Annotated in this window: 55 protein-coding genes and 4 pseudogenes (2 of these 59 running past the window's edge); 23 read left to right on the forward strand and 36 right to left on the reverse strand. The window is 44.4% G+C overall.

Annotated elements, in window-relative coordinates:
• The 4 genes from GI364_RS21205 to nagB form a co-directional block, all read right to left on the reverse strand.
• A protein-coding gene (locus GI364_RS21205; protein ID WP_198851169.1) for a Mu transposase C-terminal domain-containing protein crosses the window boundary here: on the reverse strand, positions 1-1,807 show its 5' portion. It extends 356 nt beyond the left edge of the window; the window shows 1,807 of its 2,163 coding nt (coding positions 1-1,807); the start codon lies at positions 1,805-1,807; its stop codon lies beyond the left edge, outside the window.
• Complete coding sequence (locus tag GI364_RS21210; RefSeq protein WP_198851170.1) at positions 1,800-2,612, reverse strand: TnsA endonuclease N-terminal domain-containing protein; 813 nt, start codon at positions 2,610-2,612, stop codon at positions 1,800-1,802. Before GI364_RS21210 ends, GI364_RS21205 begins: the two co-directional genes overlap by 8 nt.
• A gap of 2,126 nt (positions 2,613-4,738) precedes the next feature.
• Positions 4,739-5,926, reverse strand: coding sequence for an N-acetylglucosamine-6-phosphate deacetylase (gene nagA, locus GI364_RS21215; protein WP_198851171.1), 1,188 nt, complete (start codon positions 5,924-5,926; stop codon positions 4,739-4,741).
• On the reverse strand, positions 5,923-6,672 hold the full coding sequence (gene nagB / locus GI364_RS21220) for a glucosamine-6-phosphate deaminase (RefSeq protein WP_198851172.1): 750 nt from the start codon (positions 6,670-6,672) through the stop codon (positions 5,923-5,925). The genes nagA and nagB overlap by 4 nt, the downstream gene beginning before the upstream one ends.
• Positions 6,673-6,889: 217 nt before the next feature.
• On the opposite strand from nagB, the gene GI364_RS21225 reads away from it, so the two are divergent.
• Both GI364_RS21225 and GI364_RS21230 read left to right on the forward strand, forming a co-directional pair.
• Complete coding sequence (locus GI364_RS21225; RefSeq protein WP_198851173.1) at positions 6,890-7,762, forward strand: N-acetylneuraminate lyase; 873 nt, start codon at positions 6,890-6,892, stop codon at positions 7,760-7,762.
• A gap of 345 nt (positions 7,763-8,107) precedes the next feature.
• Complete coding sequence (locus GI364_RS21230) at positions 8,108-8,845, forward strand: N-acetylmannosamine-6-phosphate 2-epimerase (protein ID WP_198851174.1); 738 nt, start codon at positions 8,108-8,110, stop codon at positions 8,843-8,845.
• Positions 8,846-9,673: 828 nt separating this feature from the next.
• Here GI364_RS21230 and GI364_RS21235 read toward each other — a convergent pair.
• The 17 genes and pseudogenes from GI364_RS21235 to GI364_RS21305 all read right to left on the reverse strand — a co-directional run bounded on the left by GI364_RS21235 (position 9,674) and on the right by GI364_RS21305 (position 25,482).
• Positions 9,674-10,111: an SRPBCC family protein gene (locus GI364_RS21235; protein WP_198851175.1), complete on the reverse strand. Its 438-nt coding sequence runs from the start codon at positions 10,109-10,111 to the stop codon at positions 9,674-9,676.
• Between the two features lie 21 nt (positions 10,112-10,132).
• Complete coding sequence (gene fabG / locus GI364_RS21240; protein ID WP_198851176.1) at positions 10,133-10,876, reverse strand: 3-oxoacyl-[acyl-carrier-protein] reductase; 744 nt, start codon at positions 10,874-10,876, stop codon at positions 10,133-10,135.
• Positions 10,867-11,499, reverse strand: coding sequence for a hypothetical protein (locus GI364_RS21245; RefSeq protein WP_198851177.1), 633 nt, complete (start codon positions 11,497-11,499; stop codon positions 10,867-10,869). Before GI364_RS21245 ends, fabG begins: the two co-directional genes overlap by 10 nt.
• 12 nt (positions 11,500-11,511) lie before the next feature.
• Entirely contained in the window at positions 11,512-13,761 is a 2,250-nt protein-coding gene (locus GI364_RS21250) for an MMPL family transporter (protein WP_198851178.1), read from the reverse strand.
• Positions 13,734-14,990, reverse strand: a complete 1,257-nt coding sequence (locus tag GI364_RS21255) for a lysophospholipid acyltransferase family protein (RefSeq protein ID WP_198851179.1) — start codon at positions 14,988-14,990, stop codon at positions 13,734-13,736. Before GI364_RS21255 ends, GI364_RS21250 begins: the two co-directional genes overlap by 28 nt.
• A gap of 11 nt (positions 14,991-15,001) precedes the next feature.
• Positions 15,002-15,652, reverse strand: a complete 651-nt coding sequence (gene ribB / locus GI364_RS21260) for a 3,4-dihydroxy-2-butanone-4-phosphate synthase (protein ID WP_198851180.1) — start codon at positions 15,650-15,652, stop codon at positions 15,002-15,004.
• 14 nt (positions 15,653-15,666) lie between these two features.
• Entirely contained in the window at positions 15,667-16,269 is a 603-nt protein-coding gene (locus GI364_RS21265) for a TetR/AcrR family transcriptional regulator (protein WP_198851181.1), read from the reverse strand.
• Positions 16,270-16,608: 339 nt separating this feature from the next.
• Positions 16,609-16,758 (reverse strand): annotated as a pseudogene (locus GI364_RS25525) (transposase domain-containing protein); the annotation flags it as partial.
• A gap of 51 nt (positions 16,759-16,809) precedes the next feature.
• Positions 16,810-17,448, reverse strand: a pseudogene (locus tag GI364_RS21270) (transposase); the annotation flags it as partial.
• Positions 17,432-17,569 carry a transposase zinc-binding domain-containing protein gene (locus GI364_RS25530; protein ID WP_370541804.1) on the reverse strand — a complete coding sequence of 46 codons (138 nt, stop codon included), beginning with the start codon at positions 17,567-17,569 and terminating at the stop codon, positions 17,432-17,434. The pseudogene GI364_RS21270 and the gene GI364_RS25530, both read right to left, overlap by 17 nt.
• Complete coding sequence (locus GI364_RS21275; protein ID WP_198851183.1) at positions 17,562-18,368, reverse strand: tyrosine-type recombinase/integrase; 807 nt, start codon at positions 18,366-18,368, stop codon at positions 17,562-17,564. Before GI364_RS21275 ends, GI364_RS25530 begins: the two co-directional genes overlap by 8 nt.
• Positions 18,293-19,282: an IS66 family transposase gene (locus GI364_RS21280; protein ID WP_198851184.1), complete on the reverse strand. Its 990-nt coding sequence runs from the start codon at positions 19,280-19,282 to the stop codon at positions 18,293-18,295. The genes GI364_RS21275 and GI364_RS21280 overlap by 76 nt, the downstream gene beginning before the upstream one ends.
• Positions 19,283-19,663: 381 nt before the next feature.
• On the reverse strand, positions 19,664-20,557 hold the full coding sequence (locus GI364_RS21285; RefSeq protein ID WP_370541805.1) for an ABC transporter ATP-binding protein: 894 nt from the start codon (positions 20,555-20,557) through the stop codon (positions 19,664-19,666).
• A gap of 128 nt (positions 20,558-20,685) precedes the next feature.
• Positions 20,686-21,687 (reverse strand): ABC transporter ATP-binding protein, encoded by a 1,002-nt coding sequence (locus GI364_RS21290; RefSeq protein ID WP_198851185.1) that lies wholly within the window; start codon positions 21,685-21,687, stop codon positions 20,686-20,688.
• Positions 21,688-21,698: 11 nt separating this feature from the next.
• Complete coding sequence (locus GI364_RS21295; protein WP_233095907.1) at positions 21,699-22,610, reverse strand: ABC transporter permease; 912 nt, start codon at positions 22,608-22,610, stop codon at positions 21,699-21,701.
• A gap of 17 nt (positions 22,611-22,627) precedes the next feature.
• The gene (locus GI364_RS21300) at positions 22,628-23,581 is read right to left on the reverse strand and encodes an ABC transporter permease (protein WP_198851186.1); all 954 of its coding nucleotides are present in this window, start codon (positions 23,579-23,581) and stop codon (positions 22,628-22,630) included.
• A 230-nt stretch (positions 23,582-23,811) separates the two neighbouring features.
• Positions 23,812-25,482, reverse strand: coding sequence for an ABC transporter substrate-binding protein (locus GI364_RS21305; RefSeq protein WP_198851187.1), 1,671 nt, complete (start codon positions 25,480-25,482; stop codon positions 23,812-23,814).
• A 510-nt stretch (positions 25,483-25,992) separates the two neighbouring features.
• On the opposite strand from GI364_RS21305, the gene GI364_RS21310 reads away from it, so the two are divergent.
• The 4 genes from GI364_RS21310 to GI364_RS21325 all read left to right on the forward strand — a co-directional run bounded on the left by GI364_RS21310 (position 25,993) and on the right by GI364_RS21325 (position 29,550).
• Complete coding sequence (locus GI364_RS21310; RefSeq protein ID WP_198851188.1) at positions 25,993-26,826, forward strand: MurR/RpiR family transcriptional regulator; 834 nt, start codon at positions 25,993-25,995, stop codon at positions 26,824-26,826.
• A 10-nt stretch (positions 26,827-26,836) separates the two neighbouring features.
• Positions 26,837-27,721: an ROK family protein gene (locus GI364_RS21315; RefSeq protein ID WP_198851189.1), complete on the forward strand. Its 885-nt coding sequence runs from the start codon at positions 26,837-26,839 to the stop codon at positions 27,719-27,721.
• Between the two features lie 78 nt (positions 27,722-27,799).
• A complete protein-coding gene (locus GI364_RS21320) occupies positions 27,800-28,906 on the forward strand; it encodes a Gfo/Idh/MocA family protein (protein ID WP_198851190.1) in 1,107 nt (368 codons plus the stop codon).
• A 488-nt stretch (positions 28,907-29,394) separates the two neighbouring features.
• Positions 29,395-29,550: a hypothetical protein gene (locus GI364_RS21325; protein ID WP_198851191.1), complete on the forward strand. Its 156-nt coding sequence runs from the start codon at positions 29,395-29,397 to the stop codon at positions 29,548-29,550.
• A gap of 828 nt (positions 29,551-30,378) precedes the next feature.
• Here the strand turns inward: GI364_RS21325 and GI364_RS21330 are convergent.
• The 7 genes from GI364_RS21330 to GI364_RS21360 all read right to left on the reverse strand — a co-directional run bounded on the left by GI364_RS21330 (position 30,379) and on the right by GI364_RS21360 (position 36,560).
• Positions 30,379-32,166 carry an IS1634 family transposase gene (locus tag GI364_RS21330; RefSeq protein WP_198850960.1) on the reverse strand — a complete coding sequence of 596 codons (1,788 nt, stop codon included), beginning with the start codon at positions 32,164-32,166 and terminating at the stop codon, positions 30,379-30,381.
• 171 nt (positions 32,167-32,337) lie between these two features.
• On the reverse strand, positions 32,338-32,892 hold the full coding sequence (locus GI364_RS21335; RefSeq protein ID WP_198851192.1) for a hypothetical protein: 555 nt from the start codon (positions 32,890-32,892) through the stop codon (positions 32,338-32,340).
• Entirely contained in the window at positions 32,889-33,674 is a 786-nt protein-coding gene (locus GI364_RS21340) for an ABC transporter ATP-binding protein (protein ID WP_198851193.1), read from the reverse strand. Before GI364_RS21340 ends, GI364_RS21335 begins: the two co-directional genes overlap by 4 nt.
• A 297-nt stretch (positions 33,675-33,971) precedes the next feature.
• Positions 33,972-34,346, reverse strand: coding sequence for a hypothetical protein (locus GI364_RS21345; RefSeq protein WP_198851194.1), 375 nt, complete (start codon positions 34,344-34,346; stop codon positions 33,972-33,974).
• A gap of 608 nt (positions 34,347-34,954) precedes the next feature.
• Positions 34,955-35,209 carry a metal-sensing transcriptional repressor gene (locus tag GI364_RS21350; RefSeq protein WP_198851195.1) on the reverse strand — a complete coding sequence of 85 codons (255 nt, stop codon included), beginning with the start codon at positions 35,207-35,209 and terminating at the stop codon, positions 34,955-34,957.
• 415 nt (positions 35,210-35,624) lie between these two features.
• Entirely contained in the window at positions 35,625-35,981 is a 357-nt protein-coding gene (locus GI364_RS25535; protein ID WP_198851196.1) for an STAS-like domain-containing protein, read from the reverse strand.
• Between the two features lie 357 nt (positions 35,982-36,338).
• Positions 36,339-36,560, reverse strand: a complete 222-nt coding sequence (locus tag GI364_RS21360; RefSeq protein WP_198851197.1) for a hypothetical protein — start codon at positions 36,558-36,560, stop codon at positions 36,339-36,341.
• 545 nt (positions 36,561-37,105) lie between these two features.
• Here GI364_RS21360 and GI364_RS21365 point away from each other — a divergent pair.
• From GI364_RS21365 to GI364_RS21375, 3 genes are all read left to right on the forward strand, one after another.
• Positions 37,106-37,306 carry a hypothetical protein gene (locus tag GI364_RS21365; RefSeq protein ID WP_198851198.1) on the forward strand — a complete coding sequence of 67 codons (201 nt, stop codon included), beginning with the start codon at positions 37,106-37,108 and terminating at the stop codon, positions 37,304-37,306.
• Complete coding sequence (locus GI364_RS21370; RefSeq protein WP_198851199.1) at positions 37,303-38,574, forward strand: MFS transporter; 1,272 nt, start codon at positions 37,303-37,305, stop codon at positions 38,572-38,574. The genes GI364_RS21365 and GI364_RS21370 overlap by 4 nt, the downstream gene beginning before the upstream one ends.
• A gap of 68 nt (positions 38,575-38,642) precedes the next feature.
• A complete protein-coding gene (locus GI364_RS21375; protein ID WP_198851200.1) occupies positions 38,643-39,026 on the forward strand; it encodes a DUF302 domain-containing protein in 384 nt (127 codons plus the stop codon).
• A 581-nt stretch (positions 39,027-39,607) separates the two neighbouring features.
• Here GI364_RS21375 and GI364_RS21380 read toward each other — a convergent pair.
• The 3 genes from GI364_RS21380 to GI364_RS21390 form a co-directional block, all read right to left on the reverse strand.
• Positions 39,608-40,243, reverse strand: a complete 636-nt coding sequence (locus tag GI364_RS21380) for a response regulator transcription factor (RefSeq protein ID WP_198851201.1) — start codon at positions 40,241-40,243, stop codon at positions 39,608-39,610.
• A gap of 87 nt (positions 40,244-40,330) precedes the next feature.
• A complete protein-coding gene (locus GI364_RS21385; protein ID WP_198851202.1) occupies positions 40,331-40,528 on the reverse strand; it encodes a YHS domain-containing protein in 198 nt (65 codons plus the stop codon).
• 67 nt (positions 40,529-40,595) lie between these two features.
• Entirely contained in the window at positions 40,596-40,817 is a 222-nt protein-coding gene (locus GI364_RS21390; protein ID WP_198851203.1) for an SHOCT domain-containing protein, read from the reverse strand.
• A gap of 377 nt (positions 40,818-41,194) precedes the next feature.
• Here GI364_RS21390 and GI364_RS21395 point away from each other — a divergent pair, with 377 nt between their 5' ends.
• From GI364_RS21395 to GI364_RS21445, 11 genes and pseudogenes are all read left to right on the forward strand, one after another.
• Entirely contained in the window at positions 41,195-41,488 is a 294-nt protein-coding gene (locus GI364_RS21395) for a metal-sensitive transcriptional regulator (RefSeq protein WP_198851204.1), read from the forward strand.
• Positions 41,489-41,515: 27 nt separating this feature from the next.
• The gene (locus tag GI364_RS21400; protein ID WP_198851205.1) at positions 41,516-43,891 is read left to right on the forward strand and encodes a heavy metal translocating P-type ATPase; all 2,376 of its coding nucleotides are present in this window, start codon (positions 41,516-41,518) and stop codon (positions 43,889-43,891) included.
• Positions 43,892-44,000: 109 nt separating this feature from the next.
• Positions 44,001-44,663 (forward strand): Bax inhibitor-1/YccA family protein, encoded by a 663-nt coding sequence (locus tag GI364_RS21405; protein WP_198851206.1) that lies wholly within the window; start codon positions 44,001-44,003, stop codon positions 44,661-44,663.
• Positions 44,664-45,116: 453 nt separating this feature from the next.
• The gene (locus GI364_RS21410; RefSeq protein WP_370541806.1) at positions 45,117-45,548 is read left to right on the forward strand and encodes a transposase; all 432 of its coding nucleotides are present in this window, start codon (positions 45,117-45,119) and stop codon (positions 45,546-45,548) included.
• Between the two features lie 226 nt (positions 45,549-45,774).
• Positions 45,775-46,515, forward strand: a pseudogene (gene istA, locus GI364_RS21415) (IS21 family transposase); the annotation flags it as partial.
• A 176-nt stretch (positions 46,516-46,691) separates the two neighbouring features.
• A complete protein-coding gene (locus GI364_RS21420) occupies positions 46,692-47,942 on the forward strand; it encodes a site-specific integrase (protein ID WP_198851208.1) in 1,251 nt (416 codons plus the stop codon).
• Entirely contained in the window at positions 47,939-48,901 is a 963-nt protein-coding gene (locus GI364_RS21425; protein ID WP_198851209.1) for a tyrosine-type recombinase/integrase, read from the forward strand. Before GI364_RS21420 ends, GI364_RS21425 begins: the two co-directional genes overlap by 4 nt.
• The gene (locus tag GI364_RS21430; RefSeq protein WP_198851210.1) at positions 48,898-49,929 is read left to right on the forward strand and encodes a tyrosine-type recombinase/integrase; all 1,032 of its coding nucleotides are present in this window, start codon (positions 48,898-48,900) and stop codon (positions 49,927-49,929) included. The genes GI364_RS21425 and GI364_RS21430 overlap by 4 nt, the downstream gene beginning before the upstream one ends.
• Positions 49,930-50,080: 151 nt before the next feature.
• Positions 50,081-50,869, forward strand: a complete 789-nt coding sequence (locus GI364_RS21435) for a transposase (RefSeq protein ID WP_198851211.1) — start codon at positions 50,081-50,083, stop codon at positions 50,867-50,869.
• Positions 50,870-50,944: 75 nt separating this feature from the next.
• Positions 50,945-51,718, forward strand: a complete 774-nt coding sequence (gene istB, locus GI364_RS21440) for an IS21-like element helper ATPase IstB (RefSeq protein WP_198851212.1) — start codon at positions 50,945-50,947, stop codon at positions 51,716-51,718.
• A 136-nt stretch (positions 51,719-51,854) separates the two neighbouring features.
• A pseudogene (locus GI364_RS21445) lies at positions 51,855-52,267 on the forward strand (transposase); the annotation flags it as partial.
• 554 nt (positions 52,268-52,821) lie between these two features.
• Here GI364_RS21445 and GI364_RS25175 read toward each other — a convergent pair.
• The 5 genes from GI364_RS25175 to GI364_RS21465 form a co-directional block, all read right to left on the reverse strand.
• Positions 52,822-52,953, reverse strand: a complete 132-nt coding sequence (locus GI364_RS25175) for a hypothetical protein (protein ID WP_255524504.1) — start codon at positions 52,951-52,953, stop codon at positions 52,822-52,824.
• Positions 52,954-53,156: 203 nt separating this feature from the next.
• Positions 53,157-53,471 (reverse strand): winged helix-turn-helix transcriptional regulator, encoded by a 315-nt coding sequence (locus GI364_RS21450; RefSeq protein ID WP_198851213.1) that lies wholly within the window; start codon positions 53,469-53,471, stop codon positions 53,157-53,159.
• A gap of 296 nt (positions 53,472-53,767) precedes the next feature.
• The gene (locus GI364_RS21455) at positions 53,768-53,986 is read right to left on the reverse strand and encodes a hypothetical protein (protein ID WP_198851214.1); all 219 of its coding nucleotides are present in this window, start codon (positions 53,984-53,986) and stop codon (positions 53,768-53,770) included.
• Between the two features lies 1 nt (position 53,987).
• The gene (locus GI364_RS21460; RefSeq protein WP_198851215.1) at positions 53,988-54,917 is read right to left on the reverse strand and encodes a hypothetical protein; all 930 of its coding nucleotides are present in this window, start codon (positions 54,915-54,917) and stop codon (positions 53,988-53,990) included.
• Between the two features lie 16 nt (positions 54,918-54,933).
• A complete protein-coding gene (locus tag GI364_RS21465; RefSeq protein ID WP_198851216.1) occupies positions 54,934-55,593 on the reverse strand; it encodes a cytochrome b N-terminal domain-containing protein in 660 nt (219 codons plus the stop codon).
• A 575-nt stretch (positions 55,594-56,168) separates the two neighbouring features.
• On the opposite strand from GI364_RS21465, the gene lepB reads away from it, so the two are divergent.
• The 3 genes from lepB to GI364_RS21480 all read left to right on the forward strand — a co-directional run.
• Positions 56,169-56,744, forward strand: a complete 576-nt coding sequence (gene lepB / locus GI364_RS21470) for a signal peptidase I (RefSeq protein ID WP_198851217.1) — start codon at positions 56,169-56,171, stop codon at positions 56,742-56,744.
• Between the two features lie 237 nt (positions 56,745-56,981).
• Positions 56,982-57,191: a hypothetical protein gene (locus tag GI364_RS21475; RefSeq protein ID WP_198851218.1), complete on the forward strand. Its 210-nt coding sequence runs from the start codon at positions 56,982-56,984 to the stop codon at positions 57,189-57,191.
• A gap of 367 nt (positions 57,192-57,558) precedes the next feature.
• A protein-coding gene (locus GI364_RS21480) for a class I SAM-dependent methyltransferase (RefSeq protein ID WP_198851219.1) crosses the window boundary here: on the forward strand, positions 57,559-57,671 show its 5' end (the start). 472 nt of this gene lie beyond the right edge of the window; 113 of the gene's 585 nt are visible here — the first part of the coding sequence; its start codon is at positions 57,559-57,561; its stop codon lies beyond the right edge, outside the window.

The raw sequence follows: 57,671 nt of genomic DNA on the forward strand, positions 1-57,671 counted from the left end.
CTTCCTCGTCGCGTAGTCCTCTGTATGGCGAATAAATGTCCGCTAGGTGACAGACCTCGAAACCTTTCCCATCATTCAAGCGAACGTATATTTCGTCGATATTACGCGGGTCGAAGTGGATGGGCAAGGACTGGCTCTTGACGCCGCCTACAAACCATTGTTTTCTTAGAGCAGTCTCTCCCACATAGTATCGGTTGCGAAAACGAATGCCTTTCTGCGTAATGAGAGCATTCTCTGACGGCAAGAGATTCAAACGCAGAATGTCCTTTGGAAAGGTATGTAACCCGTTGTACTCGTTCTTTCTCCCCCAATTCCACAGATGTATCGGGACAGGTGGTACATCGTCCATTATCATGTTCCTAGACCGTTGATAGTGAGACAGAACATGGTGATTGTTATACTTGAGGACCATACGAATCATTACTTGTTCAAATTCCTCAATGTCTAACACTGCATCAAGAGGATACTTGCGTCCGCCTCGCTCCTGTATGCGATGCGGAATAGCCCCAGGCACCCATTTAATCGCCTCTTCGTTGACAAGTCCAAAACTACGTTCGACAACCGGTTTCCAGTCTGGCCTATAGGGGGGAAGCGTTTGCACGTCCGTGTGTAATGTTTGTACTAAGTGAGTTGGCCTAGTTCCCTCGAATTCTCCGCGGTCGGTTGTGAGTATCTCTGGAACATGTTGCGCAGGCCATTCTTCTGGGCGTATCTCAATCCCGTGCGATGCACAATACGCTACTTTGTCAGATGCAGCGTTCTCCACAGCCATCATGCCGCCTAACCAGCTTGGTCCTTCCAAACCGACGTATAACCCTGCAATGAGACGGCTGAACAAGTCAATAACGAAGTACAGTATTGGTCTTCCGATAAGCCAGTCTCTGTTGACGCGGTGAACCAACCATATATCTGCGATTGTCGCATCTATCTGAAACACATGGCCTGGTCCCTGTGCTTCATGATTTGTATTGCCGAGTTTAGGTCTAAACTCCTTTTCGAACGTTACAGAACCGTATTGAGCTCGTAATGCCTTCTCGCGGTCACCGTTCTTCTCGTACCAATACCGAAACTGTCGCATAGTTGGTAGTTCTCCCTCGGGGAGAAGTTGGGCCACCATGTTCCCATCTTTCTCCACATACCCATCGTTGAAAAATTTCTCTAACATTTTGCGATAAACCTTAGTGAGTGGGAGACCTGAGCCTTTGTAGTACCATTTATTAATCGCCACTTCAAACGCGTTCTCGACCGCGGGTGTAACGGGAATTCCCTCGAACTCAGGGATTGCCTTTGCCCTCATACTCTTCCGACCGACCTTTGTAGCTTTCTGCTCTGTGACCCGGCTACCACCGCAAGACTTGTAATTTGGTAAGAGGGCGTTAACTATTTTACCGTCATGCCAATATCGCCGTAGCCACTTATATATTTGTTGATGGCTAACACCAGTTCGTTGTTTGCATTCCTGGATCATAGCCCATCTGCTATGCTCATCATATATTGCTGGCTCTTCTTTCACCATATCCTTAATCACATCCCATGCTCTTTCCCTACGGCGTCGATAGGTATCCTTTATTAAGTTCTCTTGAGCCAAACTCTTTTCGCTTACAAACTTGGTCACCTTCACTTGGCCTGCTTCCAAGAGTGCAGTCAGGTCACTGATTCTCACAAATTCAGGTTTTGCGTTTGGTTCCTTCATATCAAATACGACAAGGGAGTTTTGTCTCGGATTAACCCACAAAATCCGTGTTAGCCGTATATCATCGTCGCTAGTCGTCCAATCCAACACCATTCCAGAAACTAAATCAATCACTTTCAGCCCACCTCCTGGTATCTGATTCACTGTGTCGGGTCTTAACGATATGCAAAGGTTTCGTCGGTTCAATCGGTTGTAGCATATCGACAACCCAACGTTTCGTCGCAATTAGATGTCGAAATATAGTAAGGCTTGTACCTTCTGGATAGCCTAATAACTCATCCACTAACGATGCCAAGTCTCTCATAGCCAACCCCTTTTCAAAATTTCTTTCTGCAACTCGACATACTCTTTCAACTTGCTCAAAAGAGAGGCCGTAATCCTCAATGTGAATCGTCTTTCTTATACCTTTTAAGTTTGTAACCAACACATCGGGTAGATTATCTTCTGTAACAAGCCACCAGGAGGCTCCCCGAGCGGTCCAATATATCCGTTCTATTTCAAGTTTCTCAACGTCACGCTTTGATATTTTATCGTGGGCTTTGACACTCCAGACCACAGTACGTCCATCAGTTGTTTTAATTACAAAATCGCTTGTCATGACAGTGTATTCTTTTGTCTTTGGGTGTCTAGGATGCTCTACGCCAATCGCATTAGCAATCTTAAGGGTTTCCTCCTGCTCCAGTGCGTATTGGTCATAGGGAACTTCAACCCAATCTGACCACTCCAGCAATATCCGATACGCGGTTTCTATATCAGACAAAAGATTTCCAACCCATGGAGCCTTGGGATGCGTAGTGCGGGTCGATCTACCGAGGGATGGTATGTCTTGTACCTTTATGTACGGTTCATAGTCTGGCCCTTCTACCTGATTCTTTCCTCGGCGCTGCATCTCCGGCTCTTCGCGTTTACGTTTAGCCACTTTTTCACCTCCATATAGGCAAATATCATACAAATCACCCCTTTCTATTGACTCACATGCCCATCTCCGCAAACCAGTAATGAGTTCAAGGAGTAACGGGGTATACCACATTTTCCGACGCTCACTCAGCGCTTAAAACCTACGCCAACTTCGTTTTTATCGAAAATAGACGATTTTAATTTCACGTTATAATTTGCTCATAAAAAAACCGCCCCGGGATCTTCCAGGACGGTTTTCAAAAATTGAACTCTATAGTTTGATAGATAGATACGCATGTCTAAAAGCATATTATGCACCACCCACGTATTAGCGAGCATGTGTTAAGTCTAGGCAATTTGAACCAACTATATACCTTTGTTCGAACTAGATGATTCAGGAGAATGGGTTCTGCTATCCCCTCTAACACTACTCAGTATGCTGCTCCTCCATATATCTCTAGCACCAAAGCCGCCGGCCTATGAGTTTGCCAGACTCCCACGAGGGCCTTATAAGCACGAGTGAGCTCAGACTATTGAGCCGAATTCACCCGTGCTATCCAACTTCATGTCCTCAGTTATCCATTCAATTCGAGTTTCAAACATCCAGCAACATAACGTAAGAACTTGATTGTCACAGGTAACAACTTAATGTAACAGGTAAGAACTTGGTTGTAAGTCCACACAAACCTGATCGCAGAAATTAAAGTTGTATACTCCAGAAGCCCTGTTTCAAACATTTTAAACATGCGGGAGATCAGCATTCAAAATTAAAGTTGTATACTAAACGACCCGCACAAATTAAATGGGCTTAAAAATCGAAGAATAAAGTTGTATACTACTGGGTGGTTGCTTGAATAATTCGCTTATATCGACAAACCATCGCAAAATTGACGTCGCCGTCGGGAAGGTCACCGTGACATGTGTTGTGTTACCCACACGCCCCTCAAACGTGCGCGTATATACTAGAATGCTACATTCCTTGCCGCGACTGGGATTATAGAGGTTTCGGACCGCGCACTTCCTGCTTGATCCGCACACGTCTCGTCGATTTTGGCCCCCTTTCATAGGGTGCGGCTTTGAGCAGACGTGCGTGCTAGAAATAGTGTGCGTCTAGAATTATGATTTTAAACACTGAATGCGAATTTCTCTAGGAGAATTTGGACGGTTCATTTTCGGTTTCTACAATAAAAGGGCGCAAGATCCGGTAGTACTGCGGGGAAGTTAGTTCCTCTGAGCTAATGAGCCCTGCCAATTACAGGGGAACGAGCATTGTATACCGCAATACAGTTGCTGCTGAATTTGGAGAAATCACATCCTCATCAGAATGAACATCTTCTGCAACGTAGTTACTTGAGCGAATTGACTTCACTTTACCTTACATCTAGTTTTCGAGAAGATTTCAAATAACGAAATCACGAAATAGGGGAGTCCACTTGTACAGTGAGCTAGGTGATCGCAGCTGTTACTAATATTCAAGCAGGACATTCCCATGTACAGAAGAGCGCAGAACAAATCTGGTCAGTCAAAGGCTCATGGGGAATCACAGGTTGCGCGTGTGCGTCTTCAATCAAGTCCGCACCCCCTTTCCCTATGACAATATGCGCATTGTCACCCTGCCCCGCATCCGTATATTCTGATACTATGGACTTTTATACCTTCATCTGTAGACTCGTACCCAGAGCCTAATTCCAGAAGCCAAAATATCCTATAATTCTGCAAAAACGATAACACTCGATGTTGTACCAAAGGTTCCTCCGAGTAATGAGATTTCAGGCTTTTTTGTCCGAGCCGAGATCTTGATACCTAACCTCAATGACTCTCTCACTACCAACTGCTTACAAATGGGCGAAAAGGACATGGGCGGATGAAAAAATTGGAACCTATTGATACATTGGCACATAAAATCGCCAATTTCAATACTGCAAATAACTGAGCGGAATCCACATAACTACACCTCATGCATGAACATGCAAGACTGAATCCGATACAAATGCCACATTCGTCCTCAAGATTAAATTGGTTAACTTCAAATTTATTTTCTGTTTTCGGATGCCATGACGTGTCAAGTACTTACGGGAGGAGAGTCATGTAATCATAAATGGATTTGGAGTGTATCACGGCAATACAATTTATATTCCACTAAATATTTCACTGCTTAAAGACCTGTCGACCACCGATCCAAGTCGCTACAACATGAAGATGTTCGTCCATTATCACGAGATCAGCATCTTTGCCAACTGCAATTGATCCTTTCTTCTCGCCCAATCCAAGTTCCCTTGCAGGTACCATCGAAGCCATGTATGCGGCGTCCACTAGACTCACGTTAACTGACTCAACCATGTTGCGGATTGCTGCATCCATAGTTAATGTACTACCTGCTAAGTTGTGACTATCTGTTAGTACGGCTAAACCATTCTCTACAGTTACGTCAAGGTCACCCAGACTATAAGTACCATCCGATTTTCCTGCTGCAGACATCGCATCGGTGGTGATAATTATTCTTTCTCGACCTTTGAGATGATAAACTAATTTCATCACCGTTGCAGTGACGTGATTCCCATCCGCTATTAACTCGCATATAACATCATCGGACAATAGCATAGCCCCAACCGTTCCGGCTTCGCGGTGATGCAATCCACGCATGGCATTAAACAGGTGTGTGGCATGCCTAGCACCAGCAGAAACACCTAGCATCGCCTGCTTTATGGTAGCATTGGTATGACCAATGGAAGCGATTATTCCGTGTTTCTTCATCCAATGAATAACTTCGATAGCATACGGCCGTTCAGGTGCAATGGTAACTTTTTTCACTAATCCCTTAGAAATCTCCGTTAATTGTTGCAATATGTCTATTGATGGTGTAATCACATATTTTGGGTTTTGAGCGCCACACCGCTCTGGAGAGATAAATGGCCCTTCCAAATGAACACCAAGAATTTGTGCACCTTTACACGAACTCGTCGCAGCAGAGCTTACGGAGGTTAAAACATTTTTAAGGTCGTCAATTGGTGCCGTCAATGTGGTAGGGAGCCAACCGGTCGTTCCTCGTGTGGCATGAAAGATAGCAACTGCTTGGATCGCTTTAACACTACCGTCCATTACGTCATACCCATCCCCACCGTGTACATGAATATCAATGAAGCCAGGTAATATCCATTGTCCTCCTACATCAATCAAATCCGTTGCTTCATCAATGACGGATTGAGGTAGGTATTCACTGTCCCCAATGTCATGGATAATTCCATTTTTGATAAACAACCAACCGTTCTCAATTAGCCTATCACTAAGAACTAAACGTGCCTTATAAAAGGCCAACCCAGAAGTTTCGCTTATCATACATTTACACCCTTTATCATTTGTAAATCTAGTAACGATGCGCTTTCTTTATCGAGAACCCATATCACGTCGTTATGCAACTGCAATATACTTGCCGGAACTTCAGTACGTATAGTTCCCTCTATAGAATTGACCACGGCTCTTTTCTTTGATTCTCCAAATGCCATGAGTACAATTTGTTTTGATCGTAGTATTGCTTGAACACCCATTGTGATTGCACGTTTAGGCATATTATCTGTATCTCGGAAAAATTTCTCGTTATTGTTAATGGTGTCTTCAGTTAAGTCCACCACATGTGTCGTCGAAAGTAGGGATTGATTTGGTTCATTAAAGCCAATATGTCCATTTACACCTATCCCTAATATTTGTAAGTCGATGGGGTTCTTTGAAATTATATCCTCGTATCTTCGGCATTCTTCATCAAGATTATCAGCTGTACCAGACGGAATATAACTTTCTTTTGGACGAATAGGTAACCGACGGAATAGATTTTCTTCCATGAAATATCGGTAGCTATGTGGATGTTCAGAGTCTAGACCAACGTATTCATCAAGGTTCAATGTACTAGTTTGTGACATATCAAGTCCATACATGGAAATTTGTACAAATGAAGCATAGCAGGGCAACACCGTACTACCAGTTGCAAGACCCAATACTGGCTCATCCAAACGCAGCACGGTCTGCTCCATTAATGTTGCTACATATAGTCCGCCTTCACTGGGGGTTTCAAAGATACGTATTCTCATAATAGTCCTCCATTCAAATTAAAAATTATGTCGACTTACCTAGGTAGAATTCCATTGCAACAGCCTAAGATAATAATAGTATTTATTATAACGGATATTTCCTTCTTAATAAAACAATAAAACGGATATTTACTTTTATTTAGGTTAGGTTTATTCTTGTAGATAAAGACCAAGCGTAATGTGCTAGGGAGTTCTAAAGAGAATGAGGTGACACGATGTGAAGGGAATTTACAGCGCCTTGATAGTACCATATGACAAAAACGGTAAGATAATTGAAAGCGGCCTACGACAGATAATTCGTCACAATTTGGACGTCTGCCACGTTGATGGGCTATATGTAAATGGTAGTTCTGGAGAAAATTTTCTGATTTCTACCGACGAGAAGAAACTGATCTTTGAAATCGTGAAAGACGAAGTTGGAGATAAAGCAAAATTAATTGCTCAAGTTGGCTCCATTAATGTGCATGAAGCGATTGAACTGGGTAAATTTGCAGCGTCGTTAGATTACAACTGTCTATCTGCTGTGACACCATTTTATTACAAATTCGACTTTAAAGAAGTAGAATATTATTACGATTCCATTATCGGTGAGACGGGGGAAGACATGCTCATTTATTCTATCCCATCCCTCACGGGAGTTAGTATGTCACTCTCCCAGTTCGATAGGCTATTCCAGAATGACAAAATTGTTGGAGTTAAATTTACATCTGCCGATTTTTACTTACTCGAACGAATTAAACGATACTTTTCTAACAAACTGGTCTTTTCAGGTTTTGATGAAATGCTCTTACCCGCAGTCGTCTATGGAGTTGATGGCGCTATCGGGAGCACATTTAACGTAAATGGAAAACGTGCCAAGAGAATATTTGAGCTCCTCCAAAAGAAAGATTTAAAGGCAGCGATAGATGTACAAAACGAAACCAATGATCTAATCGAAAGAATCATGGATTTAGGAGGTCCGTACCAAGTACTTAAAGAGATTCTAAAAACTAAGGGAATTGAAGCAGGTATATGCCGCGCACCGATGAAACAGTTTGATAAGAGTCGGTATAGTGAGGTCGAAGAACTAGTACAAAAATTCTCTCTCTAAACGAGAAGAGAATTTATTGCAATATATACAAAAGTTTCATTGGCAATGCCGTTTCTCGACCGATATTTTTTTGGAAATATCCAATCAAATGAGTTTGAATTACAATCAATGTTTGTGTGGAGACACCACATGCATCAAAATTAAATAATTTCAGATGCACAACAATCTCTTTCACACGAGATAGCTATAAAATCCACATTTTTCATGTTAACGAGAAGAACAAATCAATGAGAAACCACAGTATTACTTCTAAGGAAGAATGGCTTAGAAATATAGCCAATTAGAATTGAATGAGCTCCCCGATTCGCAGATGGAGTGTGCTTCGAAAGGATCTAGGTGACCGTGATGTATAAGGAAAAATTTTTTAAACTTATTCATAGGAACCTGATAGCCTCTTGTCAGGCATTACCAGGTGAGCCTTTGTTTGGAGATGTAGTGATGGCAAAAATGGCTCTAGCATGTGAACTGGGCGGAGCCGTTGCAATTCGAAGCAACTCCGTTGTTGATATTCGGGCCATTTATCAAGCCACACATTTACCGATCATAGGATTGATTAAACGCAACTATGAAGACAGCGATGTCTTTATTACTCCAACACAAACAGAAGTGGACGCTTTGCTAGACGAACCAATTGCTTGTATCGCATTGGATGCAACAGATCGGAAGAGGCCACATGGCAATACGCTTGCTGAATTGGTTCAGTATATCAAAGCAAAAGCACCCGAAATGGTTGTTATGGGGGATGTCGCAACGGATAGCGATGCTACACATGCGATTTCAGCAGGAGTAGATATGGTGTCAACGACATTGTCTGGGTACACTTCCTCAAGTCCAAAAATTGAAGCTCCTGACATGGATTTAGTAGAATTCCTCGCGAGGGAATTCACGCTTCCTGTAATTGCAGAGGGACGGATAAGCACCCCGGAACAAGCCCGCCAATTGTTGAATCTTGGCGCATGGTCTGTAGTTGTTGGAGGGGCTATCACCCGGCCTCAACAGATTACACGGACTTTTGTAAAAGGAATGCAACACCCAATAGATGGATACTGTAACGGATTCACAATCAATTCCTCTACTAACTAAGGACCACTGCACAGTTGGCAAGCGACGGTAGGGACTCAATCTCTTACTATGGAACTTTCCATACATACTCATTTCTTTAGGATGAGTCCTATCTCGCTTTATCTTATGGTGATCTGTTTGCTTATGTTTTCATTCAGTCCTAAGTTTCTTGCAATATCACTTACAGACAGAGAATCATTATACCCAATTATTTTAGGCGGCCCCTTGTTAAACTCATCTGGGAATTATTCAAAGATATACTCCAAATAGACAAGTAGGTTCAGATCTCTTTCTTCACCGTGTCGACAATACCCTGAGTAGAGGCGCTAGCTCTAGCTTCAACGAGCGTGTTACTAAATAGCAATGGCTTTTTGCCAAATCAAAAAGTTCCATAGATCGTTCGCTACGAAATCCAAAACAAAGAATCACCCAACTTATCCACAGGGAGATAAGAACTTCAGGAACTATTGAGAATCCCCGCAGTTAGTAGGAACTCTGAGAATTTACCTAGAGCCACACAATTGGGCAATTTTCTCTTCAAGCTATTTCCGTTCGCACTTGATTCTTCACATCCGTCTACTCTGCGCATGAATACGCTTCTTCCCGTATCCCTATTCGACAATTGCCTTTTCATCCTTAGTTCTATCCATAACTCACCAGGTTTCAGATAGGCCAACTTAATCAATGTCCTATCGCGTTTCACCACGACAACTGCATCGAATAAACTTGCACGACCTTTCATGTTTCTTAAATCATAGAGAGATATTTTACTCAAGTTCTTACGGAAGAGAAAAGAAATGCTGCTGAGAAAATTCTCAAACAGCATTTCAAGCAAAATCACTCTACCTTCTATATGGATTCGTGAGCAAATCCAGGTCCGTTGATATTGAAAACACGATTTGTCTCACACAATTCCTTCAAACGACCAATGCGCCAACTGGACATCGATTCCAGTGGAACAATCTTTCGCAACCATCCACGATGTTCCGTTGTATAGACGACTACGGTTGTCTGTTCGGAATCTTTTTTTAATTCAATCGTCCCGGTTTCCTGATTTCCCTTACCTGAAAGTTGATACTGAAAGTACTGTTTGTTACGATCCTGATTCACAACTCGACATCTCACCCATCCAAGCCCGCGAACGCGAACAGAGAATTCATTTAGATTTTCTGTCTCCCTGACTTCTTGTAAAGCACCATTCCACATCGGCCATTTAGTGACGTCACAAATCGTATTCCATACCTGTTGCCACGGCACTTTAATTTGAATTGTTTCACTGGTTGCCAACTGAATCACTCCCTCTTATTTCTAAAATCGAATGCCCCCATCGACTCGAATCAATTCACCATTGATGTAATCAGAAAGAGTTGATGCAAGAAATACAGCGACCGACGCAATTTCTGAGGTTGACCCCGGTCTTTTGAGCAACACTTCCTCCAGTTTTTGATTCATGACACTTTCAGGAACCCGCCGACTCATATTGGTATCCACTAACCCAGGCGCAATGACATTTGCAGTGATGCCTTTTGCGCCATACTCTTGTGCAATGGCTTTCGTTAATCCAATTAACCCTGCTTTGGAGGCGGCATAATTCGCCTGCCCCGCATTACCCAGAACACCGCTAATGGACGACACATTAATAATCTTTCCAGCACGTTGTCGCATCATTTTTCGTATCACATGTTTGGTACATAGGAACGGACCGCGCAGATTCGTGGCCATTACGCCATCCCATTGTTCAACGGACATGTTCATAAGGATATTGTCCATTGTAATGCCCGCATTATTGACCAGAACATCCACTCGTCCGTACTTCTCTATGATGCGTTGCATCATAGATTGCACATCCTGTTCTAAAGACACGTCTGCCTGAACGAGAAATGCCTTATCCCCCCCTTTGATGATTTCGTCCCGCGTATCCTCTGCGGCTTCTTGATTCTTCGTGTAATTCAACGCCACCATTGCCCCTTGTTGTGCAAACGCTTTGGCGATGTCCCTTCCAATCCCCCTTGAGGCACCCGTGACAATGGCTACTTTTTCGTCTAGTAACATTCAACTCTCACCTGTTCTTGTTCGTGATGATCTGCGGCACGCAGTAAGTTCAAAACATCCGTTTGTTTCATGGCGTTTGCAAGTATGGAGGAAAACACAATCTTCCCACCGTTTTCCCCAATCGAATATTTCAAGTACGAAACGGATTTTATCAGCACATACTCAAATGACCCCTGAACACATTCCTCTTTCTCAGAAATAGTGTGTTGAAAGATGTTGTAGGCTTGAGCAGCAATCGAAGCATAGGCTTTTGGAATCCAGAGATACGGCGGAATAAGGAGTTTCACTAATTCTCCTTCGTCCACAGTGCTATAAAGGGCTTCACACTCAAACCCATCCACTTCTTCCCGCGTTGCGAATACAGTTTGTATTACATCAGGGTCAACAATTGATGTGAAAAGAGTCCCTCCTTCTTCAAGGAAACGCTCGATTTCTTCAACTTGCTTTGCTGTAGGTAATACAGTTTGCAATTTCATGGCATTCAAGGATGCCATATTGCCCCATACGCAACGATGGCCTGATTCATTGATCATAAGTACGTCGTCGTGTTTTAAAGAACATTCTTCTGTCCAAGGCTGCATTTGAACACCAGACAATTTCGCTAACCCAATGGTATAGAGCATAAACTTCCTCCCCTACCCCAATTCTTGAGGTTCAATCTCTGATTCAACAGGCTTCCAGTGAAAAGACCCCCACCAATTAGCCCTACCAAGAAGTTTCATGATGGATGGAACAAGAATGGTCCGAACAATCAAAGCGTCCAGTAAAATCGCACAGGCCAGTGAAAATCCTAATTCTTTCACAACTTCAACCTGAACCGTCGCAAATGCAGCGAACACCGCAACCATAATGGCGGCTGCACCGTTGACCAGGCCGGCCGTGTCTGCAATTCCCCGGGCGATACTTTGTTCATTGGTAACACCTCTGTCATGAAACTCTCGGATTCGACTGATGATGAAGACTTCATAGTCCATGCTGAGTCCGAACAGAACGGCAAACAATACCACTGGTGTGACCGAATTGATGGCATTAAACGTATCAATCTTTCCAAAGATTCCACGCTGGAAGACTTCTACGAGCAAGCCCGTACTCGCCAAGGTGACGAGAGAATTAAGGACCAGTGCCTTAATGGGCAATATAATGGAACGGAAAGACCATAGAAGCACCAAGAAACTGATGATAAGCACACTCACAATAATGATTGGAAAACTGTGCAGTACTTTTTGGTCAAAATCGAGTCCCGTTGCTGTTTGCCCACCAACATACGCATGAATAGATCTGAGGTTTGATTGATCTAATAGGATACGAATTTGTTGAACCAACTGATGCGTGGTTACGCTATCAGCCGGGGCTTTTGATCCGACAATCAAAACAGATGTTGTTGAACCCTTATTGTGGTTCACAAGGTTTCCCAGTTGGTTCTGAACTTGAGATGGGAGAACGCTCCAGTGAAGATAGGCTTGATGATACTGAGCGATAGTCCAACCAGGATGCCAATTGGTCAGACTGTGAACACTTTTTGTGTTGGAAAGCGAAGCAATCTTCTTTGTGATCGTATGGATTGTCTGTAACCGATTGGTAGACGTCATTGTTCCGTTATTGCTCGTCAGGACAACTTGAATCGGAAAGATGTTCTGCTCACCAAATTGGTTCTTGACGACCTCTAAGCCCTGGCGTGACATACTGGTCTTTGGAAGAATCGAAGCAGATGCTACGGGAACCTGCATTCGCAGTGAGGATGAAGGGTACGCAAGTCCCATTAAGATCAAAACCGCAGGAACCAAGAACAAAACTGGTTTTTTCATAAGCGCATGAACAAATCGTTCCCAACGCCCTGATGAACCTTTTCTCCCAAAAGGCAGGCGAAGCGCATTCACTCGATGTCCCAACAGCGTGAGAATTGCCGGCAGCAGTGTTAGTGCGACGGAAACCGCGAGAACAACAACGATGACGCCCCCGATGGCAATGGAATTGAAAATCATAATGCGCGGTAGAAATAGAGATGACAAACTGATGGCCACCGTCATACCGGAGAAAAAGACAGAACGTCCAGCCGTTTCTACTGCTTTTCGTACGGCATCCCGAACCTCTCTTCCTTGCGCCAGTTCTTTGCGATACCGACTCACGATAAACAATGCGTAGTCTACGATTACCCCCAGACCCACCATACTGATAGCGTTCGTAAGGAGGGTATTTAACTGTTCATGACTTGCAAATCCATACGCTATAGCCATGGTTGTTGGTAATGCCACCATCGCCATAGCCAGTGGCAGAATGGCCGCAATAACGGACCGAAAAACGAGTAATAAAATGACGATCATGAGAGGAAAGGCAATCATTTCTGCGGAAGTCAGGTCATGTTTCGTTGTGGCATTAAGGTCATAATTTAATGCCGGGGAACCTGTCACCCACCAGTTGAATCCACCTTTCACCTGAGTTTTTACAATGTGTTGGAAGGCAGGCATTAAGTTATCCGCCTGTGTTTCTGTGGCATTGAGACCTACGTCGATGATCGTTGTGTGCTTATCTTTCCCCACAAGGTTTGCATTGTGATTTTGATAATAGGTTTTCACATTCGCCACGTAAGCGTTAGAACGCAGCGCCGTAGCAACTGCGTTCACTTCTGTCTGAAATGGCTGTTGTGAAACGGTGTAGTTCTTATCTTTGAGTACAATGATCATATTTTGTGGGTACTGGTTGCTAAATTTGGATTGCAACACCGTTTGCGCCATCGCAGACTCACTGTTGGGATTGTTGAATCCCCCTGCTGTCAGCTCATTGGGAAGTTTTTGGGCAAACAACACAGATGCCAACAACACAACCACCCAAACTCCAATAAATGTTTTCGGGTGACCAGTCACCCAGTTGCTAAGTTTTTGAAACACTGTTTCATCAACCCACTCTCTAGCCTGTATTCAGGGTTTATTCTCAACATCTGTGCTAAGGCTTCGATTTTTCTCCGTACGTCATGATGGGAATGCGATGGTACTTGTAACACCTTCTCCAGTGTCTTCATGGCGTCATCTACTCTTCCCAATTTCACTTGGCATTTGGCCAACCCCATATACAAGAAAACCTCGTCTGGATTGCATTCTACCGCTTGTTGGTACAACTGCAACGCCATTTCTCTCTTTGCCCCCAGCCATTTGGGAACTTCCATATGCCACATGGCCAGTGCATATAAAGCGTGTGCATGGTTCTCGTCATAAGACAATGCTCTGCGAAACATCTTTCGTGCCTTCATCATCCATCGCAATTTTTTGGTCGTCTTACTGATGAGAGCCAATCTCCCATAGGCTCTGCCAAGTTCAAAATATGCATCGGCGTTCTGCCGGTCTTCTTTGAGAATTTCTTCACAGATATACTTTGCTCTGTCGTGCAGGACTTCCGGTGAAAACGGAGTACTAGGTGTCGGATGAATTCCGAGTTCATTCCACTGTCGCGCAATATGAATCCGTTCTTCTATTGTCGGATTCTCTGGAGAGGTGCTTTTGTCATCGATCATTTGATGACTGAGCCGAGACAACTCCGCCATGATATGACTTGTCGCCTGTTCTAATTCATCTCCCTTTTTCCCGAAAGACTCGGGCAAAATGGGGACTCCGATTTCAACAGTGGCACGGTGAAGCCTTGGCACAAGTCGATATTTCGGTAAAATATCAAAGGTCCCGTTTAATCCTACGGGAACAATTGGGACTTTCCCGAGTAAGGCCAGTTTTACTGCTCCAGATTTGCCGCGAAGCATCATCCCTGTAGGACTGCGTGTTCCTTCTGGATAAATGCACACAATCTTTCCTTCTGAAAGGTATTTGAGTACCATTCGAAACGCAGCCGTATCCGCAGATTCACGGTTGAGTGGAATACACCCTACGGACAGATGCCACATCCGTGATAAAGGATGAATGAACGCTTCTTTTTTCGTTAAATAGTACACCCTGGACTGACGGTACTGTTTTAGAATTGTTGCAACGACGAAATGGTCCATGAAACTTGAATGATTGGCAACCAAGAGAAAGCCGCCGGACGTTGGCAGGTTTTCTTCTCCTTGTACGGTTCCAAGAAACCATCTACCAGTCACCCGTACAATCACACTTCGAGATAGAGTACCGATCATGAGATTTTCACCTACCGAACAGCAAGATCGTGTTTTGGCGTATAGGCTCCGTTTCGTTCCATATACTCCCGCAAATCTGCGATAGTGATATACGGCATATCGTACTGTTCCTTGAATTCAAACAAGTCATCTCGTCTAGCCATAGTGCCATCCGGCTTGATAATTTCAACAATCACTCCGGCAGGCTGGTACCCTGCAAGACGTGCCAAATCCGTCGCAGCTTCGGTATGACCGTTGCGTTCAAAAACTCCTCCATCCTTTGCAATCAGCGGGAAGATATGCCCTGGACGAACTAAGTCATTTGCAGAAGCGTTTTCCCGTAAAGCAACATGAATCGTTCTTGCACGGTCCCATGCAGAAATTCCAGTCGTGACACCAAATTCAGGTTGTGCATCAATGGTCACTGTAAAGGCGGTCTGAAAGGTTTCTGTGTTCTTTTCCACCATGAATGGCAATTCCAGCCGCTTGGCAATGGCCGAACTGATGGGCATACACACAAGACCTCGACCCTCTGTGATCATAAAATTGATGTTCTTTGGTGTTACCAAGTCGGCAACGCACACCAAATCCCCTTCGTTTTCCCTGCCTTCGTCATCTGACACAATAATCAACTTTCCTTGACGTAACACTTCCAACGCACGTTCGATTGAATCGAATTTCATTTGTTTTCCTCCGATCAATTGGTGGTTTGAAGTACCTTTTGCACAACTTCCATGACAAATGGAATCCGATCTTCATGTTCCATCATCGGGATTGCATAAGGCGGCTGGAGTTCAGGCATCAGCATCACAATCATTTCCAAAATTACGTACCCAATTGCTGTCGAGTTGGATGTATGGAAGTCCCCCCTTTCTACACCATCATGTATGATTTCACAAAGAGGTTGACGAAGGTCTTGAAATATCTTCGATACCTCTTCGGGAAACACCGGATCATTTTGAAATTGATGCCTTGCCCATATTTTCAAAAAAGGAAGATAAGATTCATCCTTTGTAAAGGAAAACAGTGTACGGACAATCAAGTGAATCTTTTCAATGGGTGGAATGTCCAGCAGCATAATCTGAGTTCCCATGTCATTAAATTGGTCTACAATCGTCTGAATGGTTGCTAAATAAAGTTCCTGTTTCGTTTTGAAATATAGATAAATGGTTCCTTTCCCAATTCCAGCGTTGATAGAGATATGATTGATGTTTGCTTTTTCAAATCCCTTTTCAGCAAACTCCACTGCAGCAGACCGCAGAATTTCTTCCCTTTTAGCAGATTGATCTCTGGAAACCATATAAACCTCCTTAACATTGACTGACTGGTCACCCATATATTACTGCCAACATTTTTTTATGTCAATCCATACTCAGAAAGTCAGCGAAAGATCTAATCTTCAACCGTAAACCTTCCCCCAACTTTTAAATAAAATCCGAAAGACAAATGTAACGCAGGCAAATCATCAGGCCGATCATACAGGTATGCATTGGCGAATTCATTCACGAGTACCACTATGACCGCCCATGTCAATCACTAGACGTAAGCGTCAAACTAAAGGCACGTCGCACTCTCAAATCGAATGTGAGAGAATGTAAGAACCCCGCCGGTTGTCCGGCGGGGCTGTTGCGTAAGTTGTTTATCGCCGATGTCGAACTTGCTCTGGTAAGTCATCGGACCAAGGCAGTAGACGGTTTAAGGGGTCTGTAGAGCTCTCGTCCAGGTTTGGCAATTGCTCAAACAGATACTCCAGATAAGTAAATGGGTTGAGACCATTTTCCTTAAATGTCACCATACCATTGTGCACACGAACAATACGGTTGTTGGAAATTGCAACACGATGGGTATATCGGCCCAGATATTCTAGGACATGTCCTGCGTTCTTGAAAGGTGGTTTACAATACACTACCCATTCTTTACGGTACAGAGAGGATATCCAATCCTGGAACCGATGAGGCTCTCGTAAATGCACCATGGAGCCATAAAATTCGAGCTTTGTCCGTTTCAGGTAATCAAGGAACTTTCCCCTGAATTTTCGTGACAGCACCTTCACGGGGATGAAGAACTTTTTTCTTGAATACACCCATTTACCGTCCGTGGTGAGTCCGCCGCCTGGTACGATACAGTGTACACGGGGGTGGTGCATGAGGTTTTGTCCCCACGTATGAAGAACGGCAGTGAGTCCAATTTTCGCGCCCAGGTATTTCGGATCGCCTGCGAGTTCGGACAGCGTTTGCGCAGCAACTTTGAATAAGATGCCGTAGACTTCCTTGGGGTTCTGGTAAGCGACCGGATTTAACAGGTCTGGCAGGGTAAAGACCACGTGAAAGTATCCGACATTGTCTAACAAATCGGCCTTTCTGGCCTCGATCCACCGCTCTTTCGTGAGCGTTTGGCATTTTGGACAATGACGATTACGACAGAAATTGTAGGATATACGTGTAAAACCGCACTCATCGCATTCATCCACATGTTCCACCCAAGGCAGCGGTTCTACAGTTTTGAATGGCTCGAACCACTTTTCGTTGCTCGGGGGAAAGCGAATGGGCGAACTGATAGCCTTCACCGTACTGTGAAAAAATATCTTGTAACTCAGGCATGTGAATAAGCCTCAGAGTTTCTATACACACTTTGGTTGTCTAACGGGCTAACAATACCTGATGTCACGTTCGCCAAATGTAAATAGACCGTAGTGGATTGAATACTGGCATGTCCAAGTAGAGCTTTAATCTGTAACAATGTGGCATCGTCTTCTAGCAGGTGTGTAGCAAAAGAATGCCGCAGTGTATGGGTAGACACATGCTTGGTAATGCCGGCCTTTTTCACCGCTTTATTAAAAGCATTGCTGATACCATCGGACGTAATATGGGAGACGTTGCAAGCAACTGAGAGCAGAGTATAGCGATCCTTGCCTCCTTTTCCACCCCGCACAAATATACGCATGGTTTTAGAATCGATGTGCTGAATTTTAAGGGCCGCAGCTTCACTTACCCGTAGTCCCGAACTATATACTGTCATCAACATAGCCTTGTGTTTAAGGCTTTGACAACTGTCCAGAATGGACGCCATTTCTTCACGGGTTAACACTTCAGGGAGGGCTTTACGCTTCTTTTGACGCGGAATCTGGAGATAATTCAACGTACGGTTCAAAGTGACAGCGAAGAGAAATCGGATAGCAGCACTATAAACGTTTACCGTTGCAGACGATAGCTTTTTCTCATTGACTAGATGTGATAGGAATTGGCGAATATCTTCTGCATCCAAGTGGTCCACAGGGCGTTGACAAAACTCTAGAAAAATCCGAGCATGCATGGTATAGCTCGCTAAAGTGTTTGATGACAATCCCCGCATACGGATGTCTTCTGCCATCCTTCGTAACGCTTGTTTTTGACTCTCCATGTGGCATTCTCCTCAAGATTCATTTTGCAGTGACACTCGACACCGCATAGCGTGAATCTTAGAAGAATCGCATACGTAAGGAAAGTAACACTAATAGGAAAATAGTCCCGCCAAGGACGATTTTTTGCCACCGCGTAGCGGTTTAGCAGTTTAGTCCAAGATGAGTTATGCAAAGCTTTGCATAACTCATCTGCATGAAGGTACTTTCTGCCCAGTAACTCTTCATGCATGCGCTCGTAGATTTTGGTCAACCATTGATTCGCTCCATACAGAACCCAGTTGGCCATCGTCTGCCGGGATAGTAGGGTTTTCTGACGTTCAAACTGTTGCTCCAGGCGATACAATGGCATGCCCTGTACGTATTTCTTATCCAGGATGTAGGCCAGTGCCGATGGAGACGCCCAACTTCTCACAATCGCCGGTTTTGGCATCTGTGCTTTCACGATGGGTGTATGAATTTCGTTATGTTCACAGTGGCGGCAACCATAGATGTATTGCACATGCTCCACCACTTTTACCTGAGCAGGAATGATCTTCACTTCCCGTCGGGTGTCTTCACTCATTTCATGCATGGGCCCGCCACAGCAGGAGCAGACCTGTTCTGCCTCAGGTAAACGGTATTCAATGCGGTCAACCGGTAAGTGCTTTAGCAGTTCATCCCACTGACAGGGTTGTTTCTTTTTTCGTTGGTAAGTAACGGTTTCCTCGAATTCTTCGGCGGCGTGCTCGGTTTCAAGGTCTGCCTGTGCTTCCGCTTCGTTGAATAGCCGAGTCTGCAAGGAATCCAAGTCGGTGTGTTCGCTGGAGACACCAAAACGCTTATGTTGAGCCAGGCGGAGCTTCTCTTCCAGCCACTCCACCTTAGACTTCAGTTCGCCTACTTCATGCTTTAATGTTGTATTTTCTTGCTGCAATGCAGCAGTCTCTTCTGTGGCATTACCGCTGACCTATCCATAAGCTATAACGGTTTGTTGCCGCTTGGGAACAAGCGCAGGCTCCATCCGGCAAAAAATTTTTCGTATAGTATTACGTCAAACGCTCGTAATATTCTTATTCTAATGTCCAAGGTGATATTGCTCGATCCCTTTGCTATGCAAATTGGTTCAGCATTGGTCACACTTGCCTGCCTGGATCTTCACTGCCAGCAACATTTAACTGTGGCGCTCTTTTTGTTGTGAGATTATTGCGCTATAAAGCTCAATCCCATAATTTCAACTCTGGCTCGTGGGCTAGTTAATGTAATCTCCTATAGTAGTTCCAAACCTCTTTTAAAAACGGAAGTGCCTGCGGTACATCTAACGGTACAGATGGCAAGCAATATAGTGACTACTATTTGAGGATTCTTGGACTAGATCTGGCTCAACTTCAGAACAGAAATCCATTGCCTTAGGACATCTAGTGTGAAAGGGGCAACCCGAAGGTCTGTTAATTGGACTTGGCACATCTCCCTGCAGGATTATTCTTTGCTTCTGTCTATTGATTACAGGCTCAGGCACAGCTGACAATAAGGCTTTTGTATAAGGATGTAAAGGATTAAGATGGAGTTCTGTGGAATCAGTAATTTCAACAATTTTACCCAAATACATAACGGCAATTCGATCACTGATGTATTGCACTACACTCACATCATGCGCAATGAATACGTAGGTTAAACGAAGCCTTTTCTGGATTTCTTTCATTAAGTTCAGTACCTGGGCTTGAATAGAGACATCTAGTGCGGAGACAGGTTCATCACAAATGATCAACTCTGGCCTGATAGATAACGCTCGAGCAATATTGATTCGCTGTCTTTGTCCCCCCGAAAACTCATGCGGAAATCGATATAGGTAGTCTTCAGTCAAATTGACCATATTTAGCGCATCAATAATCATGGTCATTCTTTCTTTCCGATCAGAGTACCCATGTATTTTTAATGGTTCATCAAAAGCCTCAATAATTCTCTTTGAAGGATTTAAAGCGGAATACGGGTCCTGAAACACCATTTGAACCCGACCTCTAAAATCAAATATCTCCTTCGGTTTCAACTTGGTGATGTCTCTTTTATATCCATCAAAGTTAAACATCAGTTCACCAGCCGTCGGACGTTCAAGCAACATCATAGTCCGGCCAAGAGTGGATTTTCCACAGCCAGACTCGCCCACTATACCTAAGGTCTCTCCCCTTTTTATATCAAGGCTAACATCATCCACAGCTTTAACGCTCCCAATATTTCTACGAAGAAAGCTACTTAGAACAGGATAGTATTTTTTAATGCGGTTAACTCGAAACAAACTATTGTCTACATTTGTTATACTCTTAATGCTCACTTGGCTAAAACCTACTTTCTATCTTCAAATAGTACACAGCGAACCCTGTGACTTTCTGAAATACTAACTTCCGGGATAGTTCCAAACGAGCACTTATCCATGGCAAGATTACAGCGATTGACGAATTCACAACCACTATTGTAATCTTTTGGATTGGGAGTATTCCCCTGAATGGAGGCTAGTTGTTTACTCTTATCTAATCCCATTGTGGGAACTGATTTTAACAAAGCTGCAGTGTATGGGTGACGAGGATTGTTGATTATGTCCTCGACAGTTCCATATTCCATAATTCTTCCCATGTACATTACAGCTACATAGTCTGCAGTTTCAGCTACTAGACCCATGTTATGTGTAATTAAAACTACTGACATTGAATATTGCTTTTGAATTTCTTTGATCAAATCCATAATCTGAGCTTGAATTGTAACATCCAGTGCAGTTGTAGGTTCGTCTGCAATCAATAACTCTGGATTAGAGATCATTGCAATAGCAATCATTACGCGTTGCCTCATGCCACCACTAAATTGGTGAGGATATTCATTTATTCGCCGTTCGGGATCTGAGATACCTAACTTTTTTAACATTTCCACAGCCCGTAATTTTGCCTCTCTTCTCGATATTTTTTGGTGCTCAAGGAGTTTTTCGGAGACCTGCCTTCCTATGCGATGTGAAGGATTTAATGACATTATTGGGTCCTGAAAGATCATGCCGATTTTCTTCCCTCTAATTTTGCGCATATCCTTACCGTATTTATCAAAACGTAGAAGGTCAACTTTCTCTCCTTCACTATTAAAATCAACTGTCCCACTAGTTATTTCCGCATTATTAGGTAGTAATTGCACAACAGAGTTTACAGTTACGCTCTTGCCACATCCAGATTCACCAACAATGGCAAGCAATTTTCCTTTTGGTACCTCAAACGACACATTTTTCAAGACTTTGACTTCGTCGTTGTGTTCATCTCTAAATAAGACAGATAAATTATCAACTTTTAAAGTGTGCTGTTGAGACATGTTGACCCACCTCACTGTTTCGGATCAAGAATATCTCTCAATCCATCCCCTACAAAATTTATAGACAAGACAAATAAAGAAATCGTAATGCCTGGAATAATCCATAGCCACCAATAATTTCTTACAACATCTAATGACTTAGCGGCACTTATCATGTTCCCCCATGAAGGTGTGCCCACAGGTACACCTAAACCTAAAAAGCTCAACCCGGCCGATGTAAGTATATAAATTCCAATGTTGGTCGTCAGAGATACAATCACTGGACTCAAAGCGTTGGGGAGCATATGTTTGAATATAATAGAGGTCTTTCGTATTCCGAGTGACCTACAAACAGATACGTATGTTTCTTCGCGAAGTGACAAAAATTCATTACGAACTAAACGGAACGTTGTTGTCCACCCTGTGATTGCAAATACAAAAATCAGATTATTTATTCCTTGCCCAAGTACTAGCTCTAGAATAAGAATCAAAATTAAGCTCGGAAATGTCATTGTTAATTCAGAGAACTTTACTAAAAATCCATCTAACCATCCACTCAAGTACCCTGCAAGAGCACCTAAGATGACCCCTATTACAGTTTCGGACAAGGCACTCAAAACTCCGACGTAGATCGATACACGTCCTCCGTATAAAATCCGAGCGAATTCGTCTCGCCCGAGTGTATCCGTACCAAAAATGTGTAACGAACTGGGTGGGTGTGAAATTTGAGCGAGATTCATTTGATATGGATCATAGCTTGTAATAAATGGTGCGAGTATTGAAAGCAACGTAATCAAAACGCAAATTATAAAGCCAATAACCGCAAGTTTGTTTCTCCAAGCCTTCTTTACACGTATTCTGAATAAACTTGATCTTTGTTTGTTACTAGTACGCATCTTAACGAGGTTTGTCTCCTGCGGTGACATAATCTCGGAATCTTTCACAGAACACAATCCCCTCTCTACTGTAATCGGATTCTCGGGTCGAGCATTGCGCTAAACACATCTATTAAAGCGCTTGCAAGTAATATGACTGTAGCAATCATCATCGTAGTTACCATAATTACCGGATAATCATCCGAAGTGATTGCAGATAGTAGCGCCGATCCGATTCCGGGCCAAGAGAAAACTTGCTCAATAATAATCGAACCACCAACCAGTAAAGGAATGCGAAATATTAAAATCACGAGTATGGGGCGAAGAGAGTTCCTAAAAGCGTGATACCAATAAACTTTCCATTCTGGTATACCCTTACTTCTGGCTGTTTTAATGTATTCCTTATTTAATACATCTAGCAGTGCGCTACGTGCGTATCTTAAGAGTACCGCCAGCATTCCAACTGACAAGGTTATAGATGGCAATATAAGATTTGGAAGGCTACCTAAAAACGTAGGGCTCTGTTCATTGATCCTTCCTCCAATTGGAAGCCATCCAAGTTTTATGGATAAAATCTGGATTCCAATAATACCAAAGAAGAATTCTGGAATTGAAATACCAATAACACCTATAATTCTAGTCAAACCGTCGACAATAGTGTTTTTCCGAATTGCAGCGATTAAACCTAACAGTATCCCAAAAATCGTTGAAAATAGTATTGCGCAGCCAGACAGTTCTAATGTTGCAGGTAATCTCAGGCGAATAATGCGTGAAATAGAATTACCCGTTGTAATACTGTATCCAAACTTACCCTCCAACAAATGACGTAGCCATGTTAGATACTGAATGTATATCGGGTTGTCTAGCCCCAACTGCTTTCTAAGTGCTTCTAGATTAGCGGAATTGGATGCAACATCTGGAGGCGCAAGGTAACTTACAGGATCACCGGGCATAAGTTTAATCGCCACGAACACAATAATACTGATGATAATCAACATCGGTATAGTTGCAAGTATCTTCTTGACAATAAATGTTGTCATGCCTTATCACCTCGGTAATCTCTAAGTAAAAAACATCTGATAGACTCATTCCATTCGGAAATCCGTATCTTACTGTAAAATATTATTGCAAAGGAAATGACCAAGTATTCCGCCGATACTCATCACGCAAAAGCTTCCCTAATGTTTGGGTCACTTTTGCGTGATGATTCTCCTTTTACTCATGCTTCGTTCAATCAGTTGATGACAAAACTACTGTTTCAACTTCCAACTCATTTAATCGTCCAATTTTGAAAATCCATATTGTAATTGTACCATGGGTTTCCCAATTTCCCTGCCAATTTAACCTTGTTATTATTGACAAAATAAGAGTTACCAAGCATAAATAAAGGTGCTTTATAAAGCGTTTTTTCCTCTAGTTTCTGAAGAGCTAGAAGTGTAGATTTCCTTTGTGCAGGATTGCGAATTTCACTCAGTTTCTTGATGTCAGCATTAAATTTTACCAGGTTGCTCTTCCCCCATATTTTGGTGAAAAAGTTATTTGGGTTTGGAGAATACTCATTATACCAATTTTGAAAATTGAATGCAGACAATCCCTTTAATGCAATATCGTAATTTCTCACCTTAAATAGGTCGTCAGTTGCATTTCCCTGAAATTGTTGCAGGTTAACCTTCATTCCTAGATTCCTCAAATATTGAGCTACGGCCGTCATGAAATTTTTCGAGTTTTGGTCACTATAATAGTAACGCAGTTTAATTGTTTGTCCGAAGTTGAAATGTGCTTGCTTTAGTAATTGTTTTGCTTTTGTAGGATTGTAGCTATAGGTTGGAGCACTTGAATCGTATGCCGCATTCGATGAAGGAACACCCGTATTGTTTATTCGTGCAAGACTGGGATAGATGCTTTTCGCTAATTTTCTTCGATTAATCCCATAGAGTATTGCTTGTCTAACTTTATAGTTAGCCATAGGATCATCGTTTTTATTTCCTTTATCACCTTTGATATTAAAAATTAGATACCTATAATACAAAATATTTATAGGGTGCTCTACAAATCCTTTCACTGATTTTAATCCACTAACTTCTTGTGGATTATTTGTGTTATAAAGGTCCAAATTTCCTTTTTGTGCGGCTAATACTGGGTTTGAAGCTCCACGTATTATAATTTTTTTAATCTTAGGTTTAGGTCCATTATAAGTATTGGAAGGAACTAAAATCGCATAGTTACCGGGTACAAATTTAGATAGTTTGTACATACCATCTCCTATAGGGTGCTTCCAAAAGCTACTCGTTCCAATCTGTAGTGGATTAACATTTTTCAGTAGATGCTCAGGATAAATTGGGAATTGACCCAGAACGTCAATAAAGTCGGCAACTGGCTTGACGAGATTAATCGTTATAACATTCCCGTTGGCAGAAACTCCACTTAGAGAATTAGATGTCCCTGATATCCAGCTTTTTGCCCCTTTAATTTCAGAAAATGAATTGGTATACATCGGGTTTACCAAAGTTGCTTTTAAAACTGTTTTTATACTCCATACTACATCTTTCGCAGTCAGCGGTTTTCCATCTTGCCACTTAAGGTGATTTTTCATCGTTATTTTATACGTGAGTCCATTAGACGAAACACTATAAGACTTTGCTAGGTCCGGTGTTTCTTTGGTGAGTGCTGCATTAGGCAAAAACAAACTTCTAAACATCAATACATTTTGAAGTCCCCCACGATTTAACCAAAGTCCAGGGAACTTAGATCCAACAGGACCACCAGGCGCTCCACTAGATCCTATCCATAGAATGTTTAGTGCATTGTTCCCATTTACAGAGCTGCTACTAGATGAAGTGTTGTTAGGTGAGCTATTAGATTGGGATGAATTTGCTGGCGAACACGCTGTTACCATGGTACCGAGTCCCAAAACTACACAAGCAGTTACTAATTTTTTCATTTTTTCACCTCTTTGCATTTTAGACCCCAAATTCGTCATACTAGACAAAACATTCCGATAAGAAAGGATACCGATTTCCAGACGTCTACTTATACGTATGTTCTACATTACAGTTGTTGTTTTTGAGTATAATAGGAGGTATTATCCTTTGTCAATTATTTTTTTGGAGAAAGAATCTTTTTTTATCTCTAAAATTTAATTCCACCATAAATCAGTGCCTAGAGTCATTAAAACACAGCAATTTTTTAAGGTTCTGAATATCCTGTTTATATACACCTATTCCTTCTATAAATATTTTAAAATAAAAAAGTATATATCCTCTTATTTTATATTTTATAAAGGATATTTACTTTATAAAATTGTTAATGTATGTTTAAGGAGGGAATTGATTGGGCGAAGACGCAAAACTCCGTGACATTTTCGAGGAATGCACAAATTCCCTTTAAGAACAGGAGAATTATGCCGTAGCATTTCAAGGTTTAATAACTAATGATGTCGAGGAGGAGTACAATGCCGGACTCTCAACTGAACTCTGTGCTAGTGAAGATCCACGGATACGCGCACGCGTTTACAAAAAAAGAACAAATTGTGGCAAACTACGTGCTGGAAAACCCAGATGATATTGTTTACTTGTCCGTCATTGAGCTGGCGGAATTGGCGAAAGTCGGCGAAACAACCGTGATTCGGTTTTGCCGTGAACTAGGTTATAAAGGTTATCAGGAATTTAAACTGGCTTTGGCAAAAGAAAGTTCCTCTTCTAATTCCAATGTAGATGAATCAAATCTAATTGGAAAAATTGGCAGTTCCCACATTAAAGCAATTGAAGGAACTTTGTCACTTATCGACCCTGCTTCACTCGAAGACGCATTCGATATGATTGTGCAAAGTAAACGTATCCACTTCTGCGGTGTTGGAACCTCTGGCATTACTGCAATGGATGCAAAGAGTAAGTTTTTGCGGATTGGTATTCGATCGGAGGTAACTACAGATACACATTTTCAACTTATGAATTCTTCAGTGATGAATGAAGATGACGTTGTCATTGGTTTCAGCATTTCAGGAAGCACAGTCGATACAATACGAGTGTTGGAATTGGCAAAAGAAAATGGAGCAAAAACGATTGTCGTTACTCAATTCGCGAAATCCCCCATTACGAGAACTGGAGACATTATCCTTCTTACTGCAGGACGAGAGGCACCACTGGAGGGAGGATCTTTAGCTGCAAAAATTGCCCAACTTGTCGTCGTAGATTTGTTGTGTACCGGTGTTACATTACGCAGAAAAGATGAAAGCTTACATTATCAACGTAAGACTGCGGAATCTGTTGTAGATAAAATTTATTAAGGTGATATTTATGAAGTATGTTTTAGGTATTGATATTGGTGGAACCAATATCAAAGCAGCGCTGGTTAATTCAGAAGGGGAGCTTACGGAAATACGATCTATACCGACGAACGCTTATAAAGGTCGCGACTATGTACTACAAAACCTTCATTCCCTAATTCGTGAATTTGTCCGTCACCCTGGCATTCAAGGTATCGGGATTGCAAGTGCCGGAAGAATTAATTACAAGTCGTGTATTGTTGAATATGCGACTGACAACCTACCGAATTGGACCAATTTGAACTTTAATAAGGAAATCTCTGAGGTGTATCACTTACCCATTGCTGTGGACAATGACGTAAATGCTGCGGCAAATGGCGAGGCTTGGAAGGGTGAGCATCAAGAGTGTGAAAGTATGTTTTTCCTGGCTTTAGGTACTGGCGTCGGCGGAGGCTTTATTCTAAACAATGAAATCGTTCGCGGGCACACTTGGTCCTTTGCGGAAGTTGGCCATTGGTCGTTATACCCAGACGGTCTATTCTGCAACTGTGGATCTCGCGGCTGTAGTGAACAGTACGTGTCTGGTAGTGCGTTACATAGACGAATTTCGGAAATCATCGAGATTAGACTAAAAAATCCAAGAGAGATCTGGTCGGAGTCCATTCAGTTACACCCTAGCGTCGAAAAAATTATCGATAACTATTTTGACGATTTAGCATTGTTGCTCCGTCAAGTTCAACTAGCCTTCGATCCCGAGTGTATCATTATTGGTGGAGGAGTTGCAGAAGATCACTCTAAATTCAAACACATTCTATCCCCGAAACTAGGTAATGGAAGCGATAGGATTCACTTTGCAACTTTAGGAAACAAGGCCGGCATAATTGGCGCTGCAAAGTTAATATTCGATATGTGTTGAGAGATACGGACGCAATCCGGGTGAGAATTAAACTAGTTAAGATACATTATTAATAATAAGCTTGCAGGAGATGATATTGTGCTTCGAGTGGGCATCGTAGGTGTTGGATACTTTGGGGCTGAATTCGCTAAAATATGCGGAGAACTCGATGACGTGGAGTTAGTCGCTGTGTATGGCGGAAGAGATGCAGAAGAAACGGCACGAAAAGTACCTTGCTGCTTTGAGACCAGTCTGCAAAACTTGTGTAACAGACCAGACATCGATGCGGTCCTCATTACGAGTCCAAACTTTGCTCATAAAGAGGGCGTGCTGGAGGCATCAAGGCATTCAAAACACGTGTTTTGCGAAAAACCCATAGCACTATCGTTGGCAGATTGTGAAGAGATGCTTACTGCCTGCCAAGAGCACTCTGTTCTTTTTATGGCTGGTCATATATTACACTTCATTTCCGGGTTAAGAAAAGTTAAAAAACTTATAAAATCCGGCGTCATCGGCGATCCCATTATTGCTCATGCAGAACGAACTGGCTGGGAACCAAAGCAGCCTAATATAAGTTGGAAAAAGAGAAAGAAATTTTCCGGCGGACATTTATTTCATCATATCCATGAATTGGATTTTTTGCAGAACATAATGGGACCTGCTAAACAGGTTCACTTGATGGGGGGAAATCGAGGTCATATCGGGAAAGCATTTGGAGATGAGGATGATATTCTTCTACTCTCAATAGAATTTAGCAATGGCGGTTTTGGAACAATGCAATACGGAACAGCTTTTCATTGGGATGAACACTATATTAAGATTAACGGAACAAGAGGCGCTATCAACATTAATTTTCAGAAGTCAACCGTGAAAGTTAGAGATGAAAACGGGCAAATTACTCAATACCCGCTTCATGACTTACCTGAGGAAAATCAGGCACGCATCGAACAGTACGACAGGATGCATGGGGGCATAGTTTACGGGAGCCCTTCGGAAAGACCCCCACAATGGTTATCGAATGTAATGAGACATGAAATAGCATACTTTCGAGATGTTTTACTTGGTCACCCCATCGATGATGAATATAATTTTCTCTTTGACGGGACGTCTGCGAGATCTTCTATTCACACTGCAGAAAAGGCAATGACTTCCCTTCTAACCCATCAAGTCATTGACCTTAGTGATTCCCAGAAGGGCAATAAGTGACTTTGATTATTTGTAAAATCCTGGAAATCACATTCTGCATTCAGTAGTTCCCTCGGGTAAACACTAAGATGTTAGGGTGATGAACACGTGAGTCTAACACCAGGATCCGTATGTGTTTCTGCAATTTTGGAATGCACAGAGCAATTGCAGCCATCGCTATTAGACGTGGCTCGGAGCACTCCCAAGTGGGCTCAAATTGCCTAACACTTGAATTAATGTATTGCTATCTCACCTGATGTAATGGCTGCGGGCGAACGGGGGTATTGCCCCAAAAATGTGCACGGAGCCCGTGGAAAAGATTTGTCCACCGTCGTTTCTGTGGCTAATTGTTCTTCTGAAGCGACTTCGTGCCCACCCTCGGTTCACTGTTCCGGTTTGAGCGTGAGCGTTTGGGCACTCGCAGCAGACCGTACCCGTCTTTGAGCCTCCCTATTATCCACTAAATCCCTGTTCGGACGTGAGACATTGCATCGAATGTGGACTGTGCTGTGCGAACTCAGGACCCACCTGAAGCGTCATCGAAAATCGCCCGCAAGTACTCGGCCCTGCGCAACACCACTGTGCTTGGAGCCGGGGCAGACAAGACCTTCCTGCTTGGATTGCAGGTTGCGACCGGACAGGTGAGTATTTACTGCACTTTGTGAGCCGCACCCCTTCGTCTCCATTTTGTGACCGGCAGTACAATGGGACGCCCCCGTAGGAGTCCATCTTGTCAATGCCACGGGCATCGCTCTCTTTGCCTTTGCGACCCCTGGGATTTATCGGAGCAAGTAACGTCACTTTCAGCATATTCCTTGTTACTCTCTGGCTGTCTGTGGCGTAATAGATGGCATCCGCTAGCACGTACTTCACGGGCTTTACAAGTTCCTCAAACTCAGATTGGAATCGCTCAAGGGTCTGCTCTAACGTATGAGCATCGTACTCTCCGCCTTTGCACACTTCTCGGTGAACGGGAGTTAACCCTATGTCCCACTGAGTACCGCGAACCCTTATGACCCACATAAGATGCGGCGTTACTCTTTCGAACAGGGTATCCTCAAATTACGAGACACCTTGCTGCGGTTGAACGCACTCACCAATTTCCGGGCTTTATCCTATAATCCGAAGTGAATCGAGCAAGTGAGCGGCAACTGAAAAGCTTGCCTATAAACCCACAAGTTGCGGCAATGACCTGAAAATACACACTCTCTCCCACGCTCTCGATGTACAGCAATCGAGCCAGTTGAAACTCACGCATGATGGGCATAAAATTCTGCGGGTTGTCGCCTGCTCGGCTGCAACGTATCTAAGTATGAGTTGTATCAAGTCAGATACAGATCAATATTATCACACGATTATCCTTACTGTGGTATAGCCGCACTTGTAGCTCATCCTTGACAGCACCCTAGACCCCGCAAGGGATTGTAGGGGGGATTTTGCCCTACAGCACAAATAGCCCCAAACGGATTGGGGCCGTAAGGATGGGATTCTCGTTAAACGAGTGTGCCTGAAGACGTGTTGCGTAGTTGGATTGCCTTGGCAGGAAGCGGGATACCCAGTGCCTTGAGGACCTCGCTTAGGTTCTGTGGTGGCGGTGGAACGCTGAGGAATTCTTTCCCGAGAAACTCGGCTTTCATCACGTGCCAACGCGAGAGGTCTTTCATGATTCGCTCGCCTGTGTACCAACGGTCATTCAGTTCCTCCAGCCGTTGCTCGCGCTCGTCTGCGTTGGTCATCTGCTCTGCTTCTTGCTCTTGCTGCGCCCACCCACGTCGGTACATCACTTGGATCTCTTGCTCGAACAGATAGGCAAGTACGCAGACGAAGATGTGCCCGCGCACACGTTTTTCATTCCAGTGGTACACCGGCCCTACATCCAGGAAGTTCTTGATCTCTCGAAAAGCCCGCTCTACGTTCATCAACGTTTTGTAGGAAGTAACCACCTGTTCGGCAGGGAGCAACGTGTTGGTCTTAATCACAAACTTTCCGTCGCGTAAGGCTTCTTTGGCGAGGGCCGCCTCATTCCATGTGTAGGAGAGCTTCTGTTCACTGAACTCCACCTCAAGGAACCCCTGTACACCTTTTTTGGTGAGGATGTCACTGACTTTGAGCATGATGGACTGTGTACTTGCTTTTCGCCCGCGATGGGGCTTGTCCAACCACGTCTGGTAGTCCACCAATGCCTGTTCCGCTTCCTCCAATGCCGATGTGCGGAAGGCTTCATCCGCCTTCGCCTTCAGCGGATTGTAGCAGAGAATATAGCGCGCATCTTGCCCTTTCTCATCGTCTTCCACTGCAGATGCGGGCACTTCGAGATAGCTGAGATTTCCGCGCAGCTCAGTGTAGAGAGAGAGGTCACCGTACTGTGCCAATAAGGTGTCGCTAACCACGCGGCCACGTTTGTGGTAGCCCACAATATAGGGATACTCAAGCGCCGCCAACAACTCCGTGTTCTTTTTCGTGACCATACCGCGGTCTCCGACGAACACACATTGTTCAACGGAGAAGTCTTTCTTCAAACGCTCCAGAACTTCCTTGACGGTCTTTTTGTCCGGCGTGTTTCCCGCAAAGACTTCATGGGTAATTGGCAACCCATCCGGAGTCACAAGCAGACCCAGCTCGACCTGTTCCAGGTCCGGCCTGTGGGTTCGTGAATATCCATGCTTGCCAATTGGGCAGTGGTGGCCACTGAGGTGCGTACTGGTCAGGTCATAGAGTACAAGCGATAAACGAAAGTTCAAGAGGTCCGTGAGTCGTTGATAGATAAATGTCTCCAGTTCGGGCTTCATATCCATCAGGTGATCCAGCGCACGATAGAAATGTTGCAACTGCCAGGATTCACCTTCCTCCTCCGGAAGATACATGTCCTCAATCGTATGAAACAAATCCAACTTACTAGACGGATTCATCAAACGGTTACAGACCATGGCCTTTACATAGCGAGCTACGTCAAAGGTGACCTGACGGTCTTTGAGTCCGGTCTCTATCGCCTTGGTCAACCCAAGCTGATCCCACAAAAATTGAACCACGTAGGGAACGCCAAAAGAGAGGGTCGACTTGGGGTCAAAGTCCTCAATCGAACCAGAGGTACGGTTCTGTAGGAGCGATTCAAGGGTACGAATAAACTGCTCAATCTCTTGCTCAGAGTAGTTATCGATGTTACCAAGACTGGCAATCCGACGCTTTTTAACGGTTTTTCCCTCGCGATAGGACTCAACAATATGCATATACCTGTAGGTACGACCATCGGGGCGTTTTGTGGATACAACTTGTGCGAACACTGGGCTCACCACCGCTCATAATATTACCTACAATTATACAATATAAATACTTTTATAACAAGGAAAAAGTTATCCACTGTCCAAACACATTTTGACCTACATTTTTGAGCTCAAAACACAACTTATCAACAGAAAAACCGCGCAACGGCGCGGCTTCGGGATACTGATAACCTACTTTTCCACAGCTAAACTGTCAAAGATGAGCTTTAAAAACAGTTCGATAACGACAAAGACCCCAGGTACAAGTTTCAAATTGGTTACGACAAACGTCCCCAGCCAACTCACACCTATGGTTGTCCCGAGACGAACAAGAAACAACAAACCAAATAGCAGGATTACGGAATGATGTGAAAAACTGAATGTCACTGTATACGTCAATGTAGAGGGCATAGTCTCCACAATTGTAATCACTGTAAAGGATAGAACCATAGACACCGTTGACACACGAAAACGGCTCAGCAGTCTTGTCTCTTGCCGTACAAAAAAGTATTGATATGAGCGGCTCCAGCCCTCGGATAACACCGTGATGACGGTAAGCAGTATCATTAATGAAAAACGACTGATAGCCGGTAAGGTAACAATCGCATCTGGGCTTTCGTTCAGAAATCCAAACACTAAAGCCGCGTAGCCTGCCAAAACCCAAATTCCCAGTCGTCCTCGGTGAAATCGAACATACTTATTCCAATATTGTCGTACATCGGCTGCAACAATGTGCCGGGTTGTCAACCTTTCTCCTCCCGTCTCTCAAGCAAGGACCGATAGAACTCTTCAATTCTACGATTCGTGGAGCCGGAGGCATCCCGAACATGCTCAGGCAATGGGCCAAGATACCTCATTTCTCCATGATCCATAACAAGAATTCGATCTGCCACGTCAACTACGATATCCAATAAATGGCTTGAGAGAAAAATCGCCTTACCTTCCACGGCCAGTTCTCGGATTTGCTCCTTCACCTCTGCGTTGGCCACAGGGTCCAGTCCGTTTGTAATTTCGTCCAAAATGAGCACATCGGGATCTTGAATCAATGCAGCTGCTAAAGAAAGTTGGCGCCGCATACCTAATGAATAGGACTTTGTTAATTGGTTCGCTGCGTCCGTCAAATGTGCGCGAATCAATTGTTTCTCAACGATAGCATCGATTTGACGTTTATCTACGCCAGACATGACGCTGATAAATCTTAGAAATTCTCTTCCTGTCAAGTGCTCATAAAGAATTGTCTCATCCGGTACATATGTCAACTGTTTCGTGGTTCGTTGAATTTCTCCACTCGTGGGCTTCACTTCATCGGCAACCAATTGCATCAAAGTAGTTTTACCAGCACCGTTTCTTCCAACAAGGGCTAACACCTCACCAGATTGTAGTTCGAATGATACGTTACCGACTGCTCGAAGTGTTCCATAACGTTTGGTAAGTTGACTAACGACTATGAACTTTTTTGTAGTCACGTTGTCCTTAAAGAACTGTTTGTTAAATATCTCCGTCGTCGAACACTTCCTTATCTGAGTCATATGCATGCCAGACGACCCAACAGTTTCCAAACTCGTTTTCGTGCAGGTCGTTTTGGAGTAAGCTTACATTCGATACCACCATTAGAGGCATTGACTCTATTCGAAAGCGTACAACATAATTGTGAAGAGAATATAAACAAATCATCAAAACCCTGTTACGATCTTCTTATTTCGACATGCTCTCCCCCATCATGACCAACCATGTGACGGATTTAGTTCTTAACAAAGAAGAAACAGCGTAATGGCGGCATACTTGCCGCGAATGCCGGAATGCACCGATTCGCTTATGCCACTTTCTTATTTACCGGATTGATACATCCCCTTGAGTTGACCCATCAATTGATTCATCTTTGCTACATTATTTGCACCAATGTCCTTCTTCAGAGCTTGGTCTGAATTCATAAGAGATTCCATACGACCAAAATCCTGCTCTTTCATAGCTTGCTGCATGTCTGGAGAATTTCGTAGTTCCTGCATGGCAGAAGAGCTCATGAATTGTTGTTGTTGCTGAGGCGAGAAAGTCTGTGACATGAAGGACCTCATCTCTGCACCCCATGAACCACTTGAATTCATAGTTGTGTTTGCAAAAGCCGGAAGTGTCATGGCCCCTACTAGGGCAATAACACCAATTCCTGCCCCGGTTGCTATACCTAATTTGTTGATAAATTTCATGTTCACATTATCCTCCTTAGATATCAGGTAGCCGTCATTTACGCTGTTTTCAACTTTGTGTTACTACGTTATCCTTGAAATGTGGAGAAAGTTTAAGGATTGTATGCGCAAAGTGTGGAGAAATTACGATGTGGCACAGGTGAGTGTGGTTCACCGCACCCCGAAGACTTAACCATTCGGACTTCGTTGCGGGGAAACAAATCAAGTTCTGTGAAAATCCGTTCCAATATAAAACAAGTCCGCAACAACGATGGTCTGATGCGCGCACCAAACGTGCTGAACAAGCCTTCCAAAGGAATGGCGTATTGCTAGTAAAGCATGATGATATTGATATGGGGAGTCAGCATCGCTCTGGAAATTATAAGTTAGAATCTTAAAATCGGACAAGGACCCTACTCGATGTTGTCCCCATACATAGTAATTTTATCGAACTGCTTAGCGTTACCCCCCCTTGGGTTCACATGCTACGCGTCGTTCTTTTGTGAAACCTTTTCAGCAGGCTCCTCAGAGACATTTCCTCAATCGGTAACACTTTCATGATATCGGCGAGGCTTGTTCGCATCAGCAATGATGTAAATTTACAAATAAACCTTTATTCCAAGTGGATTTTATTTTAATACATGAATCGACTCTTCCAAAACTTCATGAACAGACTCTCCACCATTCATCAGTTCCTCGCGAATGCAGTATTGCATGTTTTCACCGGCCACATACATGATGACTCTCTCTATAGCAGAACGGATAGCCGAAAGCTGATTCACGACGTCGTCATGATCTCTTTGACTGTCCATCATTTTGATAATTCCACGAACCTGGCCCTGAACTCGGCGCAGACGATTTTTCATTTGATCATTATAGTCCATGGTCATGCCCTCCCACAGTTTCATCTATACCAATGTGGTCACGTTGTTCCCAAGGCGAGACCGCTGATCACTGGGATAGCTACTTTTCAGCTTTTTAGAATGAAAATTTTTCAATGGTTATATAGATGTCTCCAGAATTACGGTCAACCGTCATGTGACTGGAACTAGGGATTCACCTTACCCTTTCGTACGATGCTTATCGTGCCCATCAACACAAGCAAGACTATGACGCAGGCGTATATGTACCCTGTCGTGCATCCACCAGTGGATGTTAAGAGTTCTTCGCAACCATGATCGTCCCAGTTGTTGATAACACCACCACAATCATGCTAAGGATTTGTAATATCTATCCTATCTTTTACTGTGTAGACGTCTAGTCAAGCAAACCCATCCATCATCGCGCGCAGTCATTTTATTATATATGTCGAAGAGTTGAATGTAGCAGGTCCCATCCTACTAAAGAAAGGTTTTGTGAATGAATGCGTCGCATTACAACAAATGATTGGAAGCACTTTAATAACTCCCCGTATAAAGCATCGAAGAAGGTTTGGCTGAAAGATGTAACCCCCGCAAAGTCGAGTTCAACAGTGCATTTGGTAGCTAGATCGTGCCAAATCAATAGAAAGAGTCTGTGCCCTTCAGAGCGAGCAGTACACTCCCTGCCGACTTCTGATATTATCCGATACGTTAGAGTTACGGTTTCGCCATCTTGCTCCCACCTAGCAACGTTCCGAAAACACTTTGATTCGTCTCCATCAACAATGTCCTTCAATGTGAAAATACTCCTTTCTTATGAACCTAGTAGGGGGGTTGCCTGTACCTAACATCACGGAGCTTATTCTATTAACATGAAATAGAATTTAAGTAGGTACGGCTAGCCCCAACTATCGTGTGCTCAAGGACATGAGTGCTCTACCAGAAAGAGTACATTGCCCGTCTATAACGCCAAGAAATTTCACAGTCTATTCTCCATCTCTTCTTCACCCCGTCGAAAATCGTAAAGTAATGCTAGAGATATGCCGCTCAAAAACCTCGACATGCAGAGAGACCAGTTAACGGAAGTGGTCTCTCTCAAAATAAACGGAGATGAAGAACACCTCACCTCAACTGAATTATCAAGTTGATACGGCTAGCTTGCTGAAGATCCTCCACTACCTTGTACCGTATAGCTGTTACATTCCTGCAACATTTGCTGCCCTTGGGGGCTATCCATAAACTGTGTCATTTGCTGGTAAAAACCGCTGTTACTTGAAGTTGAGGTTGTGTCCGCAAACGCACGCGGGGCAATCAAACTGAATGCCCCTGCACCCACTACGATTCCCGCTGCCAGAAACGCAAGGGCTTTGGACATGTCTGCTCCTCCTTAATGTTGTTTTGTGGAATTTTTCTGTATTTCACATACACGCCGAGGTAAACCCACGCTATGAAAGCGATGCTCTGAACCATCCAGCGGATCCCGCTTCCTTCAGGCGTCCTCATCTCCTTTCACATTGCAGCTTAGCCACAAAGTGTCCGGAAAGTTTGTGAAAAGCATGTAGAAAGTATGAAGATCAAGTTTATGCTCTTTATCATTGCCCCACAATTGACGGTGTAACAACGCTGATGCATTAAGAAGTACTGACATCTACTGGATTCTGTATTGATCTTCCTGACTTAAGGAGCGGCTATACAGAATGGAAAAATCTCATTCGCGGACGAGGAAAGTTCTCGCTAGCTCTATATATGGCGTTCTCCAAGCCAGTACCCGTACTCTAGAATGAACACATATCAGCACGTGCGGCCTAAAGATTTAACACTTCACAGGATCTCCATACTTTCTTGAAACTTTCTTCATGATTTGAGATTAGATTTCAACGTGAATGTATGAAATAAATGTGCATACGAGGAGGGTTTTTGATGAATAATTCAAGTACGCTTAACCTGAATTCCGAAAATCAAGAGCACGTACTTGGAAATTTGACGGAAGGTCATCCTGATCGCAAGAGATTGGCGCAACAAATGAGAAACTTCGCCGTTGACTTGCCTTCAATCATTGAAGTCATGCGGCATCTCGAAGAAACGGAATCAACAGAGAGGCCAAAGGCAATGAACATATGAAGAGCATCGTGCTTTGGCACCCGTTGCAGCCGTTTACGTCGCCTCAGTTCCGTTTACTTTGGGGCATTATTACCTTTGCCAATGCCGGGCAATGGACCTTTTTACTTGTCTCTGGCTGGCAAACCTATACTTTGACCCAGTCTTCCGCCTGGACAGGTGCCATGGTGCTTGCGGTATTTGCTCCAAATCTAATCGGTTCGCCCATTGGCGGCGTTTTGGTAGATAAATTCAATCGAAAACAGGTATTAACGGGTGCACTCTTGTTCGCTACAGGGATTAACGTATTGCTGGGCTTAATGTCGTTTGCCCGGCATCTGACACCAACAACGCTCTTTGTATTCACATTACTATACGGAATCTCACTCAGCCTGTTAGGCGTCTCTACCAACACACTAGTTCCTGTATCCGTAACTCCAAATCAATTATTTCATGCAGTGTACCTTCAGTCTATAGCACAAAGAGGTGCTGAGTTTCTGGGACCAGCACTGGCCAGTTCTATCTTGGCCAAGAGTGGTCCTGGAGCCGTATATATTTTCACTGCAATTCTTTATATTTCAGCCATCCTTCTCACGGCACTCTTGCCATCAAATGGGAGGCTAACCTCCCCATTAAATGATGGTTCAGGATTTACCCATCTGTTGAAAGAAGGCGTTGGTTATGTGATGCATTCAGGTCAGTTACGCAAGCTCATCTCCTTTACCAGCCTGCACTGTATTCTAACGATGGCTTACATTGGATTGCTACCAACATTTGTATCTGTAGATGTCCGGGCCCACTCCGGATTTTACGGAGCACTCTTGGCCTATGCCGGACTCGGCGCTATCGTTGGCATTTTATTTCTCACGATGTTGGGAACTGCCATGTGGAAGGATGGAATGTTATGGATAACTGCCTTACTTAGTTCCCTGTCCCTGATAGCGCTCAGTGTCAGCGTGAATCCCCTCATCGTGTCGGTCTCGGTCTTTTCAGCTGGACTGGCTCAAGGAATGTTTATGGCGCTCGTCGTCGCGATGATTCAAGAGATGACAGATGAATCATTCCGGGGTCGAGTCAATAGCTTTTATCTTGTGGTCACTGCTGGACTCATGTCCGTTGCGAATTGGGGATTTGGCGCCTTGGGAACCCTTATGTCTGAGTCACACACGTTTGGTTTAATGGGCTTTGCGTTTCTCATGGTGGTCATGTTCTTTTGGACGCGTATTCGTAGATTTTCCGGAAAGAATGAAGGTAAAAATTATGCGCTATCAGCTGTACGACGTTACTTATGAAGATGGGTATCCGACAGGGAACTCCCCTGAAAGATGATAAAATTCAAAACTTGAATGAGGTGAACAAAATGTTTGACTTTACTATTGAAACAGAGAAGACCGTTGAGGAGGCTATTTCAGCTGTCGAGGAAAGCTTGAAAGGACACCGTTTTGGAGTTCTGTGGAAGCTTGATCTGCGGGCCAAACTCCAGGAAAAAGGAGTTGAGTTCACAAGACCTTATCACGTGTTGGAAGCATGCAATCCAGTTGAAGCTAAAAAGGTCTTAGAGCAAAATCGTCTTGGAGGCTATTTCTTACCTTGTAAACTTGTCGTGTACCAAGAACAGCAAAAGACCAAAATCGGCTTAACACGTCCAACCACATTGACCGGGCTTTTGGATGATGCGGAACTATCAGCCATTGCAGCAGATGTGGAGAAAGAGCTAATAGCAGCTGTACAGGAAGCGCAATAAAGGATACGGAGGTTCAATCAAAACATCGAATCGTCCAATTGACATAGTAGTCGTCCAAATCAACAGAGACAAGTTGGGTTCGTGGCGGCAAACTCTGCTGTTGAGACGTACAGTGCCATAGTGCGACTATGGCACTGTATGTCATCTGTTTCAACACGCTCCCTTTAGATGCCGGGTTGAATCTTCGTCTGTTGCAAAACAATGCGTAATCATGTATGCAATCTGCAATCGGCAGTAAGCTATTCACACCTATCAAAAGAACAGTCAACAACGGCAGCGATCACCCAATTTGAACCAGTACACTCGGTTGCAGCAATGCTTGGTTTAGTACAGAACCAACAATTGTATTGCATAAGACAGCAAAACAATGCTGAAAATATCGAAAAAAGCATATAGACTTCGTCCGCGAAGTTTGTCCCACAACGAAGGTTAGAAGAACTTGAAGAATGTGATACCCATAGCGAGCTGGAAGAGATTTGTTGGAGTTATAATTTCAAGGAAGCAGATTGAGGAATGACGGTTTCAATTTTGTAAGTCAATTGAGCAAAATTATTATTAACTGAGTATTTCAGGAAGCATGCCTACATAACGGTTAGAACATAGTCATTAAATCCGCGTCTTACAACGTCGGACTTACGTGTACACCCTAACTTATAGAGCACATGGCGGACATGATTACGAATCGTATGTTGACTTAATCCAAGTATACTTGCAATCTCCTTATCTTTTTTTCCGAGAGCAATCAAACGAAAGACGTCCAACTCCCGTTCTGAGAGCTCAAAGCGTCTTGCAACTTCGTTCTCGTAGTTGATGACAGCATCCATGGGGGGTTCGAATACGAAATTCCCCTCATAAACAGTGTCTATGGTTTTCATAAACATGGCTTTCGACGCACTCCGAGGAAGATAACCATTCACCTTCCACGTAAACGCTTCAAACCGGTGCTCGCCTGAATCTCCTATTATCAAGATAGATGGCATAGGAACCATACGACGGAATATACGCACTAATTCAGACACCATAGCCGGGGAGTCATTCATTACAATAATCACAACTTCAGGATGAGCATGTGCAAGCACTTCCAGACATTCTCTTTGCGTTGCAACTTGACTGATTTCTTGGAATCTGTCATCCCCGGCCAAAATAGAATACAGCCCCGCCCTATACATTTCAGTTTCATCAAAAACCAACAATTTAATGCGTGATGGATTTCTCATGCCATTCACCTCCGTAAGGAACCTGCGAACCAAGAAATCCATCTCAGTTCGCAGGTGTTTAAAATAGATGTCGAGGTTGATCTCTATTCAGTGATGATGGTGGTCATGTCCGTGATGATGGTGCTCGTGACCAGAATGTCCCTCTTGATTCACATACTTCTCTGGTGATTCACTGAAGGACTTCTTACAAGCATCGCAGCAAAAATAATACGTCGTACCTTGATACTCAAAAGACGGTGCTCCCTCTTCTTGCACATCCATTCCACATACCGGATCCTTACTCATGTTCCATTTCTCCTCTCTAAACTGCGGTCATTGTTCTACACCATTACTTATTGTTATTTTCCCCTGATTAGGAAGTGAGAACCTGAGAAATCTGTTGGTACTCATCTAACGTAATCTCGCCTTTCGCCAATCTCTCTTTTAGCAAATCCAAAGCTGTAGGTTCACTTGAAGACTGCCCTACTGAACCTGCGTGCTGGTGACCTTCCATGCTGTGGTGCCCATAGTGACCGTGAGAACCGTGGTGTCCAAAGCCTATATTGTGATGATGTCCACCTCCGCAGCATCCCATTCTCTATCCACCTCCTATCTTCTACCCTATACGATACCCTTGTTAGGTATATTTTTAAAGGCATAGATGTGAACCTTTTGTTAACTCGATACACTTCAGAGTTCATACACTTCGATGCTTCATCCATTTCACTGAAAAGAACTGTAAGATGATAGCACGATTTGAGCCAATACCCTTGTTGTGATAAATAATTATCTTAATGGACAAAATTAAGATCAGGGGCAAGCACGAGCTTACCGCTTAGATATATGTGGTGCCCAGAGTGTCACGGAAACTAGTCCATCTTTACTAAATTTATTACCAACGCTTGACGAACCATACCATACGGGGGTATTATCCGGGTATACGACAAATCCTTTTGAAACGAGGGGTTCGCCTTGATTACTGAACAATGTACCCACAGCTACGGCACGCAGCAACCTGACTTACTCCGGAGATTACGACGTTGTGAAGGTCAAATCCGAGGAATTCACAAGATGGTGGAAGATGGTCGCTATTGCGTCGATATTCTTGTTCAAATTGCGGCTGTAAAGAGTGCACTTCAGCAAGTCGGGCTCTCTCTTCTTGACTCCCATACAAGAGGATGTGTTGCGGATGCGATTGCAGTACAAGATGGTGAGGAGAAAATTGATGAACTCATGGGAGTGATTCGTCAGTTCACGAAATCGTGAACCTATAAATTAAGGAGATGATTTTCCATGCCAGAAGTCGCTGAATATACAGTTCCAGTTGAAGGCATGACCTGTGCATCCTGTTCGGCCAGAATCGAGAAGAATGTTTCAAAGCTTCCTGGTGTCAAGGAAATCAACGTCAATCTGGCTTCAGAACGGGCTCGAGTGGTTTTGGACGCAGCAACCACTTGGGAGCAAGTCGTGGAACGTATTGAAAAAACCGGGTATACCGTTCCGACGCGAGAAGTCGAACTTAATATTGAAGGAATGACCTGTGCGTCGTGTGTGGCACGAATCGAGAAAGTAGTGGGCAGACTCGATGCCGTAAAGTCTGTACATGTCAACCTGGCTTCAGAAAAAGCCCACATTGAATACGTGCCAGGGATTATCCAGGATGAAGACCTCCTCAAGGCAGTGGAGAAAGCCGGCTATAGTGCAACATTTGCCTCGCAAACCGCGGCAGAAGATGAAAAGCTGCGAAAGCAAAGGCAATACAAAAAGGAAGTCATAACGTTTTGGGGTGGTGTCATACTTACACTGCCGCTGGTCATTCAGTTATTCTATGAACTGTTTGGCGGTCAAGCGTTTATGCCGAACTGGGTCAGTTGGCTTTTAGCAACCCCCGTTGAATTTTATGTCGGCTGGCGTTTTTACATTGGCGCGTACCACTCCTTACGGGGCGGCGCTGCGAACATGGATGTGCTCGTCGCTCTTGGAACTGGCGTCGCATACTTTTACTCAGTTGTACTCATGCTTTTGGGGTCATCAAATATCTACTTCGATACCTCAGCTACCGTTGTCACATTGATTTATATGGGGAAACTGCTCGAAACGAAGGCCAAAGCGAAATCCAGCTCTGCCGTGGAGTCCCTTGCCAAGCTGGGGGCGAAAGTAGCACACGTCATTCGGGACGGAAATGAAGCAGACGTCCCCGTGGAGGAGTTGCAAGTCGACGACGTGGTCCGTGTTCGTCCTGGCGAAAAAATCCCAACCGATGGGGTTGTTCTTGAAGGGACTTCAGCCGTCGATGAATCCTTCTTAACAGGTGAATCCATGCCTGTAGAAAAGGCAGTAGGTGACACCGTGGTTGGGGCTGCTGTCAACCAAACCAGTGCTTTCATGATGAAAGTAACCAAGGTTGGTGCAGACACCGCCTTGTCTCAAGTCATTCGTCTCGTCGACCAGGCACAAGGTTCAAAGGCACCTGTACAACGACTTGCTGACCAGATATCTGGCATTTTTGTCCCCATCGTGCTTGGCATTTCTCTGGTGACCTTGCTGGCATGGGGGCTCATTACCGGAAATTGGTCTCACGCCCTCTTTGCCGCCGTTGCGGTGCTGGTCATTGCCTGCCCCTGCTCCCTTGGCTTGGCTACTCCAACTGCCATTATGGTTGGGACGGGTCTCGGCGCAGAATCCGGCATTCTAATTAAAGGCGGAGAGCACCTAGAACAAGCGCACAAAGTCAACACAGTCGTCTTTGACAAGACAGGGACCATCACGTCAGGAAAACCAGCAGTGACAGATGTCTGGACTACCGATGTATCTACAGAAGAACTCATCGCCAGTGCCGCAGCCCTTGAATCGCAAAGTGAGCATCCCCTCGGAGCAGCTGTAGTAACGTATGCCAAAGATAAAAAGTTTACGATAAATACTGCAGTAAACGTGAAGGCCATTCCTGGGAAAGGCATTGAAGGGACCGTAGGGGAGCAAACCATCCGCATCGGGAATCGGCGGTGGCTTGAGGAGACTGGGATTCACGAGTTTCCTGATGAAGTACTGAACAACTACGAAAATGCAGCCAAGACAGCCATTCTGGTGGCATCGTCGGAAAAACTCCTCGGTGTTCTTGCCATAGCAGACACCATCAAGCAGGATGCCAAGCAAACTGTAGATGAACTCAAAGGACTCGGTATTGATGTATGGATGATTACCGGAGACAACGAACGGACAGCGTCTGCTGTGGCTGCACAAGTCGGTATCGACCATGTCATTGCAGGTGTGTTACCTGCCGATAAAGCCAGCAAGGTCGATGAACTTCGGAAAGGCGGCAAAATTGTAGCGATGGTTGGCGATGGCATCAACGATGCACCGGCCTTGGCAACCGCGGACATTGGAATTGCCATGGGGACAGGTGCAGACGTCGCGCTTGAAGCTGCTGATATTGCCCTCATGCACGGGAGTACTCAGGGCGTCGCAGATGCGATTAAGCTATCCAAGTCAACCATGAGAAAGATTCGTCAGAATCTGTTCTGGGCCTTCTTTTACAACGTACTTGGAATTCCGCTGGCTGCCTTTGGCATATTGAGTCCAATTATTGCAGGGGCTGCGATGGCCTTTAGTTCGGTCAGCGTTGTTTCAAACAGTTTGATACTGAAACGGCTAAAACTCGGTACATCATAAACAACCGAGACTTAGAATGAACCATATTGTAGCCGTTCCGCCAATTCGGTTTAGCAAGCGCCGACAAACAGCGTGAGCGGCTACACCGTACAGGGAGGATATAAGCTGCGTGGAGAAATACTATAGATATGAAAGCACATACTCATCTGCATATATGAGCAGAGTTTACGGATGGATGTTCTTAGCGCTTTTGACAACAGCAACAATGTCGCTTGCGACCATCGAGTTTCCGCCGTTGGCTGCAATTGCTACACATGGTTTTTGGTTTTTGTTCATCGCAGAACTCGGGATTGTCTATTGGCTGTCAGCCCGTGTCACAAAAATGAAACCGGAAACGGCCATAACCTGGTTTTTAGCGTATTCGGTACTCAATGGCATTGTCCTGACGCCCATCGTGTTTGCCTATACAGGCAGCACTGTCGCGTTAGCATTTGGTGTATCTGCGTTGTCGTTCGGCGTCATGAGCATTTACGGGACACTTACCAAGACAGATCTAAGCCGCTTCGGTCATATTGCCGTTCTGGGGCTGATCGGTATTCTCATTGCGTCGTTCATGAATTTCTTCCTACATTCACAAACAGTAAACTGGGTGATTTCTTACCTAGGTGTGGTTATCTTCACCATTCTCACCGCCTGGGATACACAGAGAATCAAAAATAATCCGATGTATCAACGGTATACAGTGATTGGAGCATTGACACTATACCTTGATTTCATCAACATTTTTCTCTTTCTTCTCTCGATCTTTGGCGGTGGAGTTAGGCGCAGATAGTAAATCCGTACTCGATACAGCGTGGCGTTCCGCATAGATTATTTTATGCCGAACAGCTACGCTGTGATGCCCCGCAACGTTTTACATTTCCATCTCAATTCACCTTCGTACCCTTTATGTTTCCTCTTTAAAACATTAAGCTATTTTATTACCGTCAAATTATATGAGCGTTTTACAGATTTCTGAGCCCTTGTGGGGCAAGCGATAGCAGAGTATAAAAGATGGCCCCAATTTTCGAGAAGATTTCAAGCGACCAAACCCAAATCTCCGAAGGAGAGAAGTCCCACTTGTATCTTCCCCAAAAGTCTCTCTTTTTCTTTGAATCTTGGCTAGAAATTGAACCCAGCGAGCGGTTGGAACTGTTCTTTTCAGCCTTGGACCTTCACCCTTATGCAGCTAAGCTGAAAAGTTCGTCACCCTAGGGGTCGAAAACCTATCAATCGTGAAGCGAGCTTGCGAGCCGTACTGGCGGTACCATCGGAAGGTATCTCAACCTTTACAGGATTGCACAATCGGTTAGATACGGACTTGCAATTCAGTTACCAGTGTGGATTCCGGCTTGATGAAAATGCGCCGTCTGTGTCTACGCTGAGCCGCGTGTTTGGGGCTATTTCGAAATTAGGGCTTGCCGAAACGCTCTTTGTTGATCTGGTCAGTCAATGTAAAGAAGCGGGCATCATTGATGGCAGTCATCTTGCCATCGACAGTACAGCCATCAAAGCCTTTGAAAAGAAACAGCCGAAACAAAAGAGCCAGGAAACCGGTAATACGGACTGGGGTGCAAATTCGGATACGTTTGGAAACAAGCTCACTTGGTTTGGTTACAAAAATTCATCTTGCCGTCGATTGCATATTCCGGAATCTCTTGGACGGGCATTCCGGTAAGTCTTGGACGTCAATTCCGAAAACTCTCGGCCACCTATTCCAATAACTCTTGGACACCCTTTCCGAAAAGTCTTGGACAGGCAACATGCTAGTTCAGGTACTCCTTACTTCATTTCTCAAATTCGTCTGTGTGGCGACCAAACAAAAGCAGGGAATTTGCCCCTTTTGTCGGATCTTGTTGTATTCCGCGAAAGGAGGCAATGTCTTGGCTGAATGGAGGTTGCCCATGCCAAAGCTAAAAGAAATATTACGTCTGTTTCATGAAGGGGGTTTGAGCCGTCGAGCTATTGCGGCGAGTCTCGACATTTCACGCAGCACCGTAACCAATGTTCTAACGCGTGCTGAGACTGCCGGGGTCGGCTGGCCGTTGTCTACGGAGTTGGAAGACGAGTCAAAACTCGAGTCTGCGCTGTACCCCGCTGTCACGGGGCGGCCACGGAAAATTGTCGAACCGGACTGGAATTACGTGCATCAGGAACTTCGCAGAAAAGGCGTTACGCTACAGCTATTGTGGATCGAGTACAAGCAGGAACACCAAGACGGATACCAGTACAGCCAATTCTGTGAGCACTATCGCCAATGGAAAAAGAAGCTGGATGTGTCCATGCGTCAGAAGCACCGTGGTGGTGAAAAGATGTTTGTGGATTACGCGGGGCAAACGGTATCAATCATCGACCCAGAAACAGGGGAGGTCCGTGAGGCGCAAATCTTCGTGGCAGTGCTTGGAGCCAGTAGTTACACATACGCCGAAGGACAATGGTCCCAGGGACTTGGAGATTTCATTGGCGGACACGTGAACGCCTTTGAGTACTTCGGTGGCGTTCCCGAACTCGTTGTTCCAGATAATCTGAGATCAGCAGTGAGGAAGGCAGATCGCTATGAACCCTCAATGAATCGGACCTTCGCAGAAATGGCGCGACACTATGGGTGTGCTGTTATGCCAGCAAGACCGTACAGACCAAAAGATTATCCCGACAATTTGGTTATCCTGAATTCGTCACGGAAAGGGTATCGCTACGAATTTATCGTGAGCAAAAACTTCGGGATAACTAAAATTTATTCAAATGACTGATCTTCGAATCGACCACCCATACTGATGACACCGGGGGCTATTTCCGGAAATAAGAGTTGGGGGTCAAGTCCATGGAACGATTAACGCTTCAAGAATTGATCGTGAGAACGAGAGACGGCATTAGACCGATGCATCACAGTCAGTCCACAGTTTGGCAGTATGAATACAGTTGGAGAAAACTTTGTGATTATTTCTCTAAACACGGAGTATCATCTTTCTCCGAGAAATTGGCTCAGCAGTTCATCATAGAAATCCGCAAACAGTATGAAACAGGGGCAATAAAGAGATGGAAATTTAAACTTTTTCGAAAGGCGACTTCGCTGTTAGGGGAGTACCATCAGACTGGATGTGTAACTTGGAGACACGCTCCGAAGTGGGACAGTGGAGGACTAAAAAGCGCTTCACTCATTACCATTATGGATGACTACACCCGGTATTTGAAAAAACAAGACTACGGCGGCGGAACGATTGGCCTTTACAAGACCGTGTGTAACCAGTTTCTTATGTACCTAGAACAGGAGAGCCACCACGATCTCTCCCAACTAACGCTGAGAGACGTAAGTCGATTCATTCCGTTTGCTTCAGCCCTGTATCAGTCTACAAGCATGAGGACTGTCTTGTCATCTCTTCGATGTTTTCTCCGATACGCGGACCACATGCATCTGACCCATTCCGATTTGGCATACGCTGTTCCCAGTAGCTCGGCAAGGAAGACGCAGACCGTTCCAACGATAACGTCAGAGGAAGAGCAGAGACTGCTTGCTAGGATTGACCGGGGTACTCCCGTTGGTATGAGAAACTACGCAATTGTGCTACTAGCCTTGCGACTGGGCCTCCGGTCGATAGACATTGTTCAGTTGAAGTTGGAAAACATTAAATGGGGAACAAACTCGATTGAGATTACTCAGCAGAAAACGGGGCGGCAACTAGCAATTCCGCTACTGGCTGATGTGGGAAACGCCCTGGTAGATTATCTGCAAAACGGTAGACCCACATCGCAGGATAGTCATGTGTTTCTAAAAAGCGTTGCTCCGTATACCCCACTATCTCCCACCGCTGGCCTCTATTCACTGATTAGCAATTGTATGAAGTATGCCGAAGTTAGACAGGCCAAAGACGAAAGAAGGGGTCCGCATGTACTCAGGCATTCTTTGGCGGCTCGCCTCCTGATTGCCGAGACGCCGCTACCAGTCATTTCCGGCATCCTTGGACATGCTGACAAAGACTCAACGAAAATTTACCTTTCTACTGACTTAGAGCATCTTCGTGCCTGTGCTCTAGGCACGGCTGGGATTGAAGTTTCAACGGAGGAATTGAAATGACCTCTCTGTTTTCAAGTAACTTTAAGAGTCAGCTGGGGGAATTCATTCGGCAGAAACATGCAGTGGGTTTCCCATACGAGTCCTCGGAACTAAGACTAAGGGCATTTGACCGCTTTTGTATTAGACATCACCCGCGAGAGACACGCTTAACGAAAGAAATCGCCATGCACTGGGCGGAGAAACTGCCTAGAGAACATGTGAATACGCTGATTCGTAGAATTACTCCGATCCGTCAATTTGCGAAGTACCTGAATAGTATCGGGTCTGAGGCCTACGTCATCCCTTCAGGCATTCCGGCGAAGGGCGTTCGTTATGTTCCACATATCTATACAAAGGAAGAACTCACAGCCTTCTTCCGTGAATTAGATCATTGCCTGTACAACAGCAATTCGCCAGCGCGTCACTTAGTTGTTTCTGTGATATTTCGCGTATTGTACTGCTGTGGCCTACGTTCCTCGGAAGTACTTGGGCTAAAAGTTGAGGACGTTGATTTGGTGACAGGTAAACTCTTCATTTGCCAATCAAAAGGCCACAAGGATCGCACAGTCGTGATGTCGGACGATATTTTGAAGCTCTGCCAAATTTACCACAGCAGAGTTAGTCTCATTTTCACCAATCGAGTTTACTTCTTCCCGAACCATCGCGGTCATCACTACAACAGACAGTTTCTAGATTTCACATTTCGTGAGTTTTGGACAAAGACCGGTATCGTCTTCACTAACGGAAATCCACCTCGCGTTCATGATTTCCGCCACACATTTGCTGTCAATCGATTGAACCAGTGGGTAAAGGAAGAGAAGGATCTTAACGCCTATCTACCTTACCTCTCCATGTATCTTGGCCACGAACACCTGACAGATACTGATTACTATCTGCACTTGGTGCCAGAGTTCTTCCCTGTGCTGACATCTGAATCTGACGAACGATTCTCGCAGTTGATACCGGAGGCTAAGAAATGAAAATAGATGACCGTTTCTTTAGGCTTGTTCGAGATTTTCTCCTGATTTATCTGCCTAAGAACAGATGCTGCAGCCAAAACACAGTGAAAGCCTATCGAGACACAATTCACCTTCTGCAAGTTTTTATGAAGGAGCAAAAGCGGGTACCTTTTGCAAAGATCACGTTCGACAGGCTGAACCATGCACTTGTCAGTGAGTTTTTAGACTGGCTTCAGACAGAACGAAAGTGCAGGGTATCCACAAGAAACCATCGGCTCGCAGCCCTGAAGTCGTTCTTTAAATATGCAGCACAGGAAGATGCTTCACTAATGTTTGCGTACGTTGAGCTCGGCAAGGTACCGGTCAAGAGACAGCCTGGTAGGCGTGTGAGTTACATGTCTGAGTCAGGGTTGGCCGCTCTGCTCCAAGAGCCGGATGAAGGTACCAAACGCGGTATACGTGATAGGTTCTTCATGATTTTTCTCTACGACACGGGTGCCCGGATTCAGGAAGTCTTAGATCTGCAACTGGGAGATTTGCACCTGAAAGACAGCGTTCCCTGCGTCTACCTCACAGGCAAACGACAAAAGACAAGAGTTGTCCCACTGTTAAACAAGACACTACAGCATCTGGAGCTGTATCTGCAGCACTTTCATCCGAAAGAGGCATATAGCAGCAACAACAGCTTGTTTTACACGGTCATTAATGGCAAGACGGGAAAAATGTCTCCAGACAACGTTGCTAGTTTTTTGAAGCGTTATGGTGCATCTGCGAGGCTCAGGTGTTCGGAGGTTCCCGAGCGGGTGTATCCTCATCTCTTTCGGCACACGCGTGCGATGCATCTGTACCAATCTGGAATGCCACTCTCTTACATTAAGGATTTTCTTGGTCATGCCAGCGTCAACACCACAGATATCTACGCTTCCGCAGATGTTTCTATGCTGAAAGCTGCTCTTGAGAGAACTTATGTCAATGGAGATATTCGACCCGAGATTCCTGTCTGGGAAGATAATGAAGAATTGCTGCTTCACCTATGCGGACTGCAGTAGGCATACTTGTTATCCCGAAGTTTTCGTCCAGGAAGGGCTGCCTTGGACACAGTGGGAACAGCTTTCGCGTCCATTCTTCGGGATAACTACATCGTCGGGATAATCTTTTTTATCCTGAGTTCGGAATAAAAAAGACAAGCCAAAGGCCGAGGTGGGCGTCAAAATCGTAGAGCAGTGGATTCTCGCGGCGCTCAGAAATAGAAGGTTCTTTAGCCTTGGAGAACTGAACACTGCCATTCGTGACGCGTTGGAAGTGCTCAACAACAAACCGTTTCAAAAGCTGGAGGGCACGCGCGTATCCCTGTTTGACGCCGTGGATAAGCCGGCCCTCCGAGCCCTACCGACCATCCCCTACGAGTTTGCCCGTTGGGTTCAGGCCCGTGTAGCTCCAGACTATCATATCGAGGTGGACAAGAACTACTACAGTGTGCCTTACTCGTTGGTTCGAGAGTACGTCAATGTACGAATCAGCGAAAAGATTGTTGAGGTGTTTTTGCATGGGAAACGGGTTGCCAGTCACGTTCGGGCTAGGCACAAATATGGGCACATCACAGAACCGACCCATATGCCCAAGTCCCATCGGGCACACATGGAATGGACGCCGGAGAAGTTTATCGATTGGGGTAAAACCTTCGGTCCATACACAGCGGCGGTGACAGACCAGATTTTGCTTCGAAAAGCGCATCGTGAACAGGCCTACCGCTCCTGTCGGGGACTACAATCCCTAGCAAAAAAATACGGAAAGGAGCGAATGGAGTCAGCTTGCGCACATGCCGTTTCTATCAACGCCTGCACCTATCGAAGTGTGAAATCGATCCTTGAAGCCGGCATTGACCAGGTGACATTAGACGTCGATACAGACAAGCCCACTCCGCTTCATGAGAATGTTCGTGGAGCTACGTACTACGGCTCTACCTTTGCAACTGAAAAGCCTCACTAGTTCATGTATCATCCGCCGGTGTCCAGATTCAACGGACGCCGGCAGCTCTATCAAAATGCAGGGAGGAATCTATCAATGCTTAGTAATCAAACGACCAACACACTTCGCCAACTTCGACTCAACGGTATGGCTGACGCGTATGCACGGCAGCAGAAGGATGCTCATGCTGCAGAACTCACCTTTGACGACCGCCTTGGATTGCTTGTCGACCACGAATGGACTTTGCGTCAAAACCGTCAATTGGCCCGTTTGCTCAAAGCGGCCCACCTCAGAGTTCAAGCGACTCCGGAGGAAATCGACTACCAGGTGCCTAGAGGCATAGATCGCTCACTCGTCCAGCAATTGCTCACGGGACAGTGGCTAACCGAACGACACAATCTACTCATCTCCGGACCCACAGGAGCAGGCAAAACTTTTCTGGCCTGTGCCCTAGCCACTGGGGCATGTCGACTTGGCTTCAAAGTCCAGTACCATCGACTCTCTCGTCTCCTACACCAAATGATGATGGCTAAGGGAGACGGTACCTACGGGCGCGTAGCCAAAGCCTTGTCCAAGATCGATCTACTCATTCTTGACGATTGGGGCCTGGCGAACGTCTCAGCACCTGAAGCCAGGGAACTGTTGGATATCCTCGACGATAGAGTACGGCAGCATTCCACCTGCGTGGTTAGTCAAATCCCAGTAGAACTCTGGTATGAACAATTTTCTGATGCAACACTGGCAGACGCCGTGTTGGACCGTCTTGTCCACGATGCGTATAAGATTCAGCTCAAGGGAGAGTCCATGCGCAAGCTCAAGAGCGGGATAAAAAACAGCACTGGGGACGAAAAAATGATTGCAAAAAACTAAGAAATTTGTTTAATTTCAAAGTAATCCCACACGGACGAACGGAAAGTGTCCAAGAGTTTCCGGACTAAGTGTCCAAAACTTTTCGGAACAACTGTCCACGACTTTCCGGATTCGGTGTCCAAAAGCCCCGGAATATGCAGTCGATACCGCCAGTGAATTGCCTGTATCCGTTGAGGTCACGCCAGCACATGTCTACGATGGTGAAGTTGCCATCCCACTCATGAAAAATGTTGCTGAAGACCTGGTCAAGTTTGTCATGATGGACGCTGGTTATGACCAAGTGAAGAACTATCAGGCAGCCCGAGATTATAGTGCACAAGCCATCATTGCACTCAACAAGCGTGGTGAGAAAGAACCACCAGCTGGCATGTCTACAAATGGTACACCTCGTTGCACGATGGGCGCGAGCGCTTGAAGTTTCGTTGTCCGCATGTGTTAGGCAAAGTCGATTGTCCACTCGGTGCTGCAGACTGTTCTGATTCAGATTACGGTATGGCTCTCAAGCGAAACCTTCCCGACGATGTACGTTGCTACTCCAATCCTCACCGCTTTTCACTTGCCGACTGATGCATTGCCAAGGCAGAGCCTAGAAGAACAATTGCATTGAGATAGACATGGGCTGTTACTTTCCCAAGTCCGGAAACATGAGCATCATTTACGGTGAGATTCACCTTGAGCCTCGAATTACAGTGTTCTACAGTCGTTCGCTCATTGTACAGTTCCGTCCATCCTCGGGTATTTTCATTTCAGCGAAAAACGTTATTCTGCAAAGCGCTCATATAAATCACGACAGAAAATGTGGAAACACTGACGTTCTTTAAACTTTCTACACATATTCATTGTAGACTAGCTTCAACTGGAATTTGGAGAAGGCAAGCGACAGATATGTGAGAACTACATTTGAATGTTATGAAGCTGAGTTCAATAGTTATCATTCTTCCCAATTTCACGAGTTTGCTGACTCAACTAAAATAATACTGTTCCAAGATGCACTATGCGTAGATACAGAAGGTGGAGCGATGAATGAAACGAAGTACTTGGATAGTAGCGGGAGGCCTCGTCTTCTTAGGCATTCTCTTGTTATTCACAGCGGGTCTTGGACTTCAATCTAAATCAATGATGGGGATGATGTCACCAGCAAACATGATGCTGATGCCCACCATGTTGTTGAGGTCGCTGAGAGTTTTCTTAATCCTCTTTGGTGTGTTCACTGTATTCATTGAATTATTCGTCATCTCTTACCGCTTGATACGGTATCGTACTATTCATTGTCCTACATGCCAAAGTACAGTTAGAGGTAAATGGGCCTTCTGCCCTCATTGTGGCTCGACCCTTAGACACAACTCCGTACGCTAAAATATGTTATAAAATTAAACATCCTAGATTCGAAACGGAACACTTCTCAGCTTGTATCGCGTGATGTCTAATGATATCAGAGTTATTTTATCACCCAAGTATGAGCCCATCTATTCACTTGGTCTATAACAGACTCTAAAACGTTCCCCTTCTGCGTTAGCGTATATTCAATCCTGACCGGTGTGTCGGGATAGACCGTCCGTACCACGATTCCTTTCTTCTCCAACTCCTTGAGTCGTAGCGTTAGTATTCGGTCGCCGATATCTGGTATCCGCTCACGTATTTCTTTGAATCGTTTAGGACCATCTAGTAGAACACTTACAATGAGCCCGGTCCAGCGCTTTCCCAAGATTTGAAACGCTGATTCGAAGTTGGGGCGGATGAATGTAGTCTCCATGTGTCACCCCTCCATTCATAATTCCTTTTACAAACATAAATTGATAGTTTAGACGCCGCTTATCAAACACCGCTATTTGAAATTAAGAACATATAAAATATCGGGGCCTTCCGTCTTCTAGGTAGCAAGAAACAGAGCACATGACTAACATCGGACTATCATCAGTCATGTGCGCCTGTAGACATTAGCCTTTTACACCATATACCGCGGAAAGAAGCCACCAAATAATCCCCAGAAACAGTGCCATAGATACTAAAAGTGATAGCCCGTCTCTATGAAGTTTAAACCAGTTCATCTTAGGACCGCATCCTTTCACGGTATTCCTTGATATCCTTTTCTGCCCATCTCATCATGATGGCAAGCAGTATCACCATCACTGTAAAGATTCCTGCGTACTCCAGTGTCCACTTTGAAGTAAAGTGACTGAACATCTCTCCCATAGCCCAAATACCCACTAAAGAAAGCGCTAAAAATGTAAGGGACGAGATAAGTGGGTGATTCTTAAACCTCGGCACTTTAATGCACCTCCGTTCCATGAGCGCCTTGTGACTCTTTTTTCTCATTCGGATCCACGGCGTATATCAACTTATAGAGCCCAAGGTATTTAGGTATAGACCGTAATCCTGGAACCAGTGGGAATATCACGACAAAGAACAACGCGATGACTCCGTTCCAGAGAATGAATCCCAGAGCAGTTGAGCCCTGTGGTAGTTTGACGTGGGCGATAGCCGGTACGATGAGGTACCAAGGGCCGACAAAAAATCCTCTCTCTTTAACCATGCCCCACTGGTCGTCTGTGAGCCCCTTTTTCATCGCTGTGTTGAGCATCATAGGCTCGTCATACAGCCAAATATTTGTATATTGATACACATGGTTTGGACTCGTTCCTTGGAAATAGGTTTGCAAGTATCCTTTTTGAGCAAGCTTCAAGACAGCGTTCGCTAGAATTGGAACCGGACCAAAATTTCCTTTGAGTGAAGAGATTTTGCTCAAGGTTGGAACCGGTGTTGGTCCGCCGTCCCCACTATTCCCCTTGCTCGCTATGGTTTTCTGAATGGCAGTATCATAGTTCGCTGCCCATGTCTTCTGCTGTGCAGGGGATGCTGCTCCATAGGTTTTCAAGGCTTGCTTCTGCTGAGATGATAAAAACCATGAAGCACTCTGGATAGGTTTTAAAACAAGAGTTTTCGCAGGATCTTTCATACCATATTCGTGTTTATTCACCTGAGAAGCAGAGGTGCCATCGAGTTCTTGGGCCACAGCCCATATTGTACCCCCAGGCTGCTTTACTGCTGTGCTCTTAATGGTATCCGTGGGGTAGAACGGGGAGCCAACAGAAAACCCTACAATTACCACGAACAGTATTACGATTAACCCAACAATCGGGTATTTCCAAAAGCCGTGCGTCACGATAGAAAATCTTGTTGAACTTTTGTCTGTCTTCATCGCATGTCACCTCCCTTTATAGCGGTCTTGCAATACCCTGGAGTTTCACCAATGTTAAATGCAAGCCCATCAATAGTACTAAGACAAAAGGAATCAACGCCACATGAATAATAAGCGCTGATGTGAAATTTTCCGGCGAGATAAGTCTCAAGAATGGAACAGTGAAAAGCATGTCATCTGAATGCATGGAGACAAACTGAGACTCCCAATCTCCGCGTGACAGCAGCCCAAACAAATTCTCACCTAAAGCGAGAAAGAATGTGACAAATCCAATCGCATAATTTACCCATCTCTTTCCTTTGTAAGAGCCTGTCAACCAAACACGAATGATATGAAGAAACAGGAAGAAGAAAAACGCCTGTGCAGACCAGTAATGCATTCCCTTAAACGCTGCTCCCGCCGAGGTATTGTTCCACCAAGTAGGTCCAAAAAAGGTAAGAACCAATCCTGTAAGAACCAAAAGGATGAAAGAAAAGAAGGTAAGTCCCCCCATACAATACCAATAGGATTCCGCATAGGACGGGGCCACTTTCCCAAACATCCGATTGAACGGCGGCATGTAGGCAAAACTTTCAAGAAAAGCCCTCCAAAAGCCACGTTCTCTAGATCTTTCCTTGAAATTGAACCGTTCACTCTTGTGATGGTCAAAATACGCCTCTGTATCCTTGGAATTCATAGCGGTTTCACCTCAATTATTGAAAGTTGGTTGTTAAATCCCGTTCCCTCACTGAGTTATACCAACTATACTCACCCAACCCTCCTTCACTTTTTGAAGCATATACCTATACTATGATAGGGTATATTAGTGTAAAAGACCCAAACAGATCAACTGCATTTCCCGAATGCACTAGTCGTATATAACTAGTGCTGCGTAATGAAAGCGGCCATGTATCATGTTTACACACACAAATCCATAATACTTCCCACACATTTTCTACATATTTCTCTGATATCGTTTCATCACGAAAGGGAAGTTATACCTATACCAGGTATATACGAAAACAAGTTTAAGCTTTACATCAGAATCATGTGAGAGAGGAAACTTCGTACTTACCAAATAAAGGAGGTTGCAAAAATGGATGTTAGCCACATTCTAGGCGTTCTGGCGTGGTCAGTCATTGTTATTGGCTCATGCTATTTTGTTTACTTGATGCTTCCATTACTTCGTTTCCTAAAAAGAATTGACATGCAGCGGCCTCGGTCAATATCCAATGACCGGTAATCCTCAACTCAGAATAGGGAGAAAGCATATTGATATCCAATAGACTTCGTAAATCACTCTACAGTTTCCTTCCAGTTGTTTTCGGGGTCGTCGTTGCCTTAAGTATTAAGACTTGGGTCATCAGTGCCGCATTTGTACCTTCTGCGTCAATGTACCCCACGATCCCAGCTTTAGATAGAAAAGATCCAGCGTATATTACGGTAGATAAATTGGCGACAGAATTGGGGCACATTCATCGCGGAGAAGTCGTAGTATTTCATTTCCCAGATGACCCGTCGGAACTTTTTGTCAAGAGAGTAGTGGGTATGCCTGGAAATACGGTCACTGTTACCTCAAATGCGGTGTATATAAACGGCCAGAAACTTAATGAATCAAACCCGGATATCTCAGTGTTGAACGGGCCTTATCATGGCACCTTTCATGTACCCATTGGGCACTATTTTATGCTAGGTGATAATCGTCCTATATCGGATGACAGCCGTATGTGGGTTCACAAATATGTATCTCGTTCTGCGATTGTCGGGAAAGCAAATGTCGTTTTTCACGACTTCACCATAAAGGCAATCTCACAAAGCTTAACCCTGAAGAAAAGATATGGGAGATAAAGCCAGAGGAGATCAGTAGGGGTGAAAGCTCTTCAGTATAAAGTAAACAGTTTGTAAAAAGCAAGAAATCATCTGAACTGTAGAAATTCGGCCCCGGATGTTTAATAACTATCAAGAAACTGTATCGTGAATTTTGTAGATCTTCACACGAACTCCACACTTTCTTGAAACTTTCTTCACCACTTCCCTTTACGATGACAGGGTAAAAAAAGCTTAAATAAAGGAGTTGGTCATACCGTGCTTACAACAAGTGATCTTGAGCGTAACACCAAAGAACAAGAGCGTCTTCTTGAGGAATTAACTGAAGGGCATCCAGAAAGGAAACAACTTGTACGGCAACTGAAAAGTTTTGCTGTCGATGTACCATCCATCATTGATGTTATGAAACATATAAAGACAAAAACAGTAACAGCGTATTATACTGGGCAAGAGACTGAGCAACGATGACGAAATAAAACTTATGAGTTTGTCCATCCCACAAACACGTAAATGAAGCTATGGATGTATTTGAGCAAAACCCAAAAACTACGAACTTACTCTTTTATGGAAATTCAAACTACCATCAAAATCTGCAATTAGAGTTGTATTCAATGAACCATATTACGCTCTCGAGATCTATGTTCCAGTAGATGCTAAAGAAATACAGAATTCTCACTGCCGGATGTTTTTGGACGCGTAAAGGCGCGCGGCGAACTCCCTTCATAATACGTGCTCTTGCCCATTGCTTTGGTCACAATCACTTTTGGTCCTTCGTCTTTACTCTCCTCATAATTAAAAATATTGGTCAATGTTGGATGATAGGAGGTCAACTCATATGGAATTTCATAAGGATTTGTCGCATGTAGGATGGGAAGAAGTTAAGCGAAGACAGTTACAAAGGGAATCCTTAGTATATGAATGGATTAAACTTGTCGGGATGAAACCCGG

The sequence above is a fragment of the Alicyclobacillus sp. SO9 genome, from assembly GCF_016406125.1.
Lineage (GTDB): Bacteria > Bacillota > Bacilli > Alicyclobacillales > Alicyclobacillaceae > SO9.

Bases quoted from the DNA above. Each gene is read 5' to 3' on its own strand.
- GI364_RS25175 (WP_255524504.1), bottom strand. From the start codon at position 52,953: ATGACGAATAATTCAATGAATACAGTGAACACACCAAAGAGGATTAAG.
- GI364_RS21380 (WP_198851201.1), bottom strand. From the start codon at position 40,243: ATGAGAAATCCATCACGCATTAAATTGTTGGTTTTTGATGAAACTGAA.
- GI364_RS21385 (WP_198851202.1), bottom strand. From the start codon at position 40,528: ATGAGTAAGGATCCGGTATGTGGAATGGATGTGCAAGAAGAGGGAGCA.
- GI364_RS21350 (WP_198851195.1), bottom strand. From the start codon at position 35,209: ATGGACTATAATGATCAAATGAAAAATCGTCTGCGCCGAGTTCAGGGC.
- GI364_RS21365 (WP_198851198.1), top strand. From the start codon at position 37,106: ATGAATAATTCAAGTACGCTTAACCTGAATTCCGAAAATCAAGAGCAC.
- ribB (WP_198851180.1), bottom strand. From the start codon at position 15,652: ATGAAATTCGATTCAATCGAACGTGCGTTGGAAGTGTTACGTCAAGGA.
- GI364_RS21275 (WP_198851183.1), bottom strand. From the start codon at position 18,368: ATGGAGAGTCAAAAACAAGCGTTACGAAGGATGGCAGAAGACATCCGT.
- GI364_RS21465 (WP_198851216.1), bottom strand. From the start codon at position 55,593: ATGAATTCCAAGGATACAGAGGCGTATTTTGACCATCACAAGAGTGAA.
- nagA (WP_198851171.1), bottom strand. From the start codon at position 5,926: ATGATAAGCGAAACTTCTGGGTTGGCCTTTTATAAGGCACGTTTAGTT.
- GI364_RS21425 (WP_198851209.1), top strand. From the start codon at position 47,939: ATGACCTCTCTGTTTTCAAGTAACTTTAAGAGTCAGCTGGGGGAATTC.
- GI364_RS21300 (WP_198851186.1), bottom strand. From the start codon at position 23,581: ATGACAACATTTATTGTCAAGAAGATACTTGCAACTATACCGATGTTG.
- GI364_RS21290 (WP_198851185.1), bottom strand. From the start codon at position 21,687: ATGTCTCAACAGCACACTTTAAAAGTTGATAATTTATCTGTCTTATTT.
- GI364_RS21460 (WP_198851215.1), bottom strand. From the start codon at position 54,917: ATGAAGACAGACAAAAGTTCAACAAGATTTTCTATCGTGACGCACGGC.
- GI364_RS21255 (WP_198851179.1), bottom strand. From the start codon at position 14,990: ATGATCGGTACTCTATCTCGAAGTGTGATTGTACGGGTGACTGGTAGA.
- GI364_RS21315 (WP_198851189.1), top strand. From the start codon at position 26,837: ATGAAGTATGTTTTAGGTATTGATATTGGTGGAACCAATATCAAAGCA.
- fabG (WP_198851176.1), bottom strand. From the start codon at position 10,876: ATGTTACTAGACGAAAAAGTAGCCATTGTCACGGGTGCCTCAAGGGGG.
- GI364_RS21400 (WP_198851205.1), top strand. From the start codon at position 41,516: ATGCCAGAAGTCGCTGAATATACAGTTCCAGTTGAAGGCATGACCTGT.
- GI364_RS21230 (WP_198851174.1), top strand. From the start codon at position 8,108: ATGTATAAGGAAAAATTTTTTAAACTTATTCATAGGAACCTGATAGCC.
- GI364_RS21420 (WP_198851208.1), top strand. From the start codon at position 46,692: ATGGAACGATTAACGCTTCAAGAATTGATCGTGAGAACGAGAGACGGC.
- GI364_RS21375 (WP_198851200.1), top strand. From the start codon at position 38,643: ATGTTTGACTTTACTATTGAAACAGAGAAGACCGTTGAGGAGGCTATT.
- GI364_RS21305 (WP_198851187.1), bottom strand. From the start codon at position 25,482: ATGAAAAAATTAGTAACTGCTTGTGTAGTTTTGGGACTCGGTACCATG.
- istB (WP_198851212.1), top strand. From the start codon at position 50,945: ATGCTTAGTAATCAAACGACCAACACACTTCGCCAACTTCGACTCAAC.
- GI364_RS21245 (WP_198851177.1), bottom strand. From the start codon at position 11,499: ATGCTCTATACCATTGGGTTAGCGAAATTGTCTGGTGTTCAAATGCAG.
- GI364_RS21340 (WP_198851193.1), bottom strand. From the start codon at position 33,674: ATGACTCAGATAAGGAAGTGTTCGACGACGGAGATATTTAACAAACAG.
- nagB (WP_198851172.1), bottom strand. From the start codon at position 6,672: ATGAGAATACGTATCTTTGAAACCCCCAGTGAAGGCGGACTATATGTA.
- GI364_RS21430 (WP_198851210.1), top strand. From the start codon at position 48,898: ATGAAAATAGATGACCGTTTCTTTAGGCTTGTTCGAGATTTTCTCCTG.
- GI364_RS21450 (WP_198851213.1), bottom strand. From the start codon at position 53,471: ATGGAGACTACATTCATCCGCCCCAACTTCGAATCAGCGTTTCAAATC.
- GI364_RS21360 (WP_198851197.1), bottom strand. From the start codon at position 36,560: ATGTCCAAAGCCCTTGCGTTTCTGGCAGCGGGAATCGTAGTGGGTGCA.
- GI364_RS21345 (WP_198851194.1), bottom strand. From the start codon at position 34,346: ATGAAATTTATCAACAAATTAGGTATAGCAACCGGGGCAGGAATTGGT.
- GI364_RS21370 (WP_198851199.1), top strand. From the start codon at position 37,303: ATGAAGAGCATCGTGCTTTGGCACCCGTTGCAGCCGTTTACGTCGCCT.
- GI364_RS21390 (WP_198851203.1), bottom strand. From the start codon at position 40,817: ATGGGATGCTGCGGAGGTGGACATCATCACAATATAGGCTTTGGACAC.
- GI364_RS21265 (WP_198851181.1), bottom strand. From the start codon at position 16,269: ATGGTTTCCAGAGATCAATCTGCTAAAAGGGAAGAAATTCTGCGGTCT.
- GI364_RS21310 (WP_198851188.1), top strand. From the start codon at position 25,993: ATGCCGGACTCTCAACTGAACTCTGTGCTAGTGAAGATCCACGGATAC.
- GI364_RS25530 (WP_370541804.1), bottom strand. From the start codon at position 17,569: ATGCCTGAGTTACAAGATATTTTTTCACAGTACGGTGAAGGCTATCAG.